Annotated in this window: 44 protein-coding genes (2 of these 44 cut by a window edge); 33 read left to right on the top strand and 11 right to left on the bottom strand. The window is 40.3% G+C overall.

Translation table 11 applies throughout. The features are described from left to right. From HH214_RS21200 to HH214_RS21165, 8 genes are all read left to right on the top strand, one after another. Nucleotides 1-743 carry the 3' portion of a heavy metal translocating P-type ATPase gene (locus tag HH214_RS21200; RefSeq protein WP_169610956.1) on the top strand. The gene continues 1,657 nt to the left of window position 1, outside the view, so only the last 743 of its 2,400 coding nucleotides appear in the window; the start codon falls outside the window, past its left edge; it ends in the stop codon at nucleotides 741-743. After that, a complete protein-coding gene (ccoS, locus tag HH214_RS21195) occupies nucleotides 740-928 on the top strand; it encodes a cbb3-type cytochrome oxidase assembly protein CcoS (protein ID WP_169610955.1) in 189 nt (62 codons plus the stop codon). Before HH214_RS21200 ends, ccoS begins: the two co-directional genes overlap by 4 nt. Nucleotides 929-999: 71 nt before the next feature. Then, nucleotides 1,000-3,129 carry a cytochrome-c oxidase, cbb3-type subunit I gene (ccoN, locus tag HH214_RS21190; protein ID WP_169610954.1) on the top strand — a complete coding sequence of 710 codons (2,130 nt, stop codon included), beginning with the start codon at nucleotides 1,000-1,002 and terminating at the stop codon, nucleotides 3,127-3,129. A 12-nt stretch (nucleotides 3,130-3,141) separates the two neighbouring features. Next, nucleotides 3,142-3,333, top strand: a complete 192-nt coding sequence (locus tag HH214_RS21185; protein ID WP_169610953.1) for a hypothetical protein — start codon at nucleotides 3,142-3,144, stop codon at nucleotides 3,331-3,333. A 29-nt stretch (nucleotides 3,334-3,362) separates the two neighbouring features. Then, on the top strand, nucleotides 3,363-4,244 hold the full coding sequence (locus tag HH214_RS21180; protein WP_248282168.1) for a cbb3-type cytochrome c oxidase N-terminal domain-containing protein: 882 nt from the start codon (nucleotides 3,363-3,365) through the stop codon (nucleotides 4,242-4,244). Nucleotides 4,245-4,289: 45 nt separating this feature from the next. Continuing rightward, nucleotides 4,290-5,666, top strand: coding sequence for a cytochrome c oxidase accessory protein CcoG (gene ccoG, locus HH214_RS21175; protein WP_169610951.1), 1,377 nt, complete (start codon nucleotides 4,290-4,292; stop codon nucleotides 5,664-5,666). A gap of 12 nt (nucleotides 5,667-5,678) precedes the next feature. Beyond that, complete coding sequence (locus HH214_RS21170) at nucleotides 5,679-6,101, top strand: FixH family protein (RefSeq protein WP_169610950.1); 423 nt, start codon at nucleotides 5,679-5,681, stop codon at nucleotides 6,099-6,101. Continuing rightward, nucleotides 6,098-6,784, top strand: coding sequence for a sulfite exporter TauE/SafE family protein (locus tag HH214_RS21165; RefSeq protein ID WP_169610949.1), 687 nt, complete (start codon nucleotides 6,098-6,100; stop codon nucleotides 6,782-6,784). The genes HH214_RS21170 and HH214_RS21165 overlap by 4 nt, the downstream gene beginning before the upstream one ends. Nucleotides 6,785-6,894: 110 nt before the next feature. Here the strand turns inward: HH214_RS21165 and HH214_RS21160 are convergent, their stop codons facing one another. Together HH214_RS21160 and HH214_RS21155 are read right to left on the bottom strand one after the other, a co-directional pair. Beyond that, nucleotides 6,895-7,947: a response regulator gene (locus tag HH214_RS21160; protein WP_169610948.1), complete on the bottom strand. Its 1,053-nt coding sequence runs from the start codon at nucleotides 7,945-7,947 to the stop codon at nucleotides 6,895-6,897. After that, a complete protein-coding gene (locus HH214_RS21155) occupies nucleotides 7,944-9,134 on the bottom strand; it encodes a PAS domain-containing sensor histidine kinase (protein WP_169610947.1) in 1,191 nt (396 codons plus the stop codon). The genes HH214_RS21160 and HH214_RS21155 overlap by 4 nt, the downstream gene beginning before the upstream one ends. A 277-nt stretch (nucleotides 9,135-9,411) precedes the next feature. Between HH214_RS21155 and HH214_RS21150 the strand changes: the two genes are divergently transcribed. From HH214_RS21150 to HH214_RS21125, 6 genes are all read left to right on the top strand, one after another. Further along, a complete protein-coding gene (locus HH214_RS21150) occupies nucleotides 9,412-10,431 on the top strand; it encodes an LLM class flavin-dependent oxidoreductase (RefSeq protein WP_169610946.1) in 1,020 nt (339 codons plus the stop codon). Between the two features lie 28 nt (nucleotides 10,432-10,459). Then, the gene (locus HH214_RS21145; RefSeq protein ID WP_169610945.1) at nucleotides 10,460-10,849 is read left to right on the top strand and encodes a nuclear transport factor 2 family protein; all 390 of its coding nucleotides are present in this window, start codon (nucleotides 10,460-10,462) and stop codon (nucleotides 10,847-10,849) included. Between the two features lie 264 nt (nucleotides 10,850-11,113). Then, on the top strand, nucleotides 11,114-12,724 hold the full coding sequence (locus HH214_RS21140; protein ID WP_169610944.1) for a Na+/H+ antiporter: 1,611 nt from the start codon (nucleotides 11,114-11,116) through the stop codon (nucleotides 12,722-12,724). A gap of 164 nt (nucleotides 12,725-12,888) precedes the next feature. Continuing rightward, the gene (locus tag HH214_RS21135; protein WP_169610943.1) at nucleotides 12,889-13,575 is read left to right on the top strand and encodes an ABC transporter ATP-binding protein; all 687 of its coding nucleotides are present in this window, start codon (nucleotides 12,889-12,891) and stop codon (nucleotides 13,573-13,575) included. Between the two features lie 6 nt (nucleotides 13,576-13,581). Then, the gene (locus HH214_RS21130; RefSeq protein WP_211166273.1) at nucleotides 13,582-16,140 is read left to right on the top strand and encodes an ABC transporter permease; all 2,559 of its coding nucleotides are present in this window, start codon (nucleotides 13,582-13,584) and stop codon (nucleotides 16,138-16,140) included. 12 nt (nucleotides 16,141-16,152) lie between these two features. After that, complete coding sequence (locus tag HH214_RS21125; protein ID WP_169610942.1) at nucleotides 16,153-16,842, top strand: arylesterase; 690 nt, start codon at nucleotides 16,153-16,155, stop codon at nucleotides 16,840-16,842. 99 nt (nucleotides 16,843-16,941) lie between these two features. Here HH214_RS21125 and HH214_RS21120 read toward each other — a convergent pair whose 3' ends face one another. Together HH214_RS21120 and HH214_RS21115 are read right to left on the bottom strand one after the other, a co-directional pair. Further along, nucleotides 16,942-20,028, bottom strand: a complete 3,087-nt coding sequence (locus HH214_RS21120; RefSeq protein ID WP_169610941.1) for an FAD-binding and (Fe-S)-binding domain-containing protein — start codon at nucleotides 20,026-20,028, stop codon at nucleotides 16,942-16,944. A 20-nt stretch (nucleotides 20,029-20,048) separates the two neighbouring features. Then, entirely contained in the window at nucleotides 20,049-21,143 is a 1,095-nt protein-coding gene (locus tag HH214_RS21115) for an enolase C-terminal domain-like protein (RefSeq protein WP_169610940.1), read from the bottom strand. A gap of 330 nt (nucleotides 21,144-21,473) precedes the next feature. Here HH214_RS21115 and fdhD point away from each other — a divergent pair, with 330 nt between their 5' ends. The 3 genes from fdhD to HH214_RS21100 are packed head-to-tail and all read left to right on the top strand — an operon-like array spanning nucleotide 21,474 to nucleotide 24,997. Beyond that, nucleotides 21,474-22,328 carry a formate dehydrogenase accessory sulfurtransferase FdhD gene (fdhD, locus tag HH214_RS21110; RefSeq protein WP_169610939.1) on the top strand — a complete coding sequence of 285 codons (855 nt, stop codon included), beginning with the start codon at nucleotides 21,474-21,476 and terminating at the stop codon, nucleotides 22,326-22,328. 6 nt (nucleotides 22,329-22,334) lie between these two features. After that, entirely contained in the window at nucleotides 22,335-22,688 is a 354-nt protein-coding gene (locus HH214_RS21105; RefSeq protein WP_169610938.1) for a DUF7009 family protein, read from the top strand. After that, complete coding sequence (locus HH214_RS21100; RefSeq protein ID WP_169610937.1) at nucleotides 22,685-24,997, top strand: FdhF/YdeP family oxidoreductase; 2,313 nt, start codon at nucleotides 22,685-22,687, stop codon at nucleotides 24,995-24,997. The genes HH214_RS21105 and HH214_RS21100 overlap by 4 nt, the downstream gene beginning before the upstream one ends. A gap of 95 nt (nucleotides 24,998-25,092) precedes the next feature. Here the strand turns inward: HH214_RS21100 and HH214_RS21095 are convergent, their stop codons facing one another. The 4 genes from HH214_RS21095 to HH214_RS21080 all read right to left on the bottom strand — a co-directional run bounded on the left by HH214_RS21095 (nucleotide 25,093) and on the right by HH214_RS21080 (nucleotide 30,527). Further along, nucleotides 25,093-25,704, bottom strand: a complete 612-nt coding sequence (locus HH214_RS21095; RefSeq protein ID WP_169610936.1) for a DUF4251 domain-containing protein — start codon at nucleotides 25,702-25,704, stop codon at nucleotides 25,093-25,095. A gap of 140 nt (nucleotides 25,705-25,844) precedes the next feature. Next, entirely contained in the window at nucleotides 25,845-27,728 is a 1,884-nt protein-coding gene (htpG, locus tag HH214_RS21090) for a molecular chaperone HtpG (RefSeq protein WP_169610935.1), read from the bottom strand. 107 nt (nucleotides 27,729-27,835) lie between these two features. Beyond that, the gene (locus tag HH214_RS21085; RefSeq protein WP_169610934.1) at nucleotides 27,836-29,179 is read right to left on the bottom strand and encodes a sensor histidine kinase; all 1,344 of its coding nucleotides are present in this window, start codon (nucleotides 29,177-29,179) and stop codon (nucleotides 27,836-27,838) included. Then, nucleotides 29,169-30,527: a sigma-54-dependent transcriptional regulator gene (locus tag HH214_RS21080; RefSeq protein ID WP_169610933.1), complete on the bottom strand. Its 1,359-nt coding sequence runs from the start codon at nucleotides 30,525-30,527 to the stop codon at nucleotides 29,169-29,171. Before HH214_RS21080 ends, HH214_RS21085 begins: the two co-directional genes overlap by 11 nt. A 303-nt stretch (nucleotides 30,528-30,830) precedes the next feature. Here HH214_RS21080 and HH214_RS21075 point away from each other — a divergent pair, with 303 nt between their 5' ends. The 14 genes from HH214_RS21075 to HH214_RS21010 all read left to right on the top strand — a co-directional run bounded on the left by HH214_RS21075 (nucleotide 30,831) and on the right by HH214_RS21010 (nucleotide 52,489). Beyond that, the gene (locus HH214_RS21075; protein ID WP_169610932.1) at nucleotides 30,831-32,084 is read left to right on the top strand and encodes an efflux RND transporter periplasmic adaptor subunit; all 1,254 of its coding nucleotides are present in this window, start codon (nucleotides 30,831-30,833) and stop codon (nucleotides 32,082-32,084) included. Nucleotides 32,085-32,168: 84 nt separating this feature from the next. Then, nucleotides 32,169-32,846 carry an ABC transporter ATP-binding protein gene (locus HH214_RS21070; RefSeq protein WP_169610931.1) on the top strand — a complete coding sequence of 226 codons (678 nt, stop codon included), beginning with the start codon at nucleotides 32,169-32,171 and terminating at the stop codon, nucleotides 32,844-32,846. Nucleotides 32,847-32,882: 36 nt separating this feature from the next. Further along, entirely contained in the window at nucleotides 32,883-35,288 is a 2,406-nt protein-coding gene (locus tag HH214_RS21065; protein WP_169610930.1) for an ABC transporter permease, read from the top strand. 32 nt (nucleotides 35,289-35,320) lie between these two features. Beyond that, nucleotides 35,321-36,748: a S41 family peptidase gene (locus HH214_RS21060; RefSeq protein WP_169610929.1), complete on the top strand. Its 1,428-nt coding sequence runs from the start codon at nucleotides 35,321-35,323 to the stop codon at nucleotides 36,746-36,748. A gap of 17 nt (nucleotides 36,749-36,765) precedes the next feature. Next, on the top strand, nucleotides 36,766-37,290 hold the full coding sequence (locus HH214_RS21055; RefSeq protein ID WP_169610928.1) for a hypothetical protein: 525 nt from the start codon (nucleotides 36,766-36,768) through the stop codon (nucleotides 37,288-37,290). Nucleotides 37,291-37,298: 8 nt separating this feature from the next. Next, entirely contained in the window at nucleotides 37,299-39,725 is a 2,427-nt protein-coding gene (locus HH214_RS21050; RefSeq protein ID WP_169610927.1) for an ABC transporter permease, read from the top strand. Nucleotides 39,726-39,782: 57 nt separating this feature from the next. After that, nucleotides 39,783-42,224 (top strand): ABC transporter permease, encoded by a 2,442-nt coding sequence (locus tag HH214_RS21045; RefSeq protein WP_169610926.1) that lies wholly within the window; start codon nucleotides 39,783-39,785, stop codon nucleotides 42,222-42,224. Nucleotides 42,225-42,246: 22 nt separating this feature from the next. Further along, nucleotides 42,247-44,625, top strand: coding sequence for an ABC transporter permease (locus tag HH214_RS21040; protein ID WP_169610925.1), 2,379 nt, complete (start codon nucleotides 42,247-42,249; stop codon nucleotides 44,623-44,625). Nucleotides 44,626-44,650: 25 nt separating this feature from the next. Further along, on the top strand, nucleotides 44,651-47,071 hold the full coding sequence (locus HH214_RS21035; RefSeq protein WP_169610924.1) for an ABC transporter permease: 2,421 nt from the start codon (nucleotides 44,651-44,653) through the stop codon (nucleotides 47,069-47,071). A gap of 242 nt (nucleotides 47,072-47,313) precedes the next feature. Beyond that, nucleotides 47,314-47,991, top strand: a complete 678-nt coding sequence (locus HH214_RS21030; protein ID WP_169610923.1) for an ABC transporter ATP-binding protein — start codon at nucleotides 47,314-47,316, stop codon at nucleotides 47,989-47,991. A gap of 8 nt (nucleotides 47,992-47,999) precedes the next feature. Beyond that, a complete protein-coding gene (locus tag HH214_RS21025) occupies nucleotides 48,000-49,349 on the top strand; it encodes a TolC family protein (RefSeq protein WP_169610922.1) in 1,350 nt (449 codons plus the stop codon). Nucleotides 49,350-49,397: 48 nt separating this feature from the next. Beyond that, on the top strand, nucleotides 49,398-49,994 hold the full coding sequence (locus HH214_RS21020) for a porin family protein (protein WP_169610921.1): 597 nt from the start codon (nucleotides 49,398-49,400) through the stop codon (nucleotides 49,992-49,994). Between the two features lie 42 nt (nucleotides 49,995-50,036). Then, the gene (pncB, locus tag HH214_RS21015) at nucleotides 50,037-51,206 is read left to right on the top strand and encodes a nicotinate phosphoribosyltransferase (RefSeq protein ID WP_169610920.1); all 1,170 of its coding nucleotides are present in this window, start codon (nucleotides 50,037-50,039) and stop codon (nucleotides 51,204-51,206) included. A gap of 119 nt (nucleotides 51,207-51,325) precedes the next feature. Beyond that, nucleotides 51,326-52,489, top strand: coding sequence for a zinc-dependent alcohol dehydrogenase (locus HH214_RS21010; protein ID WP_169610919.1), 1,164 nt, complete (start codon nucleotides 51,326-51,328; stop codon nucleotides 52,487-52,489). A gap of 83 nt (nucleotides 52,490-52,572) precedes the next feature. Here HH214_RS21010 and HH214_RS21005 read toward each other — a convergent pair whose 3' ends face one another. Both HH214_RS21005 and HH214_RS21000 read right to left on the bottom strand, forming a co-directional pair. After that, nucleotides 52,573-53,832: a nucleoside permease gene (locus HH214_RS21005; protein WP_169610918.1), complete on the bottom strand. Its 1,260-nt coding sequence runs from the start codon at nucleotides 53,830-53,832 to the stop codon at nucleotides 52,573-52,575. Nucleotides 53,833-54,031: 199 nt separating this feature from the next. After that, nucleotides 54,032-54,634: a bifunctional nuclease family protein gene (locus tag HH214_RS21000; protein ID WP_169610917.1), complete on the bottom strand. Its 603-nt coding sequence runs from the start codon at nucleotides 54,632-54,634 to the stop codon at nucleotides 54,032-54,034. Nucleotides 54,635-54,907: 273 nt separating this feature from the next. Between HH214_RS21000 and HH214_RS20995 the strand changes: the two genes are divergently transcribed. Together HH214_RS20995 and chrA are read left to right on the top strand one after the other, a co-directional pair. Beyond that, on the top strand, nucleotides 54,908-55,249 hold the full coding sequence (locus HH214_RS20995; protein WP_169610916.1) for a heme biosynthesis protein HemY: 342 nt from the start codon (nucleotides 54,908-54,910) through the stop codon (nucleotides 55,247-55,249). A gap of 108 nt (nucleotides 55,250-55,357) precedes the next feature. Beyond that, nucleotides 55,358-56,557, top strand: coding sequence for a chromate efflux transporter (chrA, locus tag HH214_RS20990; RefSeq protein WP_248282167.1), 1,200 nt, complete (start codon nucleotides 55,358-55,360; stop codon nucleotides 56,555-56,557). A 2-nt stretch (nucleotides 56,558-56,559) separates the two neighbouring features. Here chrA and dnaB read toward each other — a convergent pair whose 3' ends face one another. Continuing rightward, nucleotides 56,560-57,671: the 3' portion of a replicative DNA helicase gene (dnaB, locus tag HH214_RS20985; protein ID WP_169610915.1), read on the bottom strand. It continues 442 nt past the right edge of the window; only the last 1,112 of its 1,554 coding nucleotides appear in the window; the start codon falls outside the window, past its right edge; it ends in the stop codon at nucleotides 56,560-56,562.

The raw sequence follows: 57,671 nt of genomic DNA, 5'->3' as shown, positions 1-57,671 counted from the left end.
TGGGTGAGCATACCTTACTGTTAGTGAATAACTATCGGGAGATTGCAGGTAAAGGAATATCAGCTACGGTAAAGGGGCATACTATACAGATAGGTAGTGCGTCATTTGCAGCGCAACCTTCCATTAAACTTAAAACAGCTACAGAAGTACACGTAGTAATTGATGAAGTGTACAGGGGCACGTTTGTGTTTAAACAAAGTTTTCGCAATGGATTAAAGCAGATATTCAGCTTGAAGCCGCAATACCAGTTTTGCTTATTGTCAGGCGATCAGGATTATGAGCGAGATGTTTTATGCAACTTTTTTGAGGATGATAACTGTATGCACTTTCAGCAATCACCGCAAGATAAACTGGATTTCATTAAAGCATTGCAACTGAAAGGTGGCAAAGTAATGATGATAGGTGATGGGTTGAATGATGCCGGTGCTTTAAAACAAAGCGACCTGGGTGTAGCGATCACGGATGACGTTAACAACTTTTCGCCAGGAAGCGATGCTATATTAGATGGTCAATCTCTAAGTAAGCTGCCCGAATTTTTTAAGTTTTCTAAAGATTCAGTTCGCATCATACATATCTCTTTCCTTATTTCCCTTACCTACAACTGCATTGGTTTAAGCTACGCCATTACCGGTCATTTATCTCCGCTTATTGCGGCTATATTAATGCCTTTGAGCACTGCAACTATTATTTCATTCACCAGCATAGCTACTCATATAGCAGCTAAAAACAGACGACTGTTATGAGCATTATTTATTTTTTAATCGGGTGCAGCATTTTGCTTGCCCTGATGTTCTTGTGTGCCTTTTTCTGGGCGCAGCGGCATGGTCAGCACGAAGATTTATATACTCCCTCAGTACGTATCCTGCTAGATGATCAGCCTGATGTAAATTCACAAAATAGTGATGAAGATCAGTTTTTGAGCCAATGACCGTCATTCTGCAGCCCAGGCCACTGTTCTACTTTTACAACATCAAACACACGCAATTTCTTAATTAATTTATGCAACCCGAAAAATTTTACTATGACAACAAGGTTGTACGCAACTTTGGGATAGCTACCATTGTTTGGGGCATCATCGGCATGACGGTGGGCCTTTTGATAGCTATACAGTTGTACAAGCCCGGTATGAACATGGGCAACCAGTACACCACTTTTGGCCGTATCAGGCCGCTGCATACCAATGCAGTAATTTTTGCTTTTGTGGGCAATGCCATTTTCATGGGCGTTTATTATTCTCTGCAAAGGCTGCTTAAAGCCCGTATGTTCAGTGATGTGCTAAGCCATATTCATTTTTGGGGATGGCAGCTCATCATTGTTTCAGCTGTAATTACTTTACCCTTAGGTTTTACCACGTCACATGAATATGCTGAATTAGAATGGCCGATTGATATTGCCATTACGTTGATTTGGTTGGTATTTGGTGTGAATATGTTCGGTACTATATTCAAGCGGCGTGAACGTCACTTGTATGTAGCTATATGGTTCTACATTGCCACCTTTGTTACTATTGCGGTTTTACATATTGTTAACTCATTCGAGCTGCCTATTTCAGGTTTAAAAAGTTATTACCTTTTTGCTGGTGTACAAGATGCATTAGTACAATGGTGGTATGGCCATAATGCGGTTGCATTCTTTTTAACTACGCCTTATCTGGGCATGATGTATTACTTTCTACCTAAGATGGCTAACCGTCCCATATATTCTTACAAACTAAGTATTTTACACTTTTGGGCGCTTATATTCATTTACATCTGGGCAGGCCCTCACCATTTATTATACACCACCTTGCCCGAGTGGGCACAATCATTAGGTATAGTATTTTCTATTATGCTGATTGCACCAAGCTGGGGCGGTATGATAAACGGGTTACTTACCCTTCGTGGTGCTTGGGATAAAGTGCGTGATGATGTAGTGCTTAAATTCATGGTAGTAGGCCTTACAGCTTATGGTATGGCTACGTTTGAAGGCCCCATGTTATCACTGAAACAAGTGAATGCTATTGGCCATTTTACCGACTGGATTGTAGCGCACGTACACGTTGGTGCCTTGGGTTGGAATGGCTTCTTAACTTTTGGTATTTTATACTGGTTGATTCCTCGTATCTACCGTACCAACCTGTACTCTAAAAAGATGGCCACTTTCCATTTTTGGATTGGCACATTAGGTATCCTGTTTTATGCCATACCTATGTACTGGGCAGGTTTTACACAAGGCTTAATGCTGAAAGAGTTTACAGCTGAAGGTATGCTGAAGTATCCAAACTTCTTGGAAACCACCCTGCGTATTTTACCAATGCACGTAATGCGTTCAATAGGTGGTGGCTTTTACTTGATTGGTGTTATTGTGATGGCTTACAACATAGCCCGTACTATGACACAAGGCCGTTTGGTAAGTAATGAAGCTGCAGAGGCTATGCCACTAGAACCAGTTTACGTGAAACAACAAGGCGATGTATGGCACCGGGTAATTGAAAGAAGACCTATACAATTAATGGTGTTGGCCTTACTGGTTATCCTGGTTGGTACTTTCATTGAGCTGATGCCTACGCTAACTATATCATCTAATATACCAACTATTGCTAGTGTAAAACCTTATACGCCGCTAGAGTTACAAGGACGTGATATTTACATCCGTGAAGGCTGTTCAAACTGCCATTCACAAACTGTACGGCCTTTCCGGTCAGAAACTGAACGTTATGGTGAATACAGCAAAGCCGGCGAGTTCGTGTATGATCACCCTTTCTTGTGGGGTTCTAAACGTACCGGACCTGATTTACAGCGTGAGGGTGGAAAATATGGTAACGCATGGCATTATAATCACATGATGGATCCGCGCCTGATGTCGCCAGGTAGTATTATGCCAAACTACGATTGGCTGATTACCCAGACATTAGACACTACAACTACTGCTGCTAAAATAAATGCTATGCGCAAATTGGGTGTACCGTATGCTGCTGATTTTGCTCAAAAAGCTAATCAGGATCTGAACAAACAAGCTCAAGGGATTGCTGATAATCTGGCTAAAGACCATATCAAAGTAAAACCAACTAAAGAGATCGTTGCATTGATTGCTTATCTGCAACGCCTGGGTACTGACATTAAAGCTAACAAAACTGCCAGCAACAATTAATAACACCTCATTATGTTTAAGCAATTTACCGAAAATATATCGGGTAATCAGATTTATCTGATAGCCTCTTTAGGAATCTTCCTGGTGTTCTTCATCGTGGTTACCGTTTTAATGCTGCGCATGAAGAAAACTCATAATACTTACATGAGCGACCTTCCGCTACATGACACTGATGACTCAACCGTTAAATATTTGCAGTTATGATGTACTTAAAACCTACACTTTTATCAATTATGCTATTAGCAGCACAGCCCATGTTGGCTGCTGATAGCCTGATATCCGGCGAAATGAAAGCCTATATCGGATACGGAGCTGTTGTATGCACTTTATTAGTAATTGTAGCTGCATTATTAATTGTATTACAAGCATTTAAAGTTTTAACTCGCTTAGTACTTAAAGCTGAAGGCTATACGGAAGAGCAAATTCAGCTAGAGTTGAAGCCGGCTAAACCAGCTAAACCAACCAAAGCAGAAGTATTTAACAAGCTGCTTTCTTTGAAGCCGCTGTCTGAAGAAAAATCTATCCTGATTGAGCATGATTATGATGGTATTCAGGAGCTGGATAATCCAACACCAGCCTGGTTCATGTACTTGTTTTATGCTACTATAGTTTTTGCAGTAGCGTACTTGTTCACTTATCATGTTTTAGGCATAGGGCAGCTGCAATATGATGAGTACAAAACTGAAATGGCTGTAGCCGCTAAGGAAAAAGCTGTTTACCTGGCTAAAGCTGCTAACAGAGTGGATGAGAACACAGTGAAAGTATCTACCGAACCAGCCATGTTAGCATCTGGACAAGCCATCTTTAAACAAAACTGTGTGCCTTGTCATGGCGATCATGGTCAAGGTGTAGTGGGACCTAACTTAACAGATGATTACTGGTTGCATGGCGGAAAAATCAATGATGTTTTTAAAACCATCAAATATGGTATAACCACCAAAGGCATGCCTACCTGGGAAAAGCAATTATCACCTGGCCAGATTGCTGATGTAGCTAATTACATCAAATCATTACATGGTACAAACCCGGCTGGTGCTAAAGAGCCACAAGGTACTAAAGAAGAAGAGGGTGCTGCTAATGCTACATTAAAAACAGCTATGCTGATTAAAAAATAAGATTGGCTACGCTGATCTTTAATTATTTGAATAATTAATTAAACCATGATAGTAACTGAAACGAACAAGCCGGATACCGTTGAAGACGGAAAGCGCAAGTGGATGTATCCGCTTGTTCGTAAAGGTAAGCTGTACCAGTATCGCAGCTGGTTAAGCTACCTATATCTGCTTTTGTTTTTTGCCACACCATACTTGCGCATTAATGGCAACCCTGTTTTGTTGTTAAATATACTGGAACGCCGGTTTGTAATACTGGGTAAAGTATTCTGGCCACAAGATTTTTTCTTGTTTGTTCTGGTGATGCTGGCAGGTATTGTGTGCGTGGTGTTGTTCACCATGGCGTTTGGCCGCTTTTTTTGCGGTTGGATTTGCCCGCAAACCATATTTATGGAAATGTTTTTCCGTAAAATAGAAGCATGGATTGAAGGGGATGCCCGTCAGCGTAAAAAGCTAGATGCCGCACCGTGGACAACCAATAAGATTATTAGAAAAACGAGTAAGCATGTTATCTTTATCGTGCTTTCATTTGTTATTGCTAATACATTCCTATCCTACATTATTGGTAGTGAGGGTTTGTGGAAAATTATCACTGAACCTATTAGCCAACATTGGTCAGGCTTTATCAGTATCTGTTTATTTACTGCTGTATTCTATTTTATTTACAGCCAGGTACGCGAAATTGTATGTACCGTAATATGCCCTTATGGCCGCTTGCAAGGTGTATTAACCGATAAACATACATTAAGTGTAGCTTACAACTATCAACGCGGAGAGCCTCGTGGTAAACTGAACCGCAAAAGTGAAGAGCAGAAAGGTGATTGTGTAGATTGCAAGTTGTGCGTAGATGTATGCCCTACAGGTATCGACATTCGTAAAGGGCCTCAGTTGGAATGTATTAACTGTACAGCCTGTATAGATGCTTGTAACGAAGTAATGCTTAAAATTAATAAGCAGGCAAACTTAATTGGTTTTTATTCGGAAGAAATGATCGAGAAAAAGACCAAACCTGCTTTTACCGCCCGTATGGCCACTTGCAGTTTAGTGATGGTTACATTGTTGGGTGCACTTACTTGGTTTGTGGGCAGACAGAGTGACATTGATGTTACTGTACTCCGTTCTGCAGGTTTGCTTTATCAGGAACAGCCAGGCGGCTATATCAGCAACATTTACAATGCTGATTTGATTAACAAAACCAACAAAGCGCAAAATATTACGCTGGTGGCTGATGACCCATCGATAAAAATAAAATATATTCAGGCACCTGGAGTAATCGGCAGTAATCAGGCTACAAAAGCCACCTTCTTTTTGTTAGTACCTGCAAACCATATTACAGCGGCTAAAACGGATATAAACTTAAAAATTATACAAGGTAAAACGGTAGTGGGAACTACTAGTACCACCTTTGTTGGACCTGTTGATTAAACTAAATTTGATATGAATTGGGGAAAATATTTAGTAGCAGGCATGGGCAGCTTTATGCTGTTTATTATAAGTATGGGTGTTTATATGTTTACTCAGCCTGCTGATGATTACGATAAACAATATTATGAAAAAGGGTTAACCTTTGATCATGATTATGTACGCGAAAAACAGGTAGCGCAAGATAAAGCGCAACCGGTAATTAGCTTCAGTGACAATAATCTGATCGTGAGGTTTACTCAGCCAGCAGATGGATCAGTAAAATTCGAACATGCTTCCAATCACCGGCTTGATAAGATGTTTTCTATTCAAAGCAATGCCGGCAACGTAGTAAGCATCCCGTTAGAACAGCTTTCAACTGGGCAGTGGCATTTGCGTTTTGAGTGGGCAAGTTTGCATAAAAATTACTTGTACGAGCAGGAAGTATATTTACCATGAGTAACAATGAGATTGCCTTTTTTGTAGGGCTGTTTGGCAGTGTGCATTGTGTAGGTATGTGTGGCCCTTTAGCTTTTGCCGTTTCTGTGAGAGAGGGTAGAGGATGGTTGCTGGTGTGGGATAAGCTGGTGTATAATCTAGGCCGTACATTTACCTACACTTTACTAGGCATCATTACCGGGCTTATTGGTCGTCAGCTTTGGCTGGCTGGTATGCAGCAGTGGGTAAGTTTATTAAGTGGGGTATTAATTGTATTAGCGGCGGGTGCCAGGTTTTTTAAAAAGTCAGCTGTAACTTCTTGGGGATCTAAAATACTACTACCTTTTAACCGACTGTTAACTTACGCTTTAACTAAGCGTGCCGGGCACTGGATTATAGGAATGCTTAATGGTTTTTTGCCTTGTGGGTTTGTTTACTTAGCTCTTATAGGGGCTGTTAATACAGGTTCAGTGAACGGAGCTGCACAATATATGTTTTGGTTTGGTATAGGCACACTACCACTCATGCTGATTGCTACCGTAGGCAGTGGATTAATGAACATGACCATGCGCCGAAGAATTAACAAGTTTATACCTTACGTAATGCTTTGTTTAGGTATTTGGTTCTTATTACGTGGTATGAACTTGGATATTCCGTATCTAAGCCCGTCTAAAAATATTATGAATGCAGGTGTTTGCAGGTAATAAACTTTGCTTTCTATTTTTAGCATTACCGATACACTACTATCTATTTAAAAATAAAGCTGAACACCTATAAAGTGTTCAGCTTTATTTCTAGATCAAACAAGCTAATTTTAGTTCTTCATCTTAATCAACCGGTTAAGATTTAAAATCTGTATAGTACTGCCTTTCTTTTCAATAAGTTGCTCATCTTTAAAATCCGTAAGTGTACGGCTTACAGTTTCCGTAGCAATACCTGCCATAGAGGCCAGTTCTTCGCGTGATACCTTGAATTGTGCAGCATCAGCTGATGATTTGCTCAACCTAACCAAGGTTTGAGCCAAGCGTTTGCGTACAGAATGGTAAGCTAACTCCAACAATTGTTCTTCTTTTTCGCGAATATTATTTGAGAGTATTTTTATAAATTGCTGGGCAACATCAGGGTAGCGGTTAATCAGCGAGAGCATAGCATCTTTGGGTAAAAGGCATACAGTTGCATCTTCCACAACCTCAGCTGTTTCGTTAAATGACTCTTCTAGCAGTACGGCGTTTACGCCCAAGTAATCTTCAGCTTTGTATAACCCAGTCATTAATTCGCGACCATCTTCAGCTAGCTTAATAGTTTTAATACTGCCATCCAGTACTAGGTAAATGCCTTGCGGCTGATCGCCTTCATAGTACAGTACCTGTTTCTTTTTCATCTGCCTTACTTTACGACCCGCTATTAGGGCTTTTAGTTCGGCTGTACCGGTATTCTGAGCACTAGCTAAACGCTCTATGCTTTGCAACGATTGGCTGTAATAAGCTTCTTGCTTCTCTTTTTTACTTAATCTGCTTTCAATAGCATTCAAAAGCTCTATATCGTCGAACGGCTTGGTTAAGTAATCATCAGCGCCCATTTCCATGCCTTTTCTAAAATCGGTACGTTCACTTTTAGCTGTTAAGAAAATAAAAGGAATTGACGCTGTTTCGGGGTTTTTACTTAACAAGTACAAAACACCATAACCGTCCAGCTCTGGCATCATAATATCGCATAAGATAAGAGCGGGTTTGTGTTGTTGCGCTAGTTCAACGCCTATTTTCCCGTTTAGTGCCTGTAGCACCTCGTAACCTGTTAGTTCTAAAATCTCTGCTGTACTTTCGCGTATATCGGTATTATCTTCAATAATTAAAATGAGAGTTTTCATGATATTAAAGGGAATGAGAGTGTAAATGCAGTACCTAGATCAACTTTGCTTTCAAAGTCAATTTGCCCGTTCATGAGCCTTACGTACCGGTTAACAATATTTAAGCCTAAGCCTGTACCAGGAATATTGCCGGTATTATGTGCCCGGAAGAAAGCTTCAAACAAATGTTTCTGATCGGTTTCCGGGATGCCGATGCCATTATCTCTAATAATTACCACCAAATTTGTGGTGGTAATTTCGGTATTAAACTCAATAAATGTGTTTTCGCCAGAGTATTTGATGGCATTGCCCATTAAGTTAATGATACAGTTTTTGAGCAGAGCCTGATCGAGAGTTGCCTGGCTGAGTGTACCGGTATGCTGATAAATGATATGCTGGTTTTGCTTAGCTATCAGTTGCATTTCTTCCGTAATTTCTTCGGCAAATTTAACAATATCAAAACGGGTAAAAACGGGCTCTATCTTACCAGCCTCTAGCCGTTCCAATGATAGAAATTCGTTTAAAATGCCAGTTAAGTTACCGACTGAATTTTTGATTTTTCCGGTATGTTTAATAACGTTAGCTTGGTCAACTTGCTGTACGTACTTTTCAATTAATGCCGCTGATAATTGTATGGAGCTTAATGGTGTACGAAATTCATGCGAAGCCATCGATACAAACCGGCTTTTTAGCTGACTTAATTCTTTTTCTTTTTCTAAAGATTGGCTTACTTCTTCCTTCGCATCCTGTAAAGCCATTACAGTTTCTTTTAACGATTGTGTACGCTCTTCCACCAGGTTTTCCAGTTGCATAGCGTATTCTTTTAACTGCTCTTCCGCTTGCTTTTCCCGGCTGAGGTCGTGAATAAAACCTGTGTAGATTTTACGTCCTGAGAACTGAACCTCGCTTACTCCTAAACGAAAAGGGAACACAGAGCCATTTTTGCGCAAACCCAACACCTCGCGGCCAATACCAATAATATGAGCCTGCCCTGTATGCTGATAGCGTTGTATATATTCATCATGCCGGCTTTGATCGGGCTCGGGCATCAGTATAGATATGCTTTTACCTGTTACTTCTTCAGGCTTGTAGCCAAATAATTTACAAGCCGAAGGATTTATGGTTTCTATAATGCCTCGTTCATTGATAGTGATGATGCCGTCTATCGCATTTTCAATAATAGCATTGAGTAAAGCAGCATTTTCCATTTTTAAAAGTACAGAAATTTTCTAAAGGTGATGAAAGTCACAAGTGCAAATATCTGAATCTGGACTTGTATATGTTTATGTCGGTCGTTATGTGAAAAAGTGATTGAGGTCATTTTCATAGAGTTATTTGATAGATGTCCATGCCAAGAAGTATGTAGACTTAAAGTCATATCTAACTGCTGATAACTACAGCTTAGCTTACATCACCTAAATTTGAGTATTACAAGTAAGCGTATTAGCTACTTCACCATAAATAAAGCAAAAGGAACAAAGTCATATGAGTTCAATACCATCTCATCATACAGCATATTCTATACTCGATTTGGCAGCCGTAGTAGAAGGAGAAACACCTGCAAATTCTTTTCATCATAGTTTAGAATTAGCTAAGCAGGCTGAGCAACTGGGTTACAACCGTTATTGGTTTGCCGAACATCACAATATGGAGAATGTTGCCAGTTCAGCTACGGCTGTACTCATTGGCTATATTGCTGGTGGTACTACATCTATACGGGTGGGTTCGGGCGGTATTATGTTACCTAATCATGCTCCGCTAATTGTGGCCGAACAGTTCGGTACCTTAGCATCTTTATACCCCGGACGTATAGATTTAGGTTTGGGCCGTGCACCCGGATCAGATCAATTAACAGCTATGGCTATACGCGGTGAAAACATGCAGGCTGCTTACCAATTCCCGCAAGATGTACAACGTTTACAAAACTTCTTTTCAGCTGAAAATAGTACAGCAAAGGTTAGGGCTATTCCAGGCGAAGGGTTAGATATACCTATTTGGATACTAGGTTCCAGTACCGATAGTGCCCGCTTGGCTGCTACAATGGGGCTGCCTTATGCTTTTGCCAGTCATTTTGCACCAGCACAATTTTTAACAGCTATCAATATATATCGTAAAAACTTTCAACCTTCAGCGCACTTGCAACAGCCTTATGTACTGGCTTGTGTTAACGTGGTGGCAGCTGATACTGATAACGAGGCTGAGTATTTGGCTACCTCTCTAAAGCAATTTTTTATGGGGGTAGTAACTGGTAAACGTAAGCTTTTGCAACCACCGGTTGAAAGTATGGAAAGCATTTGGAATATTTATGAGGAAGAAGCGGTAATGCAAATGCTAGGTTACTCTTTTATCGGCGGACCGGAAAAGCTGAAAATAGATTTGCAGGCTTTCATCAACCAAACACAAGTTGATGAAATTATGGCTACTTCGCACATCTATAACCATCAGGCTCGGTTACATTCTTATCAGCTTTTTGCAGAGGCTTTGCGTGTACCTAGTTTAGTTTAATCAGGTACAAATTAAGGAACGTAATAGTATGAACATGATTAGCGAAAGCTTATTAAACCTTGCCGTTGAATTGGAAAAGTCCAGATCGCAAATTATGGTATCTGGTGATGCTGAAAAATTAGCAGGGCTGTTTTCAGATGATTTGTATTATGGTCATTCTGGTGGTTATTGGGATGATAAAGAAAGCTTTGTGCAGAAGTTTAGCGATGGCTTGTATAACTACCACCGAGTCGAAATTCAGGTAGAAAGTGCCACTCTGGCTGGTAATTCCAGTTTGGTGGTACATGGTAAGGTAACCTTGCAGGTAACACTTCATGGAACTAAAAAAACAATGACTTCTATTTACCTAGCTGTTTGGCGTAAGGAGGTAGATGTTTGGCGTTTTCTGGCACATCAAACTGCTATGGTGCAAGGATAATAATGTAAAAGCTTGAATATTTTACCTGAGTTTTGATAAAAGAAGCAGGTTAAGCAAATAAATTGCAGGTATTACACTTTAATACCTGCAATTTGATTTTTATAAAGGTACGTACTAGGTAAATCTTCCTGTTAATCTAACATCCATCTCTCATACTATTGTGTAATCCTGATGTATAGAATCAATCTGTAACGAACAACCTAAGCTATTTACAGTTAAATAAGTGTTCCTGCCTCACAGGAATGTATATATTAACATTGAGTCATGCACGATACGTTTAGCTTTTATTTGATATTATTACTCATCATTTTGTTTCTGGTCATGCTAGCTCGGAAACTAAAAATAGCTTATCCGATTGTGTTAGTTATTGGTGGGCTTTTGCTGGGTTTTATACCTAAGTTGCCCAAGGTGAGTATTGATCCTGAAATGATATTTCTGATCTTTTTACCGCCGCTGTTGTATGATGCTGCCGGCCAAGCTTCGTGGAAAAACATCTGGAAGTTTCGCCGTATTATCAGTTCTTTTGCTTTTGGCATTGTTATCCTTACTTCTTGCATTATCGCATTTATATCCAACGCGATCATTCCGGGTTTTACACTAGCTTTAGGTTTTTTGCTCGGCGGCATTATTTCACCACCTGATGCTGTATCAGCCACGGCAATTTTAAAGCAGGTTCGTGTGCCTAAAGATTTGATTTCCATTATTGAGGGCGAAAGTTTAATGAATGATGCTTCCAGTTTAACGGTATTCAAATTTGCTTTGGCTGCAGTTGCTTCTGGTACCTTTGTTTTTCACCAGGCATTAACCAGCTTTTGCATGGTTATCGTAATGGGTATTATAGTAGGCATTGTGGTAGCGCTGGTGTTTTATGCCATACATCGATGGTTACCTACTACAGCCAGCATGGATACTATATTAAGCTTTATTGCACCTTACCTCATGTATTTGGTTGCTGAAAAGCTTCATTTTTCGGGTGTACTGGCGGTAGTGAGCGGGGGGCTATTTTTATCTGGTAACAGCCATGTTATCTTGAGTCATAACAGTAGGCTGCGTGGTACTAGTGTATGGACTACCATAGGTTTTGTATTAAATGCATTGGTGTTTATGTTAATTGGTATGGAGTTGCCTGCCATAGTCAAGCAGCTAGATCATGTTTCTATCGCCGATGCCATCAAATACAGTTTAATTATCAGCGGGGTGATTATACTAAGTCGTATTCTGTTTACTTTGGGGGCTTCACTGTTTACCAAAGCAATAAGCCACGTCATGAAAACTGCCAATGATAATCCGGGTTGGCGGCAACCATTGGTTTTTGGCTGGGCTGGTATGCGTGGTGTAGTGTCTTTGGCTTCTGCCTTGTCTATCCCATTATTGATAAATAACGGAAAACCTTTTCCACAGCGCGATCTGATTTTGTTCATCACTTTTGGTGTCATATTAATTACCTTGGTTTTACAAGGGTTAACATTACCTTGGTTGGTACGTAGTTTAGATTTGCAAGAGCCTGATGATGCACTGTCAGAAAGCGAACAAGAAGCTATTATTAGGACACAAATAGCATCATCAACTTTAGGCTTATTGCATGATAAATATAAGCAGCAGGTAAGTGAAAATCGTTTGTTACAAGGGCTGCAATTAAGACTTGAAAATGATAGCAAGTTTTTAGATGAATATAAAAGATCTGTACACAACGACGATCATCATACGGATGCCATAATTGCAGATTTTAAGCACATTAGTACAGATATACTGGAACAACAAAGAAAAATATTAATTACCATCAGCAAAAAAGATGAATTTGATGATGATGTAATTAAAAAGCATTTAGCACAGATAGATTTAGAGGAAGAAAAGTTAAGACGAAAGTTTATGTGATTTTTGTTGAATCAAATTTCAGCAAACTAACGAGTTTTATGCTGATGTATCTTCTACGCAACTCTCATTTTTAAATTAAAAGCACGTTCAGCAAAATTCAGGTTGTAACTTACTGGTACAACGTAGGTCTAAAGTATAATCGCTGAACTATAAATTATTACTAAGTGGAAAACATTCTTGAAATAGTAAACCTAAATAAAACCTATAAAAGTGCAGGCAAAACACTGACTGTACTGGATGACATCAACTTTGCCATACCTGCCAGCTCGGTGAACGCAATTGTTGGTCCATCAGGTAGTGGCAAAACTACGCTGTTGGGCCTATGCGCCGGACTTGATCGTTCAACGTCTGGTAGCATTAAGCTCAATCAAATTGATTTAAACCAGTTAAGTGAAGATAAGAGGGCTCAAGTACGTAACCAATATGTAGGTTTTATTTTCCAGAATTTTCAATTGCTGCCTACGCTTACCGCACTGGAAAATGTAATGGTACCATTGGAGCTACGTGGAGAAAAAAATATAAAAGCACGAGCGTTGGATTTGCTGGATAAAGTAGGCTTATCTGCTCGCAGCCATCACTATCCTTTACAAATGTCGGGTGGTGAACAGCAGCGGGTATCTATAGCCAGAGCTTTTTCAAACCAACCCAAGATATTATTTGCAGATGAACCTACGGGCAATCTGGATGCAGAAACCAGTGATAAGGTGGTCAAATTGTTGTTTGACCTGAACCAGGATGCGGGTACTACGCTTATTTTAGTAACACATGATATGGATTTTGCTGCCAAAACTCAGCGTATATTAAGAATAAAAGGGGGCAAGTTGGTTTCTGATACTTTAACCCAAGCCTAATTGAGTATGCCATCAGAAACTTTAAATTTTAGCAGGAGCATACGTATTGGCTGGCTTTTGCGCATGGCTTGGCGTGATAGCCGGCGTAACCGATCAAGGCTTTTTCTATTTATATCTTCTATCATTCTGGGGATTGCGGCATTGGTAGCTATTTACTCTTTTGGCTACAACATGCGGCAGGCCATTAATGATCAGGCTGCTACTTTGGTAGGGGCCGATCTGGTAATTTCCGGCAATAAACCAGTAGATAAGACTTTGCAGCCCCTCTTAGATAGTTTGGGTGACGAACGTTCACAGGAGCGCGATTTTGCCTCTATGGTTTTATTTAGCAAAAGCAATGACACTCGGCTGGTACAAATACGGGCATTACAGGGCAATTATCCTTATTATGGTAGTATCGAGACTACGCCAGTTAAGGCTGCTCAAAGTTTCAAAAGCGGCGCTTACGCATTAGTCGAAAAATCCTTAATGCAGCAGTACAAAGTTCAGGTAAATGATTCAGTCAAAATAGGTAAGGTGACATTTACTATTGCCGGTATTTTGAACGATGCACCCGGGCAAACTGGTGTAGCTGCCAGCATAGCACCCATAGTGTATATTCCGTTGCAGTACTTGGATAAAACTGGCTTGGTTGAAAAGGGAAGTCGTATCAACTATAGCTTTTACTATAAATTTAGCAAAGATGTTAATGTAGATAAGTTAGCAGACCAGTTAGATAACAAATTAGATAAAGCTGGCCTACATTATGAAACCATAAAAACACGTAAACAAAACACAGGTAGGGCATTTGATGATTTAAACCGTTTCTTATCACTAGTGGGTTTTATTGCTTTACTTCTAGGCTGCATAGGTGTTGCAAGCGCCACACAGATTTACATTCGCGAAAAAGTAGCTTCAATAGCTGTATTACGATGTTTAGGTGTTAAAGCTTCAGAAGCTTTTCTGATCTTTTTGATACAGATAGCTGGTATTGGCCTGATTGGTTCTGTAATAGGTGCGGCTTTAGGTTCAGCTATACAGTATCTGCTTCCGCTGGTACTAAAAGACTTTCTGCCTTTCGATGTTGAAGTTTCAGTTTCTTGGTTGGCTTTGGAGCAGGGAATTGTTTTAGGCGTAATTATTTCTGTATTGTTCGCGTTGCTGCCACTCATTTCCATTCGTAACATATCGCCGCTTAATACATTAAGAGCATCATATGATGAAGCTACCCCTAAGCGCGACCCGCTAAGATGGCTGGTGTATTTGCTAATTTTAGCATTCATTATAGTGTTTGCTCATTTGCAACTCAATAGCTGGCCAGCAAGCTTGGCTTTTACTGCAGCCATATTAATAGGCTTTTTAATTTTGACGCTGATGGCTCTACTGCTCATGCGCATAGTGAAATTATTGGTGCAGGGTTCGTGGAGTTATTTATTAAGGCAGGGGTTTGCAAATTTGTACCGGCCCAATAATCAAACCATCATTTTGATGGTTTCCATTGGCTTAAGTACAGCTTTTATCTGCATTTTGATTTTTGTACAATCGTTATTGATTAAGCAGGTAAGCCTATCGGCTAGCGGTAATCAGCCTAATATTATCTTGTTTGATATTCAAACCAATCAGGAAAAAGGCATTGTGGATATTACCCGGCAATATAAAATGCCTGTTATCCAACAGGTACCTATCGTAACTATAAGAATTGAAAAGATTAACAATAAAACTATCACTGATCTGGAGAAAGATAGTACCTCGGCTAGTATGCGCCGTGCTTTAACTAGTGAGTACCGGGTCACCTATCGTGATAGTTTAGTATCATCCGAAAAAATAACGGCTGGTAAATGGATAGGTGAGGCTGCTGATGCAAGTGAAATCCCGGTGTCGTTTGATGAGCGTTTAGCCAACCAGTTGCATTTAAAGGTGAATGATAAAGTAGTGTTTAATGTACAAGGAACTCCTATGAATGCTACTATAGCGAGTTTGCGCAAAGTAAACTGGAACCGAATACAAACTAATTTCCGGATTTTATTTCCAACGGGTGTATTGGAGCAGGCACCGCAATTTCATGTATTGTTTACCCATGTGCCTTCAGCCAAAGTATCTGGCCAGTATCAACAAGCGGTTGTACGTAAGTATCCTAATGTATCCATTGTAGATTTAGGCTTGGTACTTACCGTGCTGGATGAGATATTGAATAAAATCAGCTATGTAATTCGTTTTATGAGCGGTTTTAGTATTGCCACAGGTATTATAGTGCTAATTGCTTCAGTACGTATTAGTAAATATCAGCGTATTAAAGAAAGTGTGCTGTTACGTACCTTAGGTGGAAGCCGCAAGCAAATTTTAATTATTACTATGTTGGAATACTTATTTCTGGGGGCATTATCTGCTTTAACCGGGATAATAATTGCTTTACTAGGCACTTGGCTGCTGGCAAAATACAGTTTTGAAACACCTTTCCTGATAAATTATAAACCGGCTATCATCATGTTTGGTATTTCATCTGCATTAACGGTTATTATTGGTTTATTGAATAGCCGTGGAGTACTGAACCGGCCGCCACTGGAAGTATTAAGGTCGGATATTTAACGTTTAAAGGTTATGAAGAAAGTTCCATTTAAAATAATTTACACGTTCTTGGCAACCATGTGTTTTACAGCTTGCCAAGAACAAAATACAACTAGCTCGCAAGAGGCTGTCAAGCAACAGGAAGCAAGTAAAACAGATAACCAGCCCCAAAAAACAGTATTGTTTTTTGGGGATAGCCTAACTGCCGGTTATGGCTTAGATGATCCGGCTGATGCATTTCCGGGAGTGATTGCCAAAAAGATTGATTCGGCAAAGTTGCCTTATAAGGTAGTGAACGCAGGTTCAAGCGGGGAAACCACAGCTGGAGGCTTAAATCGTATTAACTGGGTACTTAGGCAAAAAGTTGATGTTTTTGTACTGGAACTAGGTGCTAATGATGGTCTACGAGGTGTACCTGTAAGTGATACCCGTAAAAACTTGCAAGCTATAATTGATAAAGTTAAAGCCAAATATCCAAAAGCTAAATTAGTAATGCTAGGCATGCAGATACCACCCAGCATGGGAGCTAAATACACTTATGATTTTAAAGCAGTATTTCCTGAAGTGGCTGCTAGAAATAACATGACGCTAGTTCCTTTTCTGCTAAACCATGTAGGTGGTATAGCTGCCTTAAACCAAGCTGACGGCATACATCCAACCAAATCCGGAGCAAAAATCGTGGCTAATGAAAACGTTTGGCCAGTATTGAAAAATATATTATAAACCGATAAGGTCATTACATAAATAGCGAAGAGCCATCTGGTGCATAACCAGATGGCTCTTCGCTATTAAAAAGAATCATCAGCCGGTTAACTAAAGCGGTTACTCAGTTGCTTTTTTACTTAAATTACTTACGGCTACAACTATTGCCGTTGCCGCTAAAGCAATTCCACCTAGCAAAGCATAACGCTTTAACTTAGCACCAGGTATGTAAGGTTTGTTTTCTACATACGCTTTTTCGGGGTAAGCAGTACTGGTGGCATGTCCTTGCTCTTTCAAAGCCATTTGGATAACCTGAGCCGTATGCAAGCCGTGACGGTCAGTACCTTGTTCAATTTGCTCGCGGCAGCTAAAGCCATCGGTAACAATTAAGGTATCTTTATCAGCATTGCGTACAGTAGGCAACAGCACACGTTCACCAGCTGCTAAACCAACTTCGTAGTGAGCGCCTTTTTCATAACCAAAGTAACCGGCCATACCACAACAGCCTGAATCCAGAAACTGGTAGTCTAATCCTGTTTTCTCGTACACTTTGCCATCAGCTTCAGTTTTCATGATGGCTTTATGGTGGCAATGTACGTGTACCAGAGCTTTCTTTTTTAACTCTGGAATTTTAAAATCAGGTGCTTTCTGTTCTAAAAACTCAGCTATGGTATAAACTTGTTTTTTCAGGCGCTTGGCATCTTCGTTATCAGGCAGTAAACTAGTCATTTCATCCCGAAAAACAGCTACACAGCTAGGCTCCAAACCAACTACCGGAATACCGGCGCGTATTTCGTCTCTTAAACCTTCCAATATGTCATGCAGGAGGTTTTTAGCCATATTCAGGAAGCCAAAATCATAAAGTGGTCGCCCACAACATAAAATTTGTTTGGGTACTATCACTTCAAAACCGGCTGCCTCCAGCACATCTTTACCAGCTACTAATGTTTCAGGCAAAAAGTAATTGTTAAAGGTATCAGCCCATAAAATCACTTTAGGTTTAGCTACACTATTGTTTTTAGGCTGACTGAAAAACCAATCTCTAAAGTTATAATCAGCAAACTTTGGTATCTCTCTTTTAGGTGTTACACCGGCGGCCCATTTGGCAATGCCTTTCGTAACCGGATTATGGGTTAAGAAGTTAGCTACTTCCGGAGCTATTGAAGCCATTCTTGACCACCAATAGATCCACCCAAACGCATAGGCTGAACGCGGGCGTGTTTTCTTTTCATAATAGTGCGATAGAAACTCCGATTTGTAGGTAGCCATATCTACGTTAACCGGGCAGTCACCTTTACAACCTTTACAAGCTAAGCATAAGTCAAGCGCATCTTTTACCTCGTCGCTTTCCCAACCTTTTTTCAATACATCGCCTTCCAGCATTTCGAATAATAAGCGGGCGCGGCCTCTGGTAGAGTGCTCTTCTTCACGAGTTACCATGTAGCTTGGGCACATGGTGCCACCCTCATGTTTACGACATTCACCTACGCCTACACAGCGTATAGTAGCATGAGCAAAGCTGCCGTTATCTTCAGGAAAAGTGAAGTGAGTTTTCAGCTTTGGCGGATTATAATCAGCACCTAAACGTAGGTTTGAAGTTTGTCCGTAAGGGTCAATTACCTTGCCTGGATTCATTTTCCATTCAGGGTCCCAAATTTCTTTAAACTCATGAAAAGCCTGCATGAGTTCTTCACCAAACATCAGATGAATCAAATCAGCCCGAGACTGTCCATCGCCATGTTCACCGGATAAAGAGCCACCGTATTTGATAACTAGTTCCGCAGCATCACGGGTAAACTGACGGTACTTTTCAATGCCTGGTGCTGTAACCAAATCAAAGTTGATGCGGGTATGCATACAACCATCACCAAAGTGACCGTAAAGAGAGCCTACATAGGCATACTTGTTCATCAAGTCGCGGAATTCCTGCAAGTAGTCACCTACCTTTTCGGGTGGTACGGCAGCATCTTCCCAACCTTCCCAGGTGTCTTCTTCACCGGGAATATATGCAGTGGCACCTAAGCCAGCTTTACGTATTTCCCAAAGTTTCTGAGCCTGACCAGGATCTGTAAATAAGCTCATTTCTGGTGCGTCACCTTCTTTCTTCAGCATTTCCATAGTGGCTTTAGCCTTGTTGTCGGCTTCTTCTTTAGTTTCACCGCCATATTCTACCATCAGCCAGCCGCCACCTTTAGGTAGCATGGTTATGTCATCTACATGCAAATCTTTTTTGCGCATGCCATCAACCAAGTTGTTATCCAATCCTTCAAGCGCAATTGGGTAGGTTTCTAATAAATGACGTGAGTGTCGGCCAGCATCATATATACTTGGATAGCCTAACACCAGCAATGAACGGGCTTTCGGGTTTTCAATTAAATTTAGCTGCGCTTCCAATATGGTAACGCAAGTACCTTCCGTACCCACCAATGCACGGGCTACGTTAAAGCCGCTTTCTGGTAATAACTCATCAATGTTATAACCGGATACACGGCGCGGAATTTTTGGAAACCGTTCGCGAATGAGATCTCCATATTTATCACGAAGGTTTTTCAGCTTTTGGTAAATTTCACCACGTCGGCCGCCTTCAGCTATAATTTGTTCCAGTTCTTCTTCGCTAGTCGGACCAACATCCATAATTAAACCATCATAGGTCATGACGGTAAGTCGGTCGGTATTATCAGAAGTACGTGAGCCATGACCTGCATTTTTGGCCATAATAGAGTGTGTGCCACATGAGTTGTTGCCCAGCATACCACCTAAAGCGCAATGGTTATGTGTAGCCGGGTCTGGGCCAAACGTTACGCCATGTTTTTCGGCCTCCTTACGCAACTCATCCAGTACAATACCGGGTTCTACGCGTGCAATGCGTTTTTCAGGATCAATTTCCAATATACTGTTATAATATTTGGTCATGTCCATCACTACAGCAATATTACAACACTGCCCGGCTAAGCTGGTACCTCCGCCACGTGATAATACCGGTGCTTTGTATTGGTTGCATAAGGCAACCGTATTAATGATGTCTTCCCGCGTTTTCGGAATCACCACTCCAATAGGTACCTGTCGGTAATTAGAACCATCAGTCGAATAAGCGGCACGACTACCGTTATCAAAACGAACTTCACCTTTAATGGTAGCCCGAAGTTCAATCTCCAGCATGGTAACATCAATTTTTGCTACTTCAGCTTTTACATCTTCAACATTCATATAAAAAGAATAGTGTTTTGTTACAAAATTTTATAAGATTCGGCATCGGCATATTTCAACTCAATACCTATACCTGGTCGGGTTAAATCTGGCTTAAGTACGCCATTAATGGGTTGTTGCACACCATCAAACAAGAGGTTTTCAATACGTACATGGTCATGAAAATACTCTGCCAGATAAAAGCTGTTTAACGCCACAGCCGCATGTAAATGTATAGATGGTGCACAGTGTGATGAAAATAAAGTTTGATGCGATTCACATAAGTAGCCAACTTTTAAAAAGCCCGTTATGCCGCAACAACGTGTAGCATCAGCCTGTAATATATCTACAGCTTGTTGTTTTAACATTTCAGCAAAGTACCACAACGAATAGCCATATTCGCCTGCGGCAATCTGCATGGCAGCCGGAGCTTGTTGTCGTATAAAATGTAAGCCTTGCAGATTGTCGGATGATACCGGCTCTTCAAAATAGCATACGCCTAATTCAGCAAACTTTGTTGCTGTAGCAACAGCGATACGAGGCGTGAAAGCACCATTGGCATCTATCATCAGTTCAGCACCACCCATGACAGCTTTGGCGGCCTGAGCTCGTGCAAAATCCTTGTCTGGTTCCCGGCCAATTTTCATTTTCATAGCTTTGATGCCTTTATCAAGCCATCCAGTAAACTGCTCTTGCAAGCGCCGATCAGGATATGAGGTAAAACCACCGCTGCCATATAAAGGCATATCTGGCCGTACCATGCCCAGTAATGTAGCCAAAGGCAAATTCAGGATTTTAGCTTTTAAATCCCATAAAGCATTATCAACCGCTGAGATAGCTGCACAGCTAATACCTGCTGTTCCGTCATTCCGGACAATGTTTAGCATCTTTTGCCACATAGCTGGAATCTCCATTGGGTTCTGACCAATAAGCAACGATTTTAATTTATCTTCAATGTAGTAGGCTGTGGCTTGATGTGCATAGGTATAACCAACCCCTGTTGTACCCAACGCTTCTATTTCTACCCATACCAGTATAGTACTGTCCCATTCCAGTGTGCCGTCAGATTCTGGATAATCTGTAGGGATTTTGTAGGCAGAAACACGCAGGTTTGATATAGTGTCTGAAATATACATGAAGTAATTATAATGCGCTGTTGGTTTACGCTAAGCGGCTAAGTTTACAACCTAATCAACAGGGTACAATTTTTATTTGTTTCGTTTACATGCACGAAATGGTTATTTATAATGATTAAAAATTGGTCTTCCATCTTACGGAATTTAGCTGTAAACAGTACTTATAATGCTGTTTACCAGGTGTGCAGTATAGCATAAATGTTACACTGCTGGAAAAGCGATAAACAAGGTTTAAAAAACGTAATATATAGCGCATTACAAACAAGCTAAACTTACGATAATTACGTTAGTAAATGAACAATGTATAAACCGCAATTGTATATTTGAAGTATGGTGATTGATGCTAGTGCTATTGTGCCGGTTGTGAAAATTCAGGAAGGTTTGGTGGAGGCAACTGCAGAAGATGCCGTTGCAGCAGAAGAGCCTTTGGAGATAAGATTGCTTTTCGGACCTGAGAACAACCGGCAGATACAAAATGTAGCAGTTACCATGCGAACTCCAGGACATGATGCTGACTTAGCTACAGGTTTTTTGTTTACAGAAGGTATCATCAAAGCACACAGTGATGTAGCCGAAGCCGGGCACTCTTTTATAGCTTGTGCCGAAAATCGTGAGAATACCATTCAGGTAAATCTGCAAAGTCACATAATCCCAAACTTGCGCAATGCTGATCGTAATTTTTACACGACGTCAAGCTGCGGAGTATGTGGCAAATCTTCTATCAATGCTATACGCACGGTTAGTGCGTATGATGAATCTATAACTGATGATGTTGTATTGCAATCAGCGTTGCTTTACCAATTACCGGACTTGTTACGACAACACCAACAGGTATTTGAAAGTACGGGCGGACTACATGCTTCAGCACTGTTTAGCTTGCAAGGGGAGTTGCTGGCCGTTCGTGAGGATGTAGGGCGGCATAATGCCTTGGATAAACTGATAGGGATCTCTTTAAGAAACGGGTGGTTGCCGTTGCATAATAAAGTATTACTATTAAGCGGCCGCATCAGTTTTGAGCTGGTACAAAAAGCAGCTATGGCAGGTATAAAAATAGTAGCGGCCATTGGTGCACCATCCAGTTTAGCCATACAACTGGCTCAAGAATTTAACATAACGTTGGTGGGCTTTTTGCGCCATCAGCGATTTAATATTTACACAGCGGCTCACCGCATATCTACCGTATAAAGTTTTATGAAAATTCGTATCCGATCCAACTCTTTGCGCTTCCGTTTAACCCGATCAGAGGTTGAGCAATTTGCTCGCGAAGGTATGTATAAAGAAAAGACACCAATAGGTGAGGAAGCTTTAACCTATGTGCTGCAACGTTCAATGGAGCCTGAAATGAAAGCTACTTTGCATAATAACATTATTACCCTTTCAGTACCTGAACAATTAGCTGATGACTGGACCAGTACAGATCGTGTTGGTTTCGATTGTAGCGAAGGGCCATTATACTTGTTGGTTGAAAAAGATTTTACCTGTTTAGAAAACGTAGCTGAAGACCAAAGCGATAACTATCCTAACCCGTTAGCCAATAAACAATGAGCGAGAGAACAGAATTGCCTAGTGCAGAAAATCCGGAAGGATTATTGGACTTGAAGGTTACCGAACCTTATAAATGGGCTGCGGGCATGACCGCAGTTGGTGCGGCTATGGCCGATATATTTGAAGAAACCGGTGGCCCCAGAGGCGTTGGGGCTTTATTTAAAATGAACCAAAAGCAAGGTTTTGATTGCTCAAGCTGCGCCTGGCCCGATCCGGATGATGATCGCTCTCCGGTAGCTGAATATTGCGAGAATGGAGCCAAAGCTTTAGCTGAAGAAGCTACACTGAAAAAGATAGGTGGTGAGTTTTTTGCTAAAAACTCAGTGGCTGATCTGGCTCATCAAACTGATATGGAAATAGGCAAGCATGGTCGCATTGCTGAGCCGATGTACCTGCCGAAAGGCGGCACTTATTATCAGCCTATAAGTTGGGATGGTGCTTTCACTAAAATTGCCGAGCATCTGAATGGCTTGGATTCGCCGAATGAGGCAGCTTTTTATACTTCGGGCCGAACAAGTAATGAAGCTTCTTTTTTGTACCAGTTGTTTGTACGCGAATACGGTACTAATAATATGCCTGATTGCTCGAACCTATGCCATGAATCAACCAGTGTGGCTTTGGCAGAAGCTATAGGTATGGGTAAAGGTACGGTTACCTTGAATGATTTCTACGAAACAGACGTCATCATCATTATGGGACAAAACCCGGGTACCAACCACCCGCGTATGCTTACAGCACTTGAAAAAGCCAAAAAAAGTGGTAGTAAGATTATAGCCATTAATCCGTTGAAAGAAGCTGGATTAATTGCTTTCAAAAACCCGCAAACCACCAAAGGGGTGCTGGGCATGAGTACCAAGCTAGCCGATTTGTATTTGCAGGTGAAAATTAATGGTGATATGGCTTTACTAAAAGCTATTGAAAAGCTGTTGTATGATTACGAAAAAGAAACGCTGTTAGAAATATTTGACAGCACCTTTATTGAAAATAAAACAGTTTTTTACGACCAGTTTATTGAAGACCTGGAAAAATATGATGTAAACGAGCTGGCTGAGGCTGCAGGTGTGCCACTTGGGCAAATACAAGAAGCTGCCGATATGCTAAAGCATAAAAGCCGCATTATTGTATGTTGGGCTATGGGCATTACGCAGCATAAAAATGGCGTTGCTCAAATTAAGGAAATTGTAAATCTGGTACTGCTAAAAGGTGCTCTGGGTAAGCCAGGTGCTGGTTTATGCCCGGTACGGGGCCATAGCAACGTACAAGGTAACCGTACCATGATGATTTATGATAAACCTTATGAAAAACAACTGGATAAGCTTAAAGAAGTGTTTGGCTTTGAACCACCACGGGAACATGGCTATGATGCTGTAGATACGATTAAGGCGATGCACCAGCGTAAGGTAAAGGTGTTTTTTGCCATGGGCGGTAATTTTCTTTCAGCCACATCAGATACCATGTACACAGCCGAAGCTATGCGTAAACTAAAGCTATCGGTACATGTATCTACTAAGCTGAACCGCAGCCATTTAGTGCATGGTGAAGAAGCCTTAATATTACCGACTTTAGCGCGAAGTGATAAAGATGTGATAAACGGCGAGATGCAAATTGTAAGTTGTGAAAACTCGATGGGAGTAGTACAACAATCTAAAGGTGTGTTGCAACCTGTTTCTGATCATTTAATGAGCGAATCACTGATCGTATGTAACTTGGCTAAAAAAGTATTGGCCGACCGTACAGTGGTGAACTGGGATTTGTATGCTTCGCATTACGATCATGTTCGTGATGTGATTGAAAAAGTGATACCTGGTTTTGAAGAATACAATAAAAAAGTGCGCATACCAGGCGGCTTTTACTTACCAAATGCTCCGCGACATGGTGATTTTGAAACTGATGAAACGCCTGGTAAAGTGCAATTCACCGTATCTAAACTACCAGAACACCCCATGGCAGCAGATGAGTACATGATGACCAGTATACGCAGTCACGATCAGTTTAATACAACTATTTATGGATTGGAAGATCGCTATAGGGGCATACACAACGAACGTCGGGTAATATTCATGAATCATAAGGATATTGAGAAAGCTGGCTTTAAAACGGGTGATAAGGTAGATTTATACAATAACTATGGCGGTATTGAACGTTCGGCTCGTTTGTTTGTTATTGTAGCTTATGATATACCTGAACGATGCACTGCTACATACTACCCGGAAACTAACGTGCTGGTGCCAATTGATAGTGTAGCCGAAAAAAGCAATACACCAACAACTAAACTAATAATGATTAAGTTAAGACCACATCAGGCATAATAAAAGAAGAAAGGGATTAGTTAACTAATCCCTTTCTTCTTTTATACTCATTATAGTACAATCAAATAATACCCAATAAAACAGTAAGAGAATTTTTAATTCCCTTCTTTATTTGTTCCGGTTGAGGCGGATTGGGGATTCTTATCACCGTGATCTTTATTTGGTGCAGCAATATAACCATCATAAGATATACTATAACGGTTAGTGATGTTAATATTTAAATTAGCATATCCTTCAGGAGATACATCTAATATTAGCTTTTGGATATATTTGGCATCCTGCGGCGTTATAGTAATTATAGTGCGCCCTTTTTTGCTTTGTTTTACTTTATACCCAAACTTAGTAGAAGTAAACTTAATGCCATCATCGGTAGGGCTATAAGGCGGATCAAAGGTGATGGTACCATAGTAGGGCAGAAATGAAATGACAGAATCAGGCCGGATTTTAACATCATAATCATAGTTCAAGTAAATATGACCTGTACCTCCGGGCGTGATATTAATTAGTTTTCCATTTAAAGCTGTAGTGCCGCCACCTAATGGATTTGCGTACTGAGCTTTAAAAACAAAGTTTCTTTGGTCAAGAAGATTTTTAATATCCGCAACTTTTGCCGCCTTTTTAGCTTCTTTGCTATCTGGCTGTTGTGCGTATGTTATACTGCTTGTTAATAGCATAAGCAGTAAAAATATATAGCCTAAATTTTTCATAATTATTATATCTATTATAATGTTTACCTGGTTACAGAATTATAATAAAAATTAAGTATATATTGTTTACTTACAGTTAATTATAAATGAAAAAAGCTGGCTTTGTAGCCAGCTTTTCATAAAAGGTTATTAAAGATATATTAGATCAAGTTCACACTGCGATTAACAAATTCAGTTAGTTCAGCACCGGTTAACAATCCTTGTGATAATAAAGCTAAGTCAAAGGCTTGTTTAGCCAATTGGGTTTGTTTTGCTTCGTTATCAGTTTGAATAAGGCGGCTAATCAATTTGTGATTGCCATTTACTACTACTTTATAGTTGTCAGGTAAACTACCGTAAAAGCCCATACCGCCACCCATAGCAGCCATGTCTTTCATGCGGCGCATAAATTCATCCATAGTAACTGTTACCGGTAGTTCTTCTGGGTTCAGGCTTTCTAGTTCAACCTTAAAGCCCGGTTTAGTAATAGCTTTTTCAAAAATGGATTTTACCTGCGTGCTTTGTTCTTCAGTTAAAACTGTTTCAGGCGCTTCATCTTTTTTAATCAGCTTATCAGCTACATCAGCATCTACACGTTTAAGAGAGGTTTTTTCCAGTTTTTGCTCCAGGTGGCTGATAAAGTGATTATCAATAGGAGAGTTCATCAACAACACATCATAGCCTTTTTTATTAGCCGATTGAATGAATGCATCCTGTTTAGCTGGCTCGTTAGTGTATATATATACTAATTGTCCGTCTTTGTCAGTTTGTGAACCCTCAACCTTTTCTTTGTACTCGTTCAGGGTAAAGGTTTCTTTAGCTGTGTTGGTTAGCAGTGTAAAATCTTTAGCCTTTTCGTAGAATTTATCATCACTGATAAAACCATATTTGACAAACAAGCCAATGTCTGGCCATTTCTCTTCATAAGCTTTACGATCAGCTTTGAACAGCTCACTTAACTTATCAGCTACTTTCTTGGTAATGTAAGTATTAATCTTTTTAACATTGCTGTCGGCTTGTAAAAAGCTACGTGATACGTTCAACGGAATATCCGGTGAGTCGATCACACCGTGAAGCAGCATCAAAAACTCAGGTACAATGTCTTTTACTTCATCGGTGATAAATACTTGACGAGAGAACAACTTGATTTTATTTTTTTGGAAATCAAAGTCGTTCTTCACTTTCGGGAAGTATAATACACCAGTCAAATTGAAAGGATAATCCACATTCAAGTGAATCCAGAATAATGGATCTTCCGAGAACGGGTACAACTCTTTGTAAAAATTCAAATAATCCTCATCCTTTAATTCAGATGGCGATTTAGTCCAGATCGGGTGGGTATCGTTAATGAAATTATCAACCTCAATAGACTGGTATTTAGGTTTGCCTTCTTCATCCTCACCATCGGGCTCTTGTTCAGTTTTAGTACCAAACTTAATAGGCACAGGTAAAAACTTAGCGTATTTATCCAGAATTTCTTGCAGCTTGTGTTGGCTTACAAACTCTTCTGATTCTTTGTTTACGTGCAGAATAACATCTGTACCACGTGTGGTGCGGTTACCTTCGGTAATTTCAAATTCAGTGCTACCATCGCAAATCCAGCGAGCTGGTTCAGCACCTTCCTGGTAAGATAAAGTTTGAATTTCAACCTGATCAGCCACCATGAAAGCTGAATAGAAGCCTAAACCAAAACGACCAATAATTTCGTTGGCATCTTTAGCTTCTTTAAACTTCTCCATGAACTCAGTAGCGCCCGAAAAAGCAATCTGGTTAATGTACTTTTTGATTTCATCGGCGGTCATACCTAAACCATTATCAGAAATAGTGATGGTTTTTGCATTTTCGTCGAAAGATACCTCAACCTGAAGCTGACCTAAATCGCCGTTGTACTGGCCTAATGATGACAAACGTTTAATTTTTTGCGTTGCATCAACAGCATTTGATACTAACTCACGCAAAAAGATCTCGTTGTCTGAATACAGGAACTTCTTGATAATCGGAAAAATGTTCTCGGTGTGAATCGAAATTGTTCCTTTTTCTTGCATAACAAACATGTTTTAAAGATTTACGTTCAATTGTTAAATCCCTTTTATCAAGGTGTGTTCCAATTGAAGGTTGTTTGACAATTTGGCAGTAAACAGCAGAATCAGATTTAGCTGAACGTTAAAGTAAATACAGTTCCGCGTTCTGGAGCAGAGTGTACCTGTATGTTGCCTTTGTGGAGTAGCATAATTTGTTTACATAAACTTAGGCCTATACCACTGCCTGTTTTGCGGGTGCTAAAAAACGGGATGAATATTTTTTCCTGTATTTCGGGAGGCATGCCAGTACCATTATCACTAACTTTAAGTAACGTTTTACTACCCTGTATTTCGGCTGAAAGAGTAATTAAAGGCTCAGGTTGATCTTTCACCGCTTCAATAGCATTTACCAGCAGGTTAATTAATACTTGTTCCAGCAGGTTTAAATCTATTTCGATGGTTAAACTTAAATCGCGCAGAATAATGTCGAGTTCGATATTTTTCTTTTCCAATGTAGGCAACATCAGTGTATTCAGGTTCTCGAACAGCTCATACACGGGCACCTTGGTTAAATCAAGTTGAGTGATTTTATTAATGTTACGGTAGCTTTCAGTAAACTTTAGCAATCCTTCACTACGGCGTTTAATGGTGTCAACTCCTAATTCCAAGTCTTCCAATTCCAGGGTAATCAATCCTTTCATAACTTCTGGCTTTTGCAGGCGGTTCTTTAAGGTGTCTGCCAGCGAGGAAATAGGAGCTACTGAGTTCATGATCTCATGCGTCATTACATTCAAAAGCTTTTGCCAGGCGTTAGATTCAGATTCATCCATCGCATCGCTTATATTTTGAAAAGCAACCAGTTTATAAAGTTTATTATCACTGCGAAGCAAACTAGCCGTAATCAATATTTTTATAGTTTGTAATTGCGGATGTATGGTTAAAACTTTGTTATCGCCTGGTCTTAATTTATTAATTTCATGGTATAAATTGGGGTCGCGGCTTTCTAGTGAATGAATGTTTTTGAGGTAAGGAATGTTCAAAATATTTTTAAAAGCATCATTAATCCAACTAACCAGCCCAGTATCCTGTTCATAAGATAGGATGCCAGTTCCTACCAGTTCTAGAACTTTTTGTAAGTACTGGTATTGTGTTTCGCGTTCACGGCTGATGGTTTTGTAAGTAGTATTTAATTCATTAAAACCCCGTCTTAAAGTTTGCAATGCAACCGGGGCGCTTTTTACCGCATAGTGCCTCGAGAAATCCCGAAAACGTACGGCCTCTACAAACTGATCTAGCTCCTGCTGTACTCGTTTCAGATGTTGCAGAATGTTCACCAGTAGGTTTAACCCAATTACCACAACAATACTGAGATACAAATATTGTCGGCTAACCAGCAACCAAGCGGCTGCAATCATGGCACCAAAAAGCAAAATAAGGTTTACGTAAAACCGCCAGTCGTAAGTTTTAAATGTCATACTTATTCAGTCGGCGGTAAAGGGCTGTTCGGGTTAAGCCCAATTCTTTCGCTGCACGGGTAATGTTGCCACTATGCTTATCAATCACTTTTAGTATGGCATTTTTTTCCATTTGGCTCAATGGCACATTATCGGTTTCGGGTTCAGTGGCCACTACATGGTTTTCCAGTGAGGAGAATATCAGATCGTCCGGCTGAAGCGTTGCATCTTCGGCCATAATTACAGCACGTTCAATGGTATATTGCAGTTCGCGAACGTTGCCCGGAAAAGGATATACTTTTAGCTTCTGCAAGGCAGTAGCGTTAAAATCAGGAGCTGGTTTGCCATACTTTTTGGCATACAATTGGGCAAAATGCCGTGCTAACACTACAATGTCCTCATTGCGCCTGCGCAAAGGTGGCATTGTAATTTCAACGGTATTGATGCGGTATATTAAATCTTTCCGAAATCGGTTTTCGCTGGCTAATTCCTGTAATGGCACATTAGTAGCACAAATTAAACGTATATCAACATCAACAGGCTTGTTGGTACCTAAGCGTGTAACCTGCCTGTTCTGCAAAACGGTAAGCAGCTTGGCTTGTTGCTGTAGTGATATATTGCCAATCTCATCTAGAAATAATGTGCCACCCTGAGCTTCTTCAAAACGGCCCATCCGGTCTTCGCGAGCATCAGTAAATGCTCCTTTTTTGTGGCCGAATAGTTCACTTTCAAACAACGTGTCAGTTAATGCGCCTACATCTACCTTTATAAATGGCTTGTTGGCCCGCATTGAACGCTCATGAATAGCTTTCGCCATTAAATCTTTACCGGTCCCGTTTTCACCCAGTATTAATATGTTCGCATCAGTAGGTGCAATTTTATTTACTTTATAAAATATATCCTGCATCACTTCCGATTCGCCTAGGATAGCAGTACCACCTGCTGCACTTTTCACCGCTGATTTATTCGCTTTAGGCCCTTCTTTTTTATCTAGTAAGTCGCGAATAGTTTCAATCAGCTTTTCATTGTGCCAGGGTTTTACCAAAAAGTCGGCTGCACCTTCTTTTAATGATCGTACAGCCAAATCAATATGACCATAAGCCGTAATCATGATTACGCACACATTGGGCTTCCACTCTTTTATTTTTCGCAACCAATAAATACCTTCATTGCCTGTATTAATGGCACTGTTAAAGTTCATGTCCAGCAATACCAAATCAACCTGGTTTTTGGTTAACAACCAGTTGATGTTTTCCGGATTTTTCTCGGTAATAATTTCGTGTACTTCTGTTTTCAGCAGAAGCTTTACCGCAGTAAGTACATCCGGGTCATCATCTACAATAAGTACAGTGGCTTTCTTTAATAACATGTGCGTACAGTTCAGAGTTGTTTTAAGTTCAGCTAAATATATAATAAAAACCTATAATATCTGCTTTAGCAAAAAGCTAATATTAACATGCTCAATTTGAACAAATTGCTATCCACTTACTTAAGTGTTTGTCTATCAATCAAGTCTGTGTTTTAAGCTAAAGAGGTAACTGTATCAGTTTCGTACACATGTTGTATTACAAGCGTACGGCGAAAAATGCATACTTGTATTAAGTTATTGAAAATCAATGATTTTTGTTGTGGCACATCCTTTATATTAACCTTTGCAAATATTTTATTTCAAGTGGACAGAGTAATAGAACAAAAAAAGTGGAACAGTAAACGCCTCATGACTATTGGTGGTGTAGTTACAATAGTAGCACTGGTAGCTGGTAGTATCTTCTTTACCTCAGGCAAAAGTAAGCTGAACGTAGAGGTGGAGCGCATTACCATCAACGAAGTAAAGAGAGCGCCGTTTCAGGAATTTATACCGGTAAACGGCATTGTAATGCCTATTACGACTATTTATCTGGATGCTGTAGAAGGAGGCCGTGTAGAAAAGCTATTTGTAGAAGATGGTACCGACATGAAAGCCGGTCAACCAATACTAAAGCTTTCCAATACAGATTTGGAGTTGAGTTTGGCTAATGAAGAAACTACTGTATTTAATGTACTTACGCAGATGCAGATTTCGCATGATAATGCCCGCCAGAATACCATTAGTAAACTGAACCAAACTGCTGAAGTTGAAAGTACCCTAAAAGAAGCTGAACGGGTTTATAACCTGGATAAGGGCTTGTATGAGAAAAAAGCAATCGGCTTACAGGAATATCAAAAAGCTGTCAACGATTACCAATATGCACTACGCCGCAGAAAATTGACCGCACAGATAATGAGCCAGGATACTGTTTCTACCCGTCAATCCGATCAGCAGTCGAAAGAATCGTATCAGCACATGAAATCTACGCTTGAATTAATGCGCAAAAAGGTAGGCGACCTTACCGTACGTGCACCTGTAGACGGCCAATTGACCTCATTGGATGCTGAAGTGGGACAGAACAAAACTAAAGGGCAGCGTTTGGGGCAAATTGATGTACTATCAGGTTATAAGGTACGGGTTGATATTGATGAACATTATATTACCCGCGTATTTAATGGCTTAATGGGTGATTTTATGCTGGGTGATAAAACCTATAAATTAAAGATCAAAAAGGTATTCACTCAAGTAACTAACGGCCGCTTTCAGGTAGATATGCAGTTTATCGGTAACATGCCAAAAGATATACGCCGTGGCCAAAGCTTGCAAATACGCTTGGCTTTGAGCGACGAAACACAAGCCTTATTGGTACCCAAAGGTGGTTTTTATCAGCAAACTGGTGGTAACTGGATATTTAAATTAAGTGAAGATGGCAAAACCGCTTACCGTACTGATATACAGCTAGGCCGGCAAAATCCAGATTATTACGAGGTAATGCAAGGCTTAAAACCGGGTGATCGGGTAGTAACTTCGGGCTATGAGAACTACGGTGATATGCAGGAATTGGTACTGAAAAAGTAAGCGAAACAAGTATTCATACTACAATTATTAATTTACACCCATCACGATAAAAAGGCCAATACTAAACTGGCCAGGAGGCTAACAATGATAAAAATATCCAACCTAGAAAAATTTTACCGTACTGAAGAAGTAGAAACGGTAGCCTTAAACAAGTTAAACATGGAAGTTAAAAAAGGTGAGTTTGTAGCCATTATGGGGCCATCAGGCTGCGGCAAATCCACCTTGTTGAATATACTAGGAATGTTGGATGACCCGGATGGTGGTAGCTACGTTTTCAATGATGTTGAAGTCGCTCATTTCAACGAACGTAAGCGTGCCGATTTGCGCAAGCATAACATAGGTTTTGTTTTCCAGAGTTTTAACCTGATTGATGAATTAACCGTTTTCGAAAACGTAGAGCTACCGCTGATTTATACAGGTGTGCCTTCATCTGAACGAAAAACGCGGGTAGAAGAAGTACTGGCTAAAATGCAGATTATGCACCGCAGAAACCATTACCCACAACAATTATCGGGCGGTCAGCAACAACGTGTAGCCATAGCGCGTGCCGTAGTAAACAAGCCCAAGCTAATTTTAGCCGATGAGCCTACTGGTAACCTGGATAGCAGTAACGGTAATGAAGTAATGGAACTGTTAACTGACTTAAATGAGCAGGGCACTACCATCATCATGGTCACTCACTCTGAGCATGATGCGCGATACAGTCACCGTATTATCCGGTTGTTGGATGGTCAAACCGTCATGGAAAATATCATGATGTAATTTGCACAGTTTAAATCCTCTTAATCCCTTTACCTTATGCTTAAAAACTACTTAAAAACAGCTTGGCGTAACATTGTTCGCCATAAAACCTATGCTATCATTAATGTAGCGGGTTTAAGTATTGGCTTAGCTAGTGTAATGCTTATTGTGCTATTTGTTAGGGATGAGGTGAGCTTTGATAGTTTTCATGCTAAAGCGCCGCAGCTATACCGCCTGGTGCATGAGGACAGCAAGATTGAAGGTGGTACAAGCAAAAGCGGTATTACGGGTGAAACACAGGTTGAGCGTTTTAAAACTACTATACCTGAGTTTGATGCTATATGCCGATTACAGAATGCAGGTGAACTGGTGAAAACAGAGAAGGAAGTGATTAGTGAGGATGTGTTTTACACCGATCCATCTATTTTCTCTATGTTCTCCTTCCCGCTAAAAGAAGGTAACGCAACAACGGCATTAAAATCACTCAACAGTGTAGTGCTTTCTGAAAGCATAGCAAAAAAGTATTTTGGTAATGCAGATGCAGTTGGTAAAGTTATGCGCATTAGCCAGAAAGGTATTTTTGAACCCTTTATAGTTACAGCTATAACTAAAGAAACACCCCTGAACTCCAGTATCCAGTTCAAAATACTTTTGCCTTTTGAACGCAATGCGGAGCATAGTTCATCGGCCGATAGTTGGTTTTATGCTTATTTAAACTCATTCGTCTTATTACGTCCTGGTGCCAACGTGAAAGCAGTTGAAAATAAAATGGCACGGGTATTTAACCATGAAGCTGGCGGGTTATTAGCGCAGTATAGTAAAAGAGCTAAAAAAAATCTTTCAGTCACTTACCGTTTACAACCATTTACCACCATGCATCTGGATAAATCTTATGATGTAACAAATGGGTTGGTAGAAGGCAGCCGTCCCGAGTTATCCTATATTCTGGGAGGTATAGCGTTGTTTATACTCATAATTGCCTGCATTAACTTTATCAATTTAACCTTATCACGTTCATTGCGTCGCAGTAAAGAAATTGGCGTTCGCAAAGTAACCGGTAGTTCAAGAACGCAACTAATTTGGCAATTTATGGGCGAATCCCAGTTGCTCACATTGTTGGCGTTTGTAGTAGCTGTATTGCTTACTATAATAGCCTTACCGTACTTTAATGATTTTTCCAGCAAGCATCTACAGCTTAGTTACCTCCTTAACTGGCAAAACTTACTATGTTTTGTATTACTCATGTTGGTTAATGTACTGCTTTCAGGCTTGTATCCGGCACTGGTATTATCCGGCTTTAACCCGGTTGCGGCGTTAAGCGGTAAATTCAGAATATCAGGTAAAGGATATTTAAGTAAGAGTTTAGTGGTGTTGCAATTCTGCATAGCCTTACTACTCATTGTAGGTACCATAGTATTTCAGAAACAATTTTACTATTTAATACACAAAGACCTAGGTTATAAAGCAGACAACGTAGTTGACATAACATTGCCCTATGATAAACCTGTTGCTCCGAATTTGTTTAAAAATGCCTTTGCTCAATCACCATACATTCTGCAAACTGCTGCTGTAAGTATACCCTTTACGGGGTGGAACTCGGCCACCTTTACCTTGGATAATCAAGAGCTTTACAACGAACCTTACTTTATTACGGATGAAAACTTTATTCCGGAGTTAAAGATAGGAGTACTGAAAGGCCGCAACTTTTACAGCAGTGCTGCCGATAGTAATAGCTGTATTGTTAACGAGGCTTTTGTGAAAAAAGCAGGCTGGACAGATAATCCGATTGGAAAAACGGTGAAATGGGAAATTGGAGAAGAGGGCAAAAGTGCTATGACTATAGTAGGTATTTGCAAAGACTTTAATTTTAGTTCATTACACAGTACTATTCAACCGTTGCTGCTTAACAAATCCAGCCAAAAACGGCTACACCATTTGCTGGTGAAAATAGATCCTGCTAAAAAGCCGGAGGCGCTGCAATATATTCAAACTATCTACAGTAAGCTGGTTACTGATTACCCGTGCAATTATGATTTTCTTGAAAGTAGGTTAGCTCAGCAGTATAATAATGAACAGCACTGGAAACAAATAATTACGACAGCCTCCATTATGGCTATCCTGATTTCCTGTATGGGGTTGTTTGGCTTGGCTACATTATCGATGGAGCAGCGTGTAAAAGAAATTGGTATACGCAAGGTTCTGGGCGCAAGTACAGCAAACCTAAGTGCATTATTATCCAAAGATTTTCTGTTGCTGGTAGCCATTGCTTTCACCATAGCCACACCATTGGCTTGGTGGGGGCTGCATGAATTCTTAAACAATTATCCTTACCGAATACAACTTAACCTCTGGATTTTTGCCGGGGCCGGTCTGTTAACAGCATTGTTGGCTATGGCTACCATTAGTTTCCAAACTATTAAAGCTGCGTTGGCTAACCCGGTAGCTAATTTAAGAAGTGAGTAAAACCTAAAATATTAATCTATCCCCATCGCATCATGAAGTTATTAAAGAAATCACTCTTACTATCAACGCTTGCAGCAGCCTGTTTTCATGCACACGCACAGGCCCCTAATACCTTAAAACCGCAAGAAAAGGTTTATGGCCTCTCTAAGTTCTGGCAGGAGGTGAATTACAACTTTGTTTACCTGGATAAAGTAGACCGTAAAGCATGGGATAGCCTTTATACGGCCATGATACCGATTGTTGAACATACACCCAACGATTACGAGTACTACCGAGAGCTGCAGCGTTTTTGTGCCTTTTTAAATGATGGACATACGAATATATACTTCCCCAATCAAATGCAGCAAACTCAAATCATGACGAGCATGTTTGGCAAGTACCGCTTGGTGGTTGAAAATATTGATGGTAGAGCCATTATTACACATACTAACTTAAGCATCAAAGATGAAGTACCTACGGGCAGCGAAATCGTGAGTGTAAATAAACTACCGACTGATGCTTACATTAACCAGTTTGTAAAGCCTTACATCCCTTCATCAACCGATTATGTAAGAGAGGACAATGCCCGATCCGGATTGCTGCGTGGCTTTGTGGGGGATCGATATGATATTACTATCAAAACTCCAAAAGGACAAATAAAAAATTTAGCTCTTACCCATGCTCAGACTGAGGAAAAAGAACTTTACCCTACAATTGCCGACTTCAAGTTGCTGGATTTTAAATGGTACCCTGGACAGATTGCTTACTTAGCCTTAAACTCATTTGAGGATCAAAAGATTGATAGTTTGTTTATTCAGCAGTTACCTGAGCTACGTAAAGCAAAAGCCTTAATTATTGACTTACGGCAAAACGGTGGTGGGAGCACCAGCATCGGCACAGCTATACTGGATTACCTGACAGATTCTACCGTTTTACATGGTTCTAAAATGGTAAGCCGTTTACATGTAGCTTCTTATAAAGCATGGGGAAATGGTTTGACTCCAAAAGATACCGTTCATAGTGATTGGGCTGCAAAAGCATATTTGGATAACCACGATTTGCGTACTGAAGTAATTACCAGTTCATCCATACACCAAAATAGGGTCAAAGAACCCAAGATTGTTGTTCCAACGGCTATTCTAACCAGTCATAACACAGCGTCATCTGCTGAAGACTTTTTGATTTTTGCTGATAAGCAGCCTCACATGGTTAAAATAGGGCAAAATACTTTTGGTAGCACTGGTCAGCCCTACAATTTCCTGTTACCTGGTGGTGGTAGTGCCAGGGTTTGCACTAAAAAAGACACCTATCCTGATGGGCGCGAGTTTGTAGGTTACGGTGTACACCCCGACATTGAAGTAAAACCTACAGTAAAAGACTTTATTCAGAACAATGACCCGGTGCTAAATAAAGCTTTGAGCTATCTGAAAGGTAAAACGCTGAATAACATTCGTCCCCAAAACAAAGAACTATCTAAGTAACCTACATCATAACCATAATGAAAAAAATAACCTACATCGTTTTATTATCAGGATTGATAGGAAGCGCAGCTGCACAACAAAAACAGCATACAAGTTTTAGCAACAGCATACATGATGATGGCAAAACCATGTCGGTAAGCTTCTACGGGTCAACAAATAACAAAACTGTTGATTACGATAAAACATTTGCAGTAGCAGGTATGAGTCAGACTGACAAAGATGCTTTGTTACAGCGAATTGCTGATTCATTAGGCGTAACCTATACCTCACAGCCTCGCACATTTGCGCCATCAGCAGTGTCGCCACAAAAAGTAACTGTAGCTCAGCTAACTACCCAAAGGCGTAGCATGCACACCGATATAGATGATGATGGAACACAATTGCATGTAAAAATTAGCGGTACCAATGCTAGTAATCAACCAGTTAACTACGATAAGGTATTTGTGGTAAAAGGCTGGAGTAAAGAGAAAAGAAGTAATCTGGTTCAGCATATTGTGGATTCCTTAGGCATTAGTAACCAAGTAACTGTTCAAAATAAATAAATACAGCTATGCTCAAAAATTACATGAAAACAGCTTGGCGTAATTTGTGGAAAGGCCGAGTGTTTAATTTAATGAATGTTACGGGGCTATCGGTAGCAGTAGCCTGTTGTATACTGTTATTTTTAACGGTAGCTTATGAGTTTTCTTTTGACCGTTTTCACGAGAATTTGGACAATTTATATCGGGTTTATACCACCACTAACCAAGCAGATGGGCCTAAAAAAAGCGCTTCCATGCCGGTGCCTTTTGCACCAACGCTGAAAGCCGAATACCCTGAAGTAAAATATTATACCCGCATATCTAACGGAAGTGCACTTACTGAATACCAGAACAAAAATATAGATGAAGACATACATTTTGTAGATCCGGATTTCTTAAAGATGTTCTCGTTTCCTTTGGTTAAAGGCAATGTGGCTACGGTACTATCTGGTGTTAATAATCTGGTAATTTCCGAAACTGCAGCTAAAGGGATATTCGGACAACAAGACCCAATTAATAAAACGTTGGTTTTAAATTATGATGATAAACCTAAGCCGTTTTTAGTAACCGGTGTTGTGAAAGATATGCCCGCTAATTCAAGCATACATTTTGATATACTAGTGCGTTTTGAAAATCAGCCGGGATATCAATCTAACATCGACCAGTGGAACAACCGGAATCATCAGGTTGTGGTGCAGCTTAATAACCATGTGAACGCTGAAAAATTTGCTAATGCTTTGCAACCATTCATTCATAAACATTTTGCACAGGATGTTACTAACTTAAAGCGTGATGGCGCTAAGCCTGATGCAAAAGGTAATTTAGTTACTTTAGGGTTTGCATCTTTTGCTAACACCCATTTTAATACAGATACTGGTACCATTGATGGTACGCCAATTAATAAAACCTATGTAATTTCATTATTAGCCATTGGGTGCTTTATTCTGGTTATTGCCTGTATAAACTTTGTAAACCTATCGGTAGCACGCGGCTTTACCCGTGCACGGGAGGTTGGTGTTCGTAAAACATTGGGTGCGGGTAAATGGCAATTGGTTACCCAATTTTGGGTAGAAACATTTTTGGTTTGTTTGGCCGCTACTATGATCGGGGTAAGTATAGCTATTTTGATTTTGCCAAGTTTTAAAGCCAATTTCAAGAGCCATATTACTTTAAGTATGTTGTTGCAGCCTGTACAACTGCTGGTTACCTTGTTACTCTTCTTTGGTGTTACATTAATAGCAGGGTTTTATCCGGCACTACTTATGGTACGCTATAAAACTGTAGCTGTATTAAAGGGAGTTATAGCTGGCAATAAGCCCGGTAAGCTTCGTAATACATTGTTGGTTATTCAGTTTTCGCTTTCCACGCTCTTAATTATTTGTACCATTATAACGTGGCAGCAAATTAACTATCTGCAAAAAAAGCCTTTAGGTTATAACAATACGGAAGTTTTAAGTGTACCTACAGGCAGCGGTGTAGATGGTGCTCAGGCACTAAACTTAATGCGTAATCAGTTGCATGGTCGTGCTGGTATTTTGACTGTTAGTGGCGCTTATATGAACTTTGGTCGGGGCGAAGATGGTTCGAGCGTAACTTCCATATTGGGTTATGATTATAAAGGCCATACCGTTAGCACGAATATAGAGCGGGTAGATTATGACTATACTCAAACCCTAGGCATTAGCCTGAAAGCCGGACGTGATTTTTCAAGAACCTTTGCGACAGATAGCAATGCGGTGCTGATTAATGAGCGCATGGCTAAGCAATTGGGTGGCAGCACCAACCTGATTGGTACCCGTTTGCCTATGTATGATAAACAGACGCCTAAAACCATTATCGGTATCATGAAGGATTTTCATTTCCGTTCTCTTCATCAGGCTATTGAACCTATAAGCTTGACGATGGAAAAAGATTATCCGATAAACTATATTTTCATAAAAGTAAGGCCTACCAGTCTGATCGCTGCTTTTGATGAAGTAAAACAAAGCTGGCACCAATTATATCCAAATTCTGAGTTTAGAGGGTCATGGCTGAATGAGAATACCGAACGCGAATACCGGAACGAAAAGCGCTTGTCAGGTATATTTGTTACAGGTGCTATTATTGCCATTCTAATCTCCTGCATTGGTTTGCTGGCTATATCCGTCATGATTATACTGCAGCGCACCAAAGAAATTGGCATCCGCAAAGTACTAGGGGCAAGTGTACCAGGTATCATAATGATGCTATCGCGCGAATTTGTAAAACTGGTTCTGATAGCTGCACTACTGGCCTTCCCGATAGCTTGGTGGCTGATGCACAACTGGCTGCAAAGCTTTGCTTATCGTATCAATATACATTGGTGGGTGTTTATGCTTTCGGCCATAATTGCTGTAGCTATCGCCTTTGTTACTGTAAGTTTTCAATCGTTCAGGGCTGCTTTAATGAACCCGGTAAAAAGTTTAAAAACCGAATAGTTGTTACTTGTTCAGGCAAAACACCTACTTATTTTCTGAAAGTTTCATTCAAAGTTTATGTTACTAAACTACTTTAAAACGGCTGTTCGTAATTTCAAGCGAAATCCATTTTTTTCGCTGATTAATGTAGTCGGCTTAGCTATAGGCATCAGCGCTGCTATGGTTATTTACCTGATTGCACAATATGATTTTGGCTTTGACCGCTTTGAGCCTAACGCCGATAAAATATACCGCATTGTATCGGTCATGCACTTTCAAAACAATGAAAGTCGGAACCCCGGAGTACCTTATCCATTGCCCAACACTGTGAAAAATGAAGTAAGTGGTATCAGCGTAACGGCTCCGGTTTACTTAACCTATGGCGGCATTAAAGTAAGTGTGCCCGTAACTTCCAGTGAAATCATTAAGTTGAAAGGGCAGGAGCATATAGTTTATGCCGACAATAATTATTTTCAGTTAATTCCTTATCACTGGCTGGCAGGTTCAATTAAACAATCGTTAATGCAGCCGTTTAAAGTAGTACTTACCGCTAGTCGTGCTAAAGCTTATTTTAACATCAGCAACCCGCAGGAAGCTATTGGGCGAGTAGTTATATACAATGACTCGATTAGAACTACGGTAACCGGCGTAGTAGAAGATTTAAAAGAAAGAACAGATTTTACTTTTAAAGACTTTATTTCCTACAGCACTATTGAAAATAGTGGCTTAAAATATGATTTCTCCCCGCAGTGGACGAACATCAATGGTTCTTCGCAGCTGTTTATTAAAGTTAATCCGGTTGTATCGGCCTCAGCAATTGAACGGCAACTGGCAGAACTGCACAACAAGCATGTCAAAAATGACGGATTAAAGGCGCAGTACAAGCTTCAGCCTTTATCTGATTTACATTTTAATACTGAATACAGCAATTTTTATCAGCGGCAGGCTAACCTTAAATCTCTGTATGGCTTACTGGCTGTAGCTGCAATTTTGCTGGTATTGGGTTGTATCAATTTTATCAATCTTACTACTGCACAAGCCGTACATCGGGCTAAAGAGATTGGCGTGCGCAAAACTATGGGCAGTTCTCAAAAGCAGCTCATGTTACAATTTATAAGCGAAACATTGTTTATTACTACAATTGCAGCTTTACTATCCTTACTGCTGACGCCATTCTTATTCAAAATATTTGCTGATTTTATACCACCCGACTTACACTTCAGCCTTTTGCAGCAGCCGGGTATAATTGTATTTACGTTGGTGCTTATTGTGGTAGTAGGTACAGCTTCTGGCTTTTACCCTGCGCTGGTTTTAGCTGGGTTTAACCCGGTAACAGCACTTAAAAATCAGGCTGCCATTACGCGGTCTGATACACGTAGCTCTTGGTTGCGCAAATCATTAACTGTTTTTCAGTTTGTAACCGCTCAGGCTTTTATTATAGCCACCATTATTGTTGCTAAGCAAATTCATTATGTTTTGAATAAAGATCTGGGGTTTAAAAAAGATGGGATAGTGATTATTTCTACGCCTTGGAGTAGTTCCCAAACTACTGCAAAGCCTCAGTTATTGTTACACCAGTTGCAACAACTTCCGCAGGTTGAGCAGGTGGTAATGGCCGGTTCGGCACCCGCTCAGCATGGGTTCTCAACTACCTTAATGCGTTATGAAGATGGTAAAACGCCCATTGAAAGTTCAATTGAAGTTAAGTATGCAGATTCGAGCTATTTTAAGCTTTATCATTTAAAGCTGATTGCAGGCCGATATTTGATGCCGAGTGATAGCTTGAAAGAACTACTCATTAATGAAACATACGCCCGGTTTTTGGGCTTTAAACATCCGGTTGATGCAGTAGGTAAAATGATAATAACGCAGAACAAGCATTTACCGATAGTGGGCGTACTAGCCGATTTTTATTACAGCTCATTACATACTACAATTAAGCCGCTGGCTTATAGTGCAGTGTCATCTTACGGTACCGATTTACACATCAGGCTAAAACCTGATGCTGATGGCACTGCCTGGAAAGCAGCACTAAACAATATGGAATTAGCATGGAAGAAGGTTTACCCTGATACGGACTTTTCGTACTATTTTTTAGATGACAGTGTTGCTCGCTTTTACCAAAGTGAACAAAATATGTCGCGCTTGTTAAACTGGGCTACAGGTCTCGCTATTTTTATTAGCTGCTTAGGCTTATTGGGGCTTGTAATACATACTACATCACAGCGTACTAAAGAGATCGGCGTTCGCAAAGTGCTGGGGGCATCCGTAGCGCACATTATAGTTCTGCTTTCTTCCGATTTTCTGAAACTGGTGCTTACTGCTATACTCATTGCTTCGCCACTGGCATGGTATGCAATGTCAGGTTGGTTGCAAGGTTTTGCTTATCGTACAACTGTACCTTGGTGGTTGTTTGTGGCTGCAGGTGGCATAGCAGTTGGCCTTACTTTACTGACCATAGCCTTTAATGCCGTAAAAGCAGCCGTAGCTAACCCAGTGAAGAGTTTAAGAAGTGAATAAACATAAGTTTGATTAATGTACTATGCTTAGAAATAACATTAAAATAGCTTGGCGGAATCTTAAAGCCAAAAAGTTTTTTACCTTTTTAAATGTAATAGGGTTAGCTGTAGCCATTAGTTGTTGTACGCTAATTTATTTATACATCAGCTACAATCTGAGCTTTGATAGTTACCATAAACAATCTCAAAACATTTTTCGTCTGGTAACTGAATTGCATTTAGAAAAGGAAGAGTATGAAAAAGGTTCATCTTACGCCGAATACAAAGCGTTAAAAACTGAAACATCACAAGTAATGCAAGCTGCTTTTGCGGTTGATGGGCAAAGCTTTATTATAAATGTAAGTGGCAATTCTAATAAGCGTTTTAAAGAAGAAAAAAACACCACCTTTATTACATCAGATTGGTTTAAGTTATTTTCTTATAAATGGCTTGCTGGTAGTGCCAAACAACTGGATAAACCCAGCATGGTGGTGTTACGGCAAAAAATAGCTTTAAAATATTTTGGTTCAACCCATGTTGTGGGGAAGGTGCTTTCAATTAATAATCAGCTCATTACCATAGCAGGTGTTGTGGCTGATGAACCTTATAATACAGACTTAAAATCCGATTTGTACCTTTCGTTGAGTTCTCTTCGTTCATTAATTCCCTTATACGATAAAAACTTTTACACTGATTGGGGCTATATCAATTCAACTAATGCGGGTTTTATACAGTTACATGATGCTAATCAGAAAGATGCTGTAGAAGAACAGATTATTGAGCTGGCTAAAAAGCACGCCTGGGGAGATGGATTAAAATACTTTACTTTTAAGCTATTACCTTTAAAAGATATACATTTTGATGTTCGTTACGGTGGCACGGTTCAGCAAATATTGTTGTTAAACCTGCTCATCATTGGCTTGCTGATTATTACGATCGCCATAATAAACTACATTAATCTGGTAGTTGCCCAACAAACGCAAAGAGGAACTGAAATAGCTACCCGTAAAGTATTAGGAGGTTCTGCACGACATATTTTTACGCAATTTATGGTGGAAGCTTTACTAAGTTGTGTGATTGCTTTGATAGTAGCTGGTTTGATGGTTTTGTGGATGTTGCCTGCGGTTAATCATTGGCTATTTACTGATGAACCTGTTCATATACTTTCTTATACCAATTTATGTTTGTTTATAGGGCTGTTACTACTTGCAATTACTATAGGTACTGGCATTTATCCGGCATTGGTATTGAGCCGGGTAAGTATAGCGCAAGCGTTAAAAAACAATGTGTTTAACTTGCCGGTAAGTTTGGGCCGTAAAATACTGGTTGGTTTTCAAAACACGATAACACAAATTCTTATTATTTGTACCATCATCATTATTGCACAAGTACATTTTTTAAAAAGCACAGATATCGGATTTGACCGTCAGTTGATCGTCACGATGCCTTTAGGTCAGCTTTCTGCCTCCCAGAAAGAACAATGGAGAGAACGCCTGCACCAGATGCCGGCTGTGCAATCATTCAGCTTTTGTAATAATGCACCAGCCAGTAATAGTCAGCGTGGAGCCACAGTACAGTTTGACAATCGTTCGAAGTGGGAAAGTTGGCCTGCTCGTTTTGCCATTGGCGATTCGGCGTATTGCCATACGTTTGGCTTGCATCTGATTGCCGGAAGAAACATGCGTAATAGCCAGCCTACACCAGAGTTTTTAATTAATGAAACTATGGCCTCTAAGCTGGCGGGGAAAAATAAGTTTGATGTAGTTGGCAAAAAGCTAACCGCCGGTGATGTAAAAGGCGTGATAGTAGGGGTAGTAAAAGATTTTAATGTCAAATCGCTTATTGAACCTATAGAACCTTCAATCATATTGGAAACTGATTTTCTACAAACTAATTTGGCAGTAAAGCTATCTGGTAATCAGCTTTCAACAACCCTCACCACTTTGCAAAAGGAATATGAACGTATTCTACCTGACCAAGTATTTAGTTATCAATTTATAGACGAACAAATTGCTAAGCTGTACAAAAAAGAAAATATCCAGCAGAAGTTAATATGGGCATCAGCTATAGTAGCTATTGGTATTAGCTCGGTAGGCCTATTAGGGTTAATCTCGTTAATTGTTTTGCAGCGTACCAAAGAAATCGGCATACGCAAAATACTTGGTGCATCTGTAGCTCAAATAAGTTTGCTTCTATCACAAGATTTTTTGGGCATGGTACTACTGGCATTCTTAATTGCCTGCCCTATATCCTGGTGGCTGATGAATAAATGGCTACAAAACTTCGCCTACCATATTCACCTAAGCTGGTGGTTTTTTGTATTAGCTGGCAGTATTGCGAGCTTAATAGTAGCTACTATAATAGGTTTTCAATCCATAAAGGCGGCTATAACTAACCCGGTAAAAAGTTTAAGAAGTGAATAAACGATAATATTAACCTTATCATAACATGATTAAAAACTATTTAAAAGCTGCCTGGCGCAGTGTGCTGCATCATAAAACAACATCATTAATTAGTATTGTGGGTTTGGCATTAGGTGTAACCTGCTTTTTGTTGTTGGCAACTTACCTGATTAATGAATTGCGTTATGATCGTTTCCATCAGTTTGCCGATCGTATTGTACGTACGGACATGAATTATAAAGCGGCTGGCGATGCAGTAACTAATAGCACGGCATTAACACCTACAGCACCGGTGCCTGTGTTTAAACAGGAAATAACAGAGATAGAAGATGGGGTGAGGATTTATGATTACTCCGGATCTGGACCAGCTTCTGTAAAGTATAAAGACAAACTGTTCAATGAAACCCCCATGTTGGTAGCTGATGAAGCGTTTTTTAAAATATTCAGCTTTAAATTTCTTGCTGGTAATCCCGCTACTGCACTAGCTAATCCTCAATCAGTAGTAATTACCGCAGCTGTCGCTAAGAAGTATTTTGGTGATGAAAATCCAATTAGTAAGGTGCTAACCGTAAAAGGTATACGGGACATGATGGTAACTGGGGTAATTGAAAATATACCCGCTTATTCGCAAATCAAGTTTGATTTAATGGGCACTTACTCCATGCTTGACCGATCTAAAACTCGCGAGTGGAGTTCCGCAAATGATTATTCGTATTTGTTGCTTAAACCAGGTGTTGATTACCATCAGGTGGAAAGAAAGATGAACGCCTATGTAAAAGGTTTATTTAAAAATGAGCAGGCCGAGGGTGGTAAAAACTGGTACACGCTTGAACCATTAACCAGCATTCATTTACATAGTAAGGTAGGTGACGCTTTAGAAATAGCCGGTAATAGTACGCAAGTGTATATACTAGGTATGATTGCCTGTATATTGTTGCTAATGGCTTGTATTAACTTTTTAAATCTGGTTACGGCTCGTTCGGTAGATCGCGCCCGCGAAATTGGTGTGCGGAAGGTTATGGGGGCTGTAAAAGGTCAGCTATTCACCCAATTCATGATGGAAGCTGCTTTAATTACAGCAATATCCATTATACTAGGTGTAGCTACTGCCGGCTTGAGCTTTGGATGGTTTAGTAATTTTGCCATGCGGCAAATAGGTTTTTCTACCTGGAATATAGCGTGGCTTGTTGTTTTACTCTTCGGTTTACTGGTGTTGGTTACCTTTTTAGCAGGTATTTATCCTGCGTTATACATGTCAGCATTTAAACCCATAACAGCGTTGAGCAGTAAACCGCGACAAGGCAATACTAAAGGTGTTAGTCTGCGTAAATCGCTGGTGGTTGTACAGTTTTTAGTGTCTGTGTTTTTTATAGTCAGCACTTTAATTGCTGGTCGGCAGTTGCAGTACATTCAACAAGTGGATACTGGTATAAACCGCTCGCATGTTGTGGTAATAAACACCGGAGGGATGAACTACAATGATTTGGAGGCTTTTAACGGACAGGTAGTACAGCAACCTGGCGTTGTGCAATCTACAGCTTCTTATGATTCGCCGGTAAATGTGGGAGGGGGGTATAGTATTACCGGTGCCACAGGCAAGCCTGCTAATTATGCGCTATCTGTAACAGCAATTCCGGTGGAACGAAACTTTGTACCAACTTTGGGTTTACGCTTGATAGCAGGTGCAAATTTCACCTACGGTGATGAACAACAAGTGCGATCACAGACTAACCAGAATGAGCCGGTTTATGCTTTTATTATTAATGAAAGTGCAGCTAAAGCAATGGGGTGGCACCCCCCCGAAGCAATAGGTAAAATCATCGCCCTAAGCAACCGCAGAGGGGAAGTACGAGGGGTAACGAAAGATTTTAATTTTTCTTCCTTACACCAAGCCATCAAGCCTATTGTAATTTTTCCTGATTATAATTGGTTTGGTAAAATCTTAATTAAGGTATCTGATAAAAACATTAGTCAAACTATTGCGGGCATTCAAAAAAGATGGAAAGCTTTTTATCCCAACAAACCATTTGAGTTTCATTTTCTGGATCAGGAATTTGATGAAATGTACAGCAATGAGCAGCAAGTTGGCAGCATCCTGACAATGTTTACCGTAATAACCATATTTATTTCTTGTTTGGGCCTGTTTGGTTTGGCCGTATATATGGTCAAGCAACGGGTAAAAGAAATAGGCATTCGTAAAACTCTAGGTGCAAGTGTCAGTAATATACTTACCCTCATCGCTGCCGACTTTTTAAAGCTGGTATTTATTGCTATTCTGTTAGCCTCACCTATAGCTTGGTTTGTAATGAATAAATGGTTGCAAGATTTTGCTTACCGCGTTCATGTAAGTGCCTGGTTATTTGCTCAGGCGGCTGTGTTAACTATAGCTATTACTCTGCTAACTATAGGCTTTCAATCTATAAAAGCAGCCATTGCTAACCCTGTGAAAAGCTTGCGTAGTGAGTAGGAGAGTGACTAGGCTATTATGAAAATGGCTTTACCAGTATGCTGGTAAAGCCATTTTCATTTACTCACTGATGCGTTTCACCTGCTTTACCCTGTACTGTATCACTACCGTACAATCCTGTTACACATCCGCACAGGATTATGATTGTTGAATATAATATAATTAATTGTTTATCAATTAGTTAATAATTTGGTACAAAATTCACATTAGGTAATGCATATTAGCAATACATTATTTCAACTATGCTATCACTAAAACAAATTTCTAAATATTACCAAAACGGCGGCACCAAAGCTTATGTGCTCAACAAAATCGATCTGGATATAGACAAAGGTGAGTTCGTTTCCATCATGGGGCCGTCTGGCTCTGGCAAATCTACCTTGCTGAATATCATCGGTATGCTTGATCAGCCATCTGAAGGTTATCAATACTTTTTAGGAGAACCTGTACACCAGTTGAAAGAAAAACAACGGTCGGCTCTGTACAAGCAAAATATTGGTTTCGTTTTTCAGGCCTATCATCTGATTGATGAATTGACTGTGTATGAAAACATCGAAACACCATTGATCTATCAAAATGTTAAAGGCGCCGAGCGAAAGGCTTTAGTAGCCGATATTTTGGACCGGTTTAATATAGTGGGTAAAAAAGATTTGTTTCCGGCACAGCTTTCGGGCGGTCAGCAGCAGTTGGTAGGTATAGCCCGCGCATTGATTGCCAAACCTAAACTATTGCTGGCTGATGAACCTACTGGTAACTTAAACTCCAAACAAGGCGAGGAAATTATGGAGCTTTTCTGCAAGTTAAATAAAGAGGACGGCGTAACCATTATACAGGTAACACATTCCGAAAAAAATGCACAATACGGAACTCGTATCATTAATCTGCTGGATGGCAAAATCGAATCTTCATCTATTTTGTAACAACGACGATGCGCTATCTACATGCCTATATTTTATCAATAGCTGTTTTCCTAATCGGCGGCTCGTGCTATGCTCAAGATCCTGCCGATTCAGTTTATACGCTGCAACAATGTATTGACATTGCTATCCGCAATAACCTGGATGTGAAAAAAAGCGAATTGCAGATGGAAACTGACCGGGTGTACTGGCAGCAAGCCCGTGAAAGTTTGCTGCCTACCTTTAATGGTAATGTTACGCATACGATAAGTAACGGTCGTAGCCAGGATCCAACCACCTATAATTATGTAAATAACCAGATTACTTTCGCACAGTATAACTTAAATGGCAACCTAATTTTATTCAATGGGTTGAATTTACAAAACACCATCAAACGTTATTCTTTAGCTTACCAAGCCGGTAAAATGGATTTCCAGCAGGCTAAAGACCAGATTACATTGAATGTAATTACTACTTATTTACAGGTGTTAAACAACCAGGATTTACTAACGCAGAGCAATAACCAGGTTGCAGTATCACAAAAACAAGTTGAACGTTTAGCTATACTCAATGAAAGCGGCAGCATTCCACCCTCGCAATACTATGATTTAAAAGGTCAGTTAGCGAATGACCAGCTTGCAGTAATTGATGCCAGGAATGCCTTATATGCTGCCAAACTAAACCTGCTGCAAATCATGAACGTGATGTTTGATAAAGAAATCAAATTTCAACGCTTATCGGCTGGTGAGGTACCTGGCAGTCAGTACACGCTTTCAGCAGGCGAATTGTACCAAAAATCTTTAGCTAATTTAGCACTGGTGAAGGCCGCTGATTTACGTATGCAAAGCACCCAAAGCGAAATTAAAGCTGCTAAAGGAACATTATTTCCGGTAGTATCATTATCCAGTACATTAACTTCAAATTACTCCAGCACTTTGTTAAATAGTAGTGGAAATACCACAGGCTATTTGGATCAAATTAAAAACAATTATAGCCGCTATACCAGCATTGGCATTAGCATCCCAATTCTGAATGGGTTTCAAAATCGTAATAGGGTAGCGTTGGCTAAAATTGACTATCTGAATGCTAAATATACCAATGAAACCACCAAAATACAGCTCAAACAAAATGTGGAACAAGCCTATGTAAACATGACTGCAGCTTATGACCGATACGAGATTTTAACCCAGCAGGTGGAGGCATTTGCAGAATCTTTTCGTACGGCTGAAGTAAGGTTTAATGCCGGCGCACTTACTTCCGTAGATTATCTGGTATCAAAGCGGTATATGGATAATGCCCGCACCAATTTAATCAGTGCGCGATATGATTATTACATCCGCACCAAGATACTGGATTACTATCAAGGTAATATGTCGTTATAAGCTGTACATAAAATGATTACTTTTGTGCAAACTTGATACACAATTCCTATGAAAAAAGTAATGTTTCTATTGGCAGCCGCTATGTTGTTTTCAATGATGGCATCGGCACAATTATTACCCACTTTCCAATTTGGTGTAAAAGCAGGGGCAAATTTGTCGCATTTCTCAACCGAGAACACTTTAAGCAGTGATAGTCGTGCTGGATTTCTGGGCGGTTTTTGGGCTAGGGTAGGTGGTGCAGGCTTGCATTTTCAGCCTGAGTTATACTATACCAGTAAAAATGTAGATGTGAAAAGCAGTGCAGGTATAGTAAATGATGCTAGTTTTAAAAGTATTGATTTACCGTTGTTAGTAGGTACTCGTATTGGCGCTCTGGGTGTAGGTGCACGTTTTAATACCGGTCCGCTTATATCATTTGCCATTGATAAAGACCAAAGCACAGGTGCGGCTTTTTCTAACGCCACTCATTTAAATTATAAAGACCAGAACTATGCCTGGCAGTTTGGCGTGGGGCTGGATGTGCAAAAAATTTCGTTTGACTTGCGTTATGAGCTGGGTTTAAACAAAATCAGCAACAACTATGGTGATAAAACCCGTATCAACATGTTTAACCTAACTGTTGGCTATCGCCTGTTCTCCTTATAACTGGCGTAAAACATTTTCATTGGTGTTTGAATTATAAAATTTATGACACCTATCTTAACCTCCCTGCTAGATAATGATTTTTATAAAATTACAATGCAGCAGGGAGTTACTAAGCTTTTTCCATACGCCAAAGCTCGCTACCAATTTATCAATCGTGGGCATCACCAGTTTCCGCCAGGCTTCGCCCAAGCATTACGGCAAGCTGTTGATAGTATGGCTGGCTTAAAGCTAACCGCTGCCGAAAAGCAGTTTCTGCAAAGCAAGTGCCCTTATCTTGATCCGGTTTACCTGGATTTTCTGGAAAGTTATTGCTATAATCCTGCTGAAGTAGTTATTGAGCAGCAAGGTTTTGATTTGAAAGTGAGCATTGAAGGCTACTGGTATCGTACCATATTGTGGGAAGTACCTATTATGGCGTTAATCTGTGAGCTATATTACCAGCTAAATCATATTGCCAGAATCAACGATCAGGAAGTAATTGATCGTACTACTGCCAAATTTGAAAAATACAAGCAATTAGGCGTCACCGTAGCCGACTTTGGCACGCGCAGGCGTCATTCTTATCAAGTACAGCAATTGGTTTTACAAGCCTTGCAACCATTCGGGCCAGCTACCTTTGTGGGCACCAGTAATGTACATTTAGCAGAGCAGTATAAAATTACACCTATAGGTACTCATGCGCATGAATGGTTTATGTACCATGCAGCGCATTATGGTTACCGTATGGCCAACGCTATGGCCTTACAGCATTGGGCAGATGTTTACCGTGGAGATTTGGGCATTGCTCTTTCAGATACCTACACAACTGAAGTGTTTTTCAGGCAGTTTGATAAAATGTTTTCAAAGCTGTTTGATGGCGTAAGGCATGACAGTGGAGATGCTATAGAGTTTGCTCAAAAGGTGATTAATCATTACCAGAGCTTAGGCATCAATCCACAATCCAAAACCATTATTTTTTCTGACGCGCTGAATTATGATAAGGTAGCCCGTATAGCTGAGTTCTGCCAAAATAAAATAGGCATGTCTTTCGGTATCGGTACAAATCTTACCAATGATGCTGGGCCAACAGCCATGAACATTGTAATTAAAATGACCGAAGCGCAGGTAAGTGGCGAATGGATACCAGTAGTTAAACTATCTGATGAGCATGGTAAATATACCGGTGATAACCATATGATAGCGCAAGCAAAAGATATCCTCCACATTCCATAAAAGGAAACCCTGATCGGCTTAAAATTATACGCTCTGAAATAATTTAAACTATACCCATTAGCATTTGTTGAAGAAATACATTTAACCAATAGATAATATTTTAAATTAAACAAAAACTTATGAAAGCAGCAGTGTTTCACAAACCTGGCGACATCAGCGTAGATACCGTTGACGATCCAAAAATTGAAGAGGCAGGCGATGTCATCTTAAAAGTAACTTCTACAGCCATCTGCGGTTCAGATTTACATATTCTGGATGGTGGTATCCCACAAACCAAAGACCTGATTATGGGCCACGAGTTTATGGGCATTGTTGAAGAAGTAGGTCCATCTGTAAAGAAACTAAAACGTGGCGACCGTGTAGTGGTACCATTCCCCATTGCTTGCGGGCATTGCTTTTTCTGTACCCACGGCGCTTCGCCACATTGCGAAAATTCTAATCATGAACATTATGGTCCGCAGGGCGATTTGTTAGATCATAAAGGTGGTGCCTTATATGGCTATACCGATTTGTATGGTGGTTATTCTGGTGGTCAAGCCGAGTATGTGCGTGTGCCTTATGCCGATGTGAGTCCGCGTATTGTTCCTGACAATTTAACCGACGAACAGGTGCTTTTTTTAACTGACATTTTCCCAACCGGCTGGTCAGCTATTGATTGGGCACAAATGAAGGGCGGCGAGGTAGTAGCTATTTTCGGTTCGGGCCCTGTAGGTTTGATGGCGCAGAAATCAGCTTGGTTGAACGGTGCAAGTCGTGTAATTGCTATTGACCCGGTAGAGTATCGTTTGAAAAAAGCTCGTGAAACGAACAAAGTAGAAACGCTGAACCCGAATGAGGTGGACGTAGTACAAGCCATTCGCGATATGACTGGCGGCCGCGGTGCTGACGTTTGCGTGGATGCTGTAGGCTTCGAAGCTAATCGTTCGTTCCTGGAAAAAATTAAAGCTACCGTGAACTTTGAAAAAGGAACGGTCAAAGTAATGGAAATGTGCTTTGAAGCGGTTCGTCGTGGCGGTACAGTAACCGTAGTAGGTGTATATGGTACGCCTTATGATAACTTCCCGGTACACCGTATGTTCGACAAAGGTATCACTATCAAACAAGGTCAGGCGCCGGTGTTAAACTACATTGATCACCTGATTGATTTGATTAAGCAGGAAAAGGTAGTGCTGGATGATATCATATCGCATAAATTACCACTTGATCAGGCTACACATGCCTACAACATTTTCAAAAATAAAGAGGATGATTGTACCAAAGTGGTGTTAAAGCCGCATGCATAGTGATTAACTTTTAAATACGACCAATAAAAAAGCATCAAGGAATATCTTGATGCTTTTTTATTGGTCGTATAGTTGTGTTATTTTTAAGCGTGTTCTATAACTGCATCTAACGTAGTATCATGTTTATAACGGAATACAAACGGGAAAATAACAGCAATTACCAGCGCATAGGCGGCAAAACAAAGCCATATGCCATGCCAGTTTTTACTCTGATCGGCTAAAGTAAAGTATTTATCAATGATGATACCACTGGCCATGCTGCCGAAGAATGCACCAAAACCGTTCACCATCATCATAAATAAGCCCTGTGCACTGCCACGTATTTCAGGAGTTGTTTCTGTTTCAACAAACAGCGAACCGGAAATGTTAAAGAAATCGAAAGCCATACCATACACAATGCATGATGAAACGATCATCCATAAACCTCCCGCCGGATTACCAAAGGCAAACAAACCGAATCGTAATACCCAAGCTAACATACTAAATAACATTACGTATTTGATGCCAAACTTCCTTAAAAAGTAGGGGATAGCCAGGATAAACAGCGTTTCTGATATTTGTGAAATAGACATGATAATAGCCGGATATTTCACAGCAAGCAGGTCCTGGTAAGCCGGTACGTTTTTAAAGTCATGGATGTAAGTATCGCCATAAGCATTAGTAAGCTGTAATGCGGCCCCTAAAAGCATGGAGAAAGCAAAGAAGATAGCAAACTTAGGGGTTTTAAATAAAGCGAAAGCATTTAAGCCTAGCGCATTAAACCAAGTTTTATTACCCGTTCTTTTTAACAAAGGCGGGCATTTAGGAAGACTAAATGAGTAAATGCCTAATATTAGGGCTACAGCGGAAGCAATATAAAACTGGTTGGGTGAGGTCTCATTATGTGTAAGGCTTACTGTCCAAAGTGCAGCAATAAAGCCGATAGTTCCCCATATACGAATAGGTGGATAATCCTTCACCACATTTAAATTGCTTTTTTTTAAAGCTGAATACGCTACAGTGATAGATAAAGATAGCGTAGGCATATAAAACAGCATGTTTAGTAATATTACCCAAAAGAAGGTTGTCGGATTGTTGACGAGTGGTAGGGTAAACAGCACTAATGCACCCAAGATGTGCATGGCACCGTACAATTTTTCGGCATTGATGAAGCGGTCGGAAATAATGCCGCTTAGTGTAGGCATAAATATGGCCGAAATACCCATAGTAGAAAAAATAGCCCCAAATTGTGCGCCTGACCAATGTTTATTTTGAAACCAGTAGGTTGCTATGGTAAGCAGCCATGATCCCCAAATAAAGAACTGCATAAAATTCATTACTATTAAGCGAAACTTAATATTCATACGTGTACCCGGATTTAAAACAAAAGTCAGTGTTAAAATAAAGACGGAAAGTAGCGAATAAATGCGAAATCAGAAACTATAAAATTGATTAGGCACATAGAAGATAATTAGGAGCGTACTTAGTACACCCCTAATAAAAATAGGATAACAGCTGGCAAAATAGCTAATCCTATTCTAGTTAGTTTAAAATAAACAGCTTTTAAGAAGCTTTACGTTTATTCAGTTCATCTCTGATTTTAGCGGCCTTTTCATAAGCTTCTTCATTCAATGCGTCCTGCAATTTGGTTTTTAGTTCATCAACACTTAACGAGGTGTAACCTGCAGCTGCTGATGACGCGGAGGGTTTCTCTTCTGCAGCTTCGGCAATGTTTTCCAGGTAAACAAAATCGTTACCTTCAATTACAATGCCGGCAGTAGATAAGATAAACTCATGGGTGTAAATAGGGCACTCAAACCTTACAGCCATAGCAATGGCATCTGATGTGCGGGCGTCAATCTCAGAAGTTTTCTTACCATCTGAGCAGATAAGTTTGGCGTAAAATATACCATCTACCAGGTTATAAATGATAATTTCCTGCACGTTGATGTTAAAGGCTTGCGCAAAATTTTTAAACAAATCATGGGTAAGCGGACGGCTGGGCGTCATCTTCTCAATTTCAATCGCTATAGCCTGTGCCTCAAAACTGCCAATGATGATTGGTAACCGGCGACGGCCATTTACCTCGCCCAAAACCAATGCATAAGCACCCGATTGTGTTTGGCTGTAAGATAAGCCTACTATATCGAGCTTTATTTTTTTCATGTTATTACCCATCACTCTAAAAAACGTGTTAAATTGTACAGCATTATTTGTGCCGTAATTAGCAGTTAGCACATCCGTTTGGTTAACTAAATTTCTATATCCTCATTAGGGAAAGACAATTTTGTTGATGAGCTGCTTACAATATTCAATAGCACGTTTTAGCAGAACATCAACCGCAAGTTATACCTTTGCTAATTGTTGTACCCGTGTGCAAATGTTGAATACATACTTACTAACAGGTACAAATTTAACTAAAATACACATAGTTTTAAAATGCAGGTTAACCGATTACAGAAGCTGTTGGAGTTTTTGGAGAATGAGCCAAATGATGAGTTTTTACAATATGCGCTAGCTACCGAATACATGCGCCTTAATGAAACTGACAAAGCTTTGCAGTATTATGAAAAGCTGATAAATGAACATCCTAACTATATAGGGACCTATTACCATTTAGGCAAATTGTATGAAACATTAGGCCGTAAGGATGATGCTGTTGCTACTTATCAGAAAGGGATGCAGGTAACCCGTCAGCAACATGATAATCATGCTTATTCTGAACTGCAATCAGCCTACAACCAGGCTACAGGTATGTTCGATGATGATGATGACGAGTAAAATATGATTCGGGTAAATCCTGAAGCCTGCCATTATTACAGCATATTGAAGTTTAATTCAATGTTTGAACAACTTATTAGTTATTGATTCACTATCAATCCTCAGCATTTGAAAAAGCGGCAGTTGTTATTTTTACGGGATACGTTGGTTTTTACATTCACAACGTTTGGCGGTCCGCAAGCGCATATTGCCATACTGCTGCGCGAGTTTGTAGAAAAACGTAGGTACATTACCGAAGCGGAGTTGATGGAGTTGAACGCGCTGGCACAAATGCTACCCGGCCCCGGTTCAACCCAAACGCTTATCGGTGTAGCCTGGAAGGTTGGCGGCCTTAAATTGGCTATTGCCACTTTTCTGGTGTGGGTACTGCCTTCTGCCATTATTATGGGAGCGGCTGCTATAGGATATCAAACTTTCGCTGCCCGCGGGCGGGTAGAAGAGGTGTTGCGCTTTTTACAGCCGGCAGCAGTCGGCATTGTGGCTTATGCTACCGTTGTTTTTGCTCAGAAGTTTTTGAAAACTAAAGTACATACCTGGCTGGCCATCAGCTCGCTCATAGCGACGTTAATACTGCGGAATCCTTATGCTTTTCCGTTGCTTATACTATTGGGCGGTATTATATCGTCGGCATTGGAAACCCAACCGGCTGAAGATGCACTTCGTACTAAGTTATACGCCAATGTTAATCCCAATAAAGTAGGTTATTTTCTAGGTATCCTGTTGTTTTTTGCCGCTTTAGGTGCTCTTATTAATCGTACCTCACCATTTAGTTTGCCCGTACGCTTATTCGAAAACTTTTACCGCAATGGTATTTTAATTTTTGGTGGCGGACAGGTGCTGGTACCCTTAATGTACACCGAGTTTGTTGAACTGAAACATTATTTGACTGAAGCAGAGTTTTTGTCGGGCTATGCACTACAACAAGGTTTACCCGGACCCACATTTGCATTTACGTCATTTTTGGGCGCAATAAGTTTAGGCAACAATGGTTACGGCTTATGGGGCCAAATTCTGGGTAGTGTAGTGGCTGTTGTCGGTATCAATTTACCCGGACTAATTTTAATTCTATTTATTGTACCATTCTGGGAAGATTTACGAAAAATTACCCGCATTAGAAATTCACTAAGCGGTATCAACGCCGTATCGGTAGGGTTTATGGCTACAGCCTTTATCTCGCTAATGAGGCCTTTCGGCACTAATTGGATGGCCTATGGTGTAATGGCTGGTGCCTTCTTGCTGTTATACTTTACCAAAATAAAAACGCCCATATTAATTATACTGGGCATTGTTTTGGGATTGTTATTTTAGATTTAGAAAGGTGGCTCATCATCCATATCATCCATGCGCGATGGCCTTGTGATGATGTTGCCAGGATTGCTATCAAAGCCCGCTGATGGAGTCAGCCCTGTAAAGGCATTACCGCTTGGCGGTGGCAAATAACTATCCATGCTTTGTTCTAAATCGGCAAACTTCACGTACTTGCCTACGAATTTTAATCGAACTCGGCCAGTTTCACCGTTACGGTGTTTGGCAATAATTATTTCACCAACACCTTGAGTCGGGTTGTTGTCTTCATCAAACTCCAAGCCATAGTATTCAGGCCGGTACAGGAACAATACCATATCCGCATCCTGCTCGATAGAACCGGATTCACGCAAGTCGGACAGCATAGGGCGTTTTGACCCACCAGGGCGGTTTTCAACGGCACGGCTCAACTGTGAAAGGGCAATTACAGGTACGTTCAATTCCTTAGCTACCATTTTCAGGGAGCGCGATATACTACCAATTTCCTGCTCACGGTTACCGCCGCCTTTGCCGTCGGTTTTACCAGTCATGAGTTGCAAGTAGTCGATAATGATGAGCTGAATATCGTGTTGTGATTTTAAGCGACGGCATTTAGCCCTAAATTCAAAAATGTTTAAGCCTGGTGTATCATCAATAATGATAGGGGCTTGTTCCAGTCTGCCAATTTTAGAGTGAATTTGTTGCCATTCCCACTCTTCCATCTTACCTTTACGGATTTTTTCCTGCTCAATTTCAGCCTCGCCCGAAATCAGACGATTAACTAACTGAACAGACGACATTTCGAGTGAGAATACCGCTACTGGTTTATTAAAATCGACTGCCGCGTTACGGGCACAACTTAACACAAACGCCGTTTTACCCATTGCCGGACGAGCCGCAATAATAACCAAATCTGAACGCTGCCAGCCTGAAGTCATACGGTCCAGCTCGGTAAAGCCGGTACCAATACCTGTTAAGCCGTCTGTTTTATTTTTTAAGGACTCAATTTCTCGTAAGCTTTCCTGCATTAAATCGTCCATCTTACGCGAATCGCGGCGAAGGTTACTTTGTGCAATTTCAAACAAGTTCTTTTCAGCCTTATCTAACAGCTCCAGAACGTCGGTAGTATCTTCATAGG

This window comes from Mucilaginibacter robiniae, assembly GCF_012849215.1.
GTDB classification, from domain to species: domain Bacteria; phylum Bacteroidota; class Bacteroidia; order Sphingobacteriales; family Sphingobacteriaceae; genus Mucilaginibacter; species Mucilaginibacter robiniae.
The sequence above is the reverse complement of the archived record's forward strand: the minus strand, read 5'-3'. Positions and strand labels throughout refer to the sequence as shown.

What these genes read in the sequence shown, in the direction of transcription:
- ccoS (WP_169610955.1), top strand. Translation starts at nt 740, where the DNA reads ATGAGCATTATTTATTTTTTAATCGGGTGCAGCATTTTGCTTGCCCTG.
- ccoN (WP_169610954.1), top strand. Translation starts at nt 1,000, where the DNA reads ATGCAACCCGAAAAATTTTACTATGACAACAAGGTTGTACGCAACTTT.
- HH214_RS21185 (WP_169610953.1), top strand. Translation starts at nt 3,142, where the DNA reads ATGTTTAAGCAATTTACCGAAAATATATCGGGTAATCAGATTTATCTG.
- HH214_RS21180 (WP_248282168.1), top strand. Translation starts at nt 3,363, where the DNA reads ATGCTATTAGCAGCACAGCCCATGTTGGCTGCTGATAGCCTGATATCC.
- ccoG (WP_169610951.1), top strand. Translation starts at nt 4,290, where the DNA reads ATGATAGTAACTGAAACGAACAAGCCGGATACCGTTGAAGACGGAAAG.
- HH214_RS21170 (WP_169610950.1), top strand. Translation starts at nt 5,679, where the DNA reads ATGAATTGGGGAAAATATTTAGTAGCAGGCATGGGCAGCTTTATGCTG.
- HH214_RS21165 (WP_169610949.1), top strand. Translation starts at nt 6,098, where the DNA reads ATGAGTAACAATGAGATTGCCTTTTTTGTAGGGCTGTTTGGCAGTGTG.
- HH214_RS21160 (WP_169610948.1), bottom strand. Translation starts at nt 7,947, where the DNA reads ATGAAAACTCTCATTTTAATTATTGAAGATAATACCGATATACGCGAA.
- HH214_RS21155 (WP_169610947.1), bottom strand. Translation starts at nt 9,134, where the DNA reads ATGGAAAATGCTGCTTTACTCAATGCTATTATTGAAAATGCGATAGAC.
- HH214_RS21150 (WP_169610946.1), top strand. Translation starts at nt 9,412, where the DNA reads ATGAGTTCAATACCATCTCATCATACAGCATATTCTATACTCGATTTG.
- HH214_RS21145 (WP_169610945.1), top strand. Translation starts at nt 10,460, where the DNA reads ATGAACATGATTAGCGAAAGCTTATTAAACCTTGCCGTTGAATTGGAA.
- HH214_RS21140 (WP_169610944.1), top strand. Translation starts at nt 11,114, where the DNA reads ATGCACGATACGTTTAGCTTTTATTTGATATTATTACTCATCATTTTG.
- HH214_RS21130 (WP_211166273.1), top strand. Translation starts at nt 13,582, where the DNA reads ATGCCATCAGAAACTTTAAATTTTAGCAGGAGCATACGTATTGGCTGG.
- HH214_RS21125 (WP_169610942.1), top strand. Translation starts at nt 16,153, where the DNA reads ATGAAGAAAGTTCCATTTAAAATAATTTACACGTTCTTGGCAACCATG.
- HH214_RS21120 (WP_169610941.1), bottom strand. Translation starts at nt 20,028, where the DNA reads ATGAATGTTGAAGATGTAAAAGCTGAAGTAGCAAAAATTGATGTTACC.
- HH214_RS21115 (WP_169610940.1), bottom strand. Translation starts at nt 21,143, where the DNA reads ATGTATATTTCAGACACTATATCAAACCTGCGTGTTTCTGCCTACAAA.
- fdhD (WP_169610939.1), top strand. Translation starts at nt 21,474, where the DNA reads ATGGTGATTGATGCTAGTGCTATTGTGCCGGTTGTGAAAATTCAGGAA.
- HH214_RS21105 (WP_169610938.1), top strand. Translation starts at nt 22,335, where the DNA reads ATGAAAATTCGTATCCGATCCAACTCTTTGCGCTTCCGTTTAACCCGA.
- HH214_RS21100 (WP_169610937.1), top strand. Translation starts at nt 22,685, where the DNA reads ATGAGCGAGAGAACAGAATTGCCTAGTGCAGAAAATCCGGAAGGATTA.
- HH214_RS21095 (WP_169610936.1), bottom strand. Translation starts at nt 25,704, where the DNA reads ATGAAAAATTTAGGCTATATATTTTTACTGCTTATGCTATTAACAAGC.
- htpG (WP_169610935.1), bottom strand. Translation starts at nt 27,728, where the DNA reads ATGCAAGAAAAAGGAACAATTTCGATTCACACCGAGAACATTTTTCCG.
- HH214_RS21085 (WP_169610934.1), bottom strand. Translation starts at nt 29,179, where the DNA reads ATGACATTTAAAACTTACGACTGGCGGTTTTACGTAAACCTTATTTTG.
- HH214_RS21080 (WP_169610933.1), bottom strand. Translation starts at nt 30,527, where the DNA reads ATGTTATTAAAGAAAGCCACTGTACTTATTGTAGATGATGACCCGGAT.
- HH214_RS21070 (WP_169610931.1), top strand. Translation starts at nt 32,169, where the DNA reads ATGATAAAAATATCCAACCTAGAAAAATTTTACCGTACTGAAGAAGTA.
- HH214_RS21065 (WP_169610930.1), top strand. Translation starts at nt 32,883, where the DNA reads ATGCTTAAAAACTACTTAAAAACAGCTTGGCGTAACATTGTTCGCCAT.
- HH214_RS21060 (WP_169610929.1), top strand. Translation starts at nt 35,321, where the DNA reads ATGAAGTTATTAAAGAAATCACTCTTACTATCAACGCTTGCAGCAGCC.
- HH214_RS21055 (WP_169610928.1), top strand. Translation starts at nt 36,766, where the DNA reads ATGAAAAAAATAACCTACATCGTTTTATTATCAGGATTGATAGGAAGC.
- HH214_RS21050 (WP_169610927.1), top strand. Translation starts at nt 37,299, where the DNA reads ATGCTCAAAAATTACATGAAAACAGCTTGGCGTAATTTGTGGAAAGGC.
- HH214_RS21045 (WP_169610926.1), top strand. Translation starts at nt 39,783, where the DNA reads ATGTTACTAAACTACTTTAAAACGGCTGTTCGTAATTTCAAGCGAAAT.
- HH214_RS21040 (WP_169610925.1), top strand. Translation starts at nt 42,247, where the DNA reads ATGCTTAGAAATAACATTAAAATAGCTTGGCGGAATCTTAAAGCCAAA.
- HH214_RS21035 (WP_169610924.1), top strand. Translation starts at nt 44,651, where the DNA reads ATGATTAAAAACTATTTAAAAGCTGCCTGGCGCAGTGTGCTGCATCAT.
- HH214_RS21030 (WP_169610923.1), top strand. Translation starts at nt 47,314, where the DNA reads ATGCTATCACTAAAACAAATTTCTAAATATTACCAAAACGGCGGCACC.
- HH214_RS21025 (WP_169610922.1), top strand. Translation starts at nt 48,000, where the DNA reads ATGCGCTATCTACATGCCTATATTTTATCAATAGCTGTTTTCCTAATC.
- HH214_RS21020 (WP_169610921.1), top strand. Translation starts at nt 49,398, where the DNA reads ATGAAAAAAGTAATGTTTCTATTGGCAGCCGCTATGTTGTTTTCAATG.
- pncB (WP_169610920.1), top strand. Translation starts at nt 50,037, where the DNA reads ATGACACCTATCTTAACCTCCCTGCTAGATAATGATTTTTATAAAATT.
- HH214_RS21010 (WP_169610919.1), top strand. Translation starts at nt 51,326, where the DNA reads ATGAAAGCAGCAGTGTTTCACAAACCTGGCGACATCAGCGTAGATACC.
- HH214_RS21005 (WP_169610918.1), bottom strand. Translation starts at nt 53,832, where the DNA reads ATGAATATTAAGTTTCGCTTAATAGTAATGAATTTTATGCAGTTCTTT.
- HH214_RS21000 (WP_169610917.1), bottom strand. Translation starts at nt 54,634, where the DNA reads ATGAAAAAAATAAAGCTCGATATAGTAGGCTTATCTTACAGCCAAACA.
- HH214_RS20995 (WP_169610916.1), top strand. Translation starts at nt 54,908, where the DNA reads ATGCAGGTTAACCGATTACAGAAGCTGTTGGAGTTTTTGGAGAATGAG.